The organism is Erythrobacter alti (genome assembly GCF_037996805.1).
Lineage (GTDB): Bacteria > Pseudomonadota > Alphaproteobacteria > Sphingomonadales > Sphingomonadaceae > Alteraurantiacibacter > Alteraurantiacibacter alti.
On sequence record NZ_JBBNAX010000001.1, the window covers coordinates 57,672 to 114,062 of the forward strand.

The window sequence follows — 56,391 nt, forward strand, 5'->3', positions numbered from 1 at the left end:
AATCTGTGTCGGGGCGCACCGCCATCCAGCGCGCAATGGCGACTTGCGCTCGGCGCGAAACCGGCACCATCCGCTGCTGACCGCCCTTCCCCGTTATGGTGAGAAGCGGGGCATCACGTGGTACTGCGCGCACCGGCAGGGCGACGAGTTCGGTTGCGCGAAGGCCCGAACCATAGAGCAATTCCAGCAAAGCCAGCATCCGCACCGCGGCGGGCCGTTCACTCGCGGCGACATTCTCCGCCTTTGCGAATAGCCGCTCCACTTCCTGATGCGAAAGGATCTTGGGCAATGGCCTGCGGGCTTGCGGGCGCGGCAGAGCCGCTGAGGGATCGTCCTTGCGCAAGCCTTCATCCACGCAGAAGCCATAGAATTGGCGTAGCGCGGATACCTTTCGCGCAACGGTCGATGGGGCAAAATCCGCCCACGCGCCGGTCAATCGTGCCAGATCATCCCGCGCCGCCGTTTCCAGATCGCCAATTACTTCCTCGGCGCCCTCGAGATCGCGGCGATAGGCTGCCAGCGTATTGGCCGCCGCCCCGCGCTCTGCTGCCAGCATTGCAAGGAAGCTGTCGATGGCTCCGGCCATGGTTCAAGCGCCGCGCTATCCGCGCGCGACCGCCTCCGCAGCAATCATCCGCGCTTCGGCAGAAAGGCCCACGCGGTTGAGTGCGGAAACGATGTGATAGAGGTGGCGCGGAGTCATCTGATCCCAGCTTGCACCCTGCATCCCCAGACCTGCCAGCAACACGACCAGCGCCGGGTTCTCGACTTGTGCTGCCTGCCCGATCTTCTCGCTCCATGCGCTCGAACGGGTGTAATTCACACCCAGATCATTGCCCAATTCGGTGATGTTGTTGCTCGAAAGCCGACCAAGACCAGCTAGCCCGGCAACGAGAAACGCCGATTTACGCTGCCCGGCACTGCCATCGTCATCCATGAAATTGCGCACATCGGATTCGTCTACGGTGTCGCTACCTTGCGGCTGAGCGATCGCGAGCAATGCCCAGGCTTCACTGCCTTCCTCCACAGCATTGCTCCACAGCAAGGCATTCTGGTCCAGGCCTGCTGCCAGCATCGATGCGATGAGAGGTGCGGCGCTTTCGCCAATGTCTTCGTCTACGGGAAGGCGCGCTGCCGCGTAGGCTGTCAAAACCAGCCTGCCGTAGCTATCACTGTCGCGCTGCCAGAGTTGTACGATCGCGGCAAGCCGATCTGCGACCGCAGGAGCCGTATAGGCATCGCGCAAAAGGCCCGCGTCCGTTTTCTCTTCGCGAGAATATGCGTCGCTGGCCCACAATTGCGAATAAAGATCGACCATTGCGGCGGACGACAGGATTCCACGGCCGCCAGCCGCGTCGGCCGAGGCGACGCGCGCCAGTAACGGGGTCGCGGGGATCAGGACATCGCTGCGATCGGTCCAAGCTGGTGCACCGTCGCGCAAGGCAGGCGGAATGTCCTCGCCCACCGCTCGCGCGAGTGCAAAGCGCCACGGGGTCAGTTCCTCGACTTCGTCCCACTCGATCTCGACAGCGCGTCCGCCCTGACCTGCAGCTCCGGCGTAACGCTGCGCGAGGCGAACATCGATTTCCGGCGCGACCCCGGTGCCAAGCGCGCGGCTGAGCCTGCGTTCGGCACCGCGGTTGTCACCGAGATAAGCGGCACAGATTGCTTGCAACAGTTCCCATTCGCCATCTTCGCGCAATTGCGGGTGCAGGCGAGCAGCAGGGCACATTCCCAAGACGTCGCCGGTCGCCAGATAGGCGTCGAACGCGGCATCGGTCAGCGCACGGTTGTAACTGCTGCCGTCCACGTCCTGCACCAGTGCACGGGCCACGGTGCCCTCGCCCATTGCATTCAAGGCGCGTGCCCGTAACGCTGCGAACTGGACAGGATTGAGTCCAGCTGGCGCATCCAGCCTGCTCGCCAGCGCACGGCGCATCAGGATATGTCCCCAGCGCGAGACAATAGGACCGTCACTAGCCACAAGCGCTGCCTGAACAAGGCGAGCGGGTTGGTTTGCCAGCGATGCTGCCGGAAAACCGCCCTCTGCCTGCGAGAGGACTCCAACTTCGGCGACGGCACGGCGCGCTGCGGCCGGAATATCAAAGCGCGGGCGCAGGCCGAACACCTCGTTCAACTCGTCCTCTTCCATGGCTTCCAGTTCACGAAGCGATGGCAGATTGGCAGGCAAGGACGCTCTTGGTGCACTGCTGCCTGAGCTCCCGCCAGGTATGGGCTGCACCACAGGCGAGGAACCAGACCCGCCAGAAGGCGCAGCGGGCGTCACCGGCCGCGCCGCGGTTGCGCTTGGTGCAGGAGCCGGTGCTGGTGCCGGCGTCGGCGTGGATTGCGGTGGGGGATTGCGAAAAGCTGGCGGCAGGAGATCTTCCGGATCACCCGCAAGGGCGATCGAGGAAGACAAGACCAGCGCGGAGCCGCCAAACAGTAATGCGATTTGCTTCACAAATTATTCTCCGGCACGTTCACTGGCTCCACGATCTGCCGTTGTTCCATACGACCGCCATCGAACCATGCGACAAGCAAGACTACCAGCAAAAGCCCGAGGGCGACCAGCGTGAACATCAGGCGTTTTGACACCTCTTGGCAATTCCCGTTTCTCGTCTCGTCTGCCAAACAAGTTGTTCAGCCGACCTTGCCAGCGCGGTTAGCCCAACTATAGGCCATGCGGCAATGACCATTGCCCGTAATCTGCCTGACGATAGTCTGATCCGCTCCGTCCGCGCACGGCTGAACGGCCCGTTGGTGCTGGTCGGGATGATGGGTGTCGGAAAATCCACTGTGGGCCGAAAACTTGCACACACGATGGAAATGGACTTCACAGACGCCGACGACGAGATCGTTACAGCGGCCAACATGTCCGTGGCCGAAGTATTCGACAAATATGGCGAGGATTACTTTCGCGACGGCGAGCGGCGGGTTATCGCGCGCCTGATGGAGGAAAGCGGGTCTGGCTGCGTCATTGCAACCGGTGGTGGCGCATTCCTTCAGACCGAGACACGCGAATTGATCCTCGAAAAAGGCGTTGCAATCTGGCTTGATGCTGAAATCGAAACACTGGTGGAAAGGGTGAAACGCAATGATCGCCGCCCGCTTCTGCGCACCGGTGACATTCCGGCGAAAGTCACGGCCATGAAGACGGAGCGCGAGGCGATCTATGCGTTGGCTCCGATCCATGTAAAAAGCGATACAGGGCCGCACCAGGTGGCCGTAAACCGCATCATCGAGGCGCTTGACGAATGGCTGTGATCGAAGTGGCACTGGCCGGGCGCGAGTATGATGTGCGGGTCGAACATGGCCTCCTCACTGACATAGCAAACCAGTGCGGTCCGCTGCTGCGCAAGGTTCGAGTGCCGATAGTCACCGATGCCAATGTCCATCGGCTGTGGGGCGAAGCTGTCGAGGCATCTCTTGCGGCAGCGGGTAAAGAGGCTCGCTGGATGATCCATGCACCTGGCGAGAGCGCGAAAAGCTGGGAGGGCCTTTCGCGAACGGTCGAATGGCTGCTGGCCGAGGAAGTGGAACGTGGTGATCACATCGTCGCATTGGGCGGCGGAGTGATCGGCGATTTGACCGGCTTTGCAGCTTCCATGCTCAAGCGCGGGTGCGGATTCGTACAGGTGCCCACGACTCTGCTCGCGCAAGTCGATTCGAGCGTAGGTGGCAAGACCGCGATCAACGTCGTGGCAGGCAAGAACCTTGTTGGCGCTTTTCATCAGCCTGGTCTGGTGTTGGCCGACACTGACGCCCTCGCCACCTTGCCGCCACGTGAGATGCGTTGCGGCTATGCCGAAGTCATCAAATACGGCATTCTCGGCGATGCAGCGTTTTTTAACTGGTGCGAAGCGAACGGAAGCGACGTACTGACGCACGATGCGGCAGCAGTCGAACAAGCCGTCACCAAGAGCGTACAGGCCAAGGCCCATATCGTGGCAGAGGACGAGCGTGAGACTTCCGGCGCACGCGCCTTGCTCAACCTCGGACACACCTTCGGACACGCACTTGAGGCCGAAACCGGCTACTCGGACCGCCTCCTGCACGGCGAAGCAGTAGCGCTCGGCATGGTGCTGGCGGCACGATATTCTGTGCGTTGCGGAAACATGCCCGAAACCGATGCGCGGCGGATCACTGCGGCGATCGACACCGCCGGATTACCGGCAGAACTATCGGCTTTGGGTCTGGAATGTTCTGGCGAGGATCTCACCCGGCACATGTTGCACGACAAAAAAATGGACGCCGGCACCCTACCCTTCATCCTGTTGCGCGGAATCGGTCAGGCGTATCTCGACCGCGATGTCGAGCTGTCTGATGTCGCCGCCTTCCTTTCGGAGCAGTTGCAGGCGCATTAGACCCTGTTCAGTCCTCGTCAGCGAAAATGCCGATTTCATTCACCCCGTTGCTGTCCGCGCGGCCGCGATACATGCCCGATGTGTTGAACGAAAAGGCAGTTTCACCGCGTGCAGAGACGACGATCACTCCGCCACTGCCGCCCAGTTCCTCGACCTCAGCGATTAGATTGTCGCCCGCTTCATCCGGCCCCATGCCCGACAGCAGCATCAGGTCGCAGATCGATTTGGCGACGACAGCGCGGATGAAATATTCTCCTGAGCCGGTCGCCGACACGGCACAAGCACGGTTGTCGGCATAGGTCCCTGCACCGATGATCGGGCTATCGCCGATCCGGTCCCAACGTTTGCCCGTCATACCGCCTGTCGATGTGCCAGCGGCCAGATTGCCAGCCCGGTCACGCGCCACCGCGCCAACCGTGCCGAACCGATGCTCGTCATCTTCCACAGCTACTTCGCTTGCACGGAAACGTTCGAGTGCTTCCTGCCGCGAGGGTGTGATGAAGAACTCAGTGTCGGCACGCTCCAGCTCGCGATCTCCCGCGAACTCTTCTGCGCCCTCGCCGCTCAGGAACACGTGGCGGCCATCTTCCATCACCGCACGCGCCAGCAGGATCGGATGGCGAATGGTCGATACACCGGCGATCGCCCCCGCGCTCCGGTCTGCCCCGAGCATTATCGAGGCATCGTGTGAAATGCCGCCATCCCACGTCAGCACCGCGCCGCGCCCGGCATTGAACAGGGGATCATCCTCAAGCAGTGTGATGACTGTCAGAACGGCATCTTCGGACGTGCCGCCATCGCGCAAGATTGCCGCCCCTGCATCAAGAGCGGCTTGCAACGATGTCGTGTAGGCCGCCTCGCGTTCCGCCGTTATCGCGTCACGTTGCAGCGTGCCTGCCCCGCCATGGATGGCGATGGACCATTCCGCCTGTTCGGGATCGTGCGCGGCAGCGTGGGCCGGAAGCAGGATAGCGCAAAGCGGAATCAGGAAGCGCAGTAATCTGGAATGGTGCGGCATGGAGGTCCCTCTCTCTATTGTCGCGCCCTTGTGCGGCGAAGAAAGAGAGGTTTCAAGAGAGGCCTTTGTGCGGGTGCAAATCCAGGCAAGTCCAGTCGGCAAACGCCGCGTCGATCAACAGCGCGCGATGGCAGTCGGCGGTCTCTTCACAATAGCACAGCAGGCAGGTGCGCTTTGCCTGCGCCAAGGCCTGCAACTCCGCCATTTGCGCAAGCGCCTCGGGCAATTCGAGTTGGCCTTCATAAATACGTTTGAGGGTCCCGCGATCTCCGCGACGAGCAGCGTCACGCCCTTCCTTTGGTGTGCCAAGGTGTCTGAAATGGCGGTACTGCATACCCGCTTGTTCGATTGCTTCAGCCAGAGAAGTCTTCGAAAATCCCGGCCGACGCGACAGCGGAAGTGCACGGATATCAGCAAGCACTTCGACCCCGGCATCGATCAAAGCGCTTAGCACTCCATCCTGCGTCGCTCGCGCATAACCGATCGTGAGAATTTTGCTGCTCATTCAATCCCCGGCGGAGGCAGGGCATCGGGTGCCCGACGCAGATGCGGATAGATCACGTAATTCTTCTCGTTCGCAATGGGATTGCCCACCCCTTCGACCTCAAAATCACCGCAAGCTTCGCGATAGGAGGCGATGTCAGGGTCCGCCGGGTCGAGCGGATTTGGCCCGGCCCAGGTCATCGGCTCGCCAAGTCTCGCCGCGATTTCTCCGTTCACCCGGTTGATGAGTACGTAATAGCCTTCCGCATCGAGATCGAGTCCCGTTTCGGCGTGGAACCACGCGAGTTTTTCGGTATCATTATCACCAAACCCGCGGATGAATACGCAACCATCTCGCAAGAAGATGCGGCCACTGAACGCTGCCTCCATTTGCCAGCCGGTGCGAACCTGTGAAGCCGGCCAGGTTCGCACGGCAGGCAAGGCGGCCTCGCTCACCGACGCTGCGACCAGTGGCTGTTGGAAATACCAGCGGATGTGCGGCGGCACGGTCCAGCGATTTTCCGCCACCCATTGGTCAAATTCTTCGGCGGTCAGGAGGGTATCGATGCTCTGAATCGAGGAATCGTCATCCTTGCCCGCTAACCCGTGACCCATCACCGCTCCTCGGTCCTCCAGGCGGGTCAGCCACAAATCCCCCAGTTCCTTTGCATTGCCAAGAGGAGACGCAGTTGGTTCTCGGAAAGTTTCTGCCTGTTCGATTTCCGGAGCGTTGGCGATCAACGCGGCATAGTCCGGGCTCGGCGCTTCCAGCTGGGTCGCATACTCGCGATCTTCGGATGATCCAGCATCCTTCACGCCAGCTCCGCATGCAGCAAGCGCGATAAGTGATAACAGCATGATTTGGCGCATGATAATCTCCTGCGCACAAGATCGCTTATCACCGCTGACACAGCGCTGAACGTGGTGTTCAGCACAATGCTCAGCGCATCAGGACCAGTTCTTCCGCCATGGTCGGATGGATAGCCACGGTCGCGTCGAAATCGGCTTTGGTGAGGCCAGCCTTCACCGCAATTGCCGCCGCCTGCATCATTTCAGGCGCTTCCGGGGCGATCATATGGATGCCGACGATCCGGCCATTATCACTTTCACAGATCATCTTCATCAGCGACCGCTCGTTACGACCGGCGAGCACGTTCTTCATTGGGCGGAAATCGGAAAGATAGACTTTCACGGAACCAAGTGCGTTCTTGGCTTGACCCTCCGTCATGCCGACCGAGGCGATCGGAGGGTGGCTGAAAACGGCGCTCGGCACGCAATCATGTTCAACGGCAACCGGCTCTCCATCACCGAACACCGTATCGGCAAACGCCTGCCCTTCGCGAATTGCGACCGGCGTCAGTTGGATACGGTCGGTCACGTCGCCCACGGCATAGATGTGATCGACATTGGTCTTGCTGAAGCGATCGACCGCGATGGCGCCATTCTCACCGAGCTCGATCCCGGCATTTTCAAGTCCGAGACCCTCGGTGTTGGGAACGCGGCCTACTGCCCACATGACCTGGTCGACACGCTCCTCTTCGTTGTCGGACATCTTCACTAGGAACCCGCCGTCTTCGCAGGGTTCGACATTTTCGAAGATCGTATTGAATTTGAACTCTATGCCCTTGGTCATGGATATCTGCAGCAATCTGTCTCGCACCGCCTCGTCATAGCCGCGCAACAATTGGTCACCGCGATTGACGAGCGTGACCTTGCAGCCGAATTCGTTGAAAATGCCCGCAAATTCATTGGCGATATACCCGCCGCCGGCGATGATGATCCGCTTTGGCAGCTTGTCGAGATGGAAAGCCTCGTTGGAGGTAATGCCATGTTCTGCACCCTGGCATGTGGGCAATCTCGGTCGGGCGCCCGTGGCAATCAGTATGTATTTGGCGGTCACGACCTTGCCGCTTGCCAGCGTGATTTCGTGCGGCCCGGTGATTTCGGCACGTTCGTGAAATATCTCGACACCGTGGCTTTCGAGCGTGTCGGTATAGGCGTCATTGAGCCGGTCCACATCCGCCAGAACATTGTCGCGCAGCGTAGGCCAGTCGAAGCGCTTTTCGCCGATTTCCCAGCCGAAGCGCGCGCAATCGTCCAGATCTTCCGCAAAATGGGCACCGTAGACGAGCATCTTCTTGGGCACGCAGCCTCGAATTACGCATGTTCCGCCCACGCGGTGCTCTTCGGCTATGGCAACCTTCGCGCCATGGGCTGCAGAAACGCGGCTGGCGCGGACGCCTCCCGAACCGGCACCAATAGTGAAAAGATCGAAATCGTAGTCGGACATGCAGATGGCTCCTTGGGGCACGGAATGTGCCGCCTATGGTCCATCGCAATTCGTCCCGCAACCGCGGTCGGTTTCAGCTTTCCAGGAAAGGCGCGTAATCGCGCAGCAATTGCCACGCGCGCAAATCTTCGAGCGTGACCAGCCCTTCGTCCTTGATTCCCGCCTGACGTTTGAGCAAGCGCATGACTGCTGCGCGCTCGGTCTCGCTGGCGCTTGGCATGGTCACCAGCACATCGGGATTATGCTCGAAAGGCGCGTCGAACAGCATGGCGCAATTCATGGGGTCAAAGCCGAATCCAAGGAATACAAGCCGTTTGCCCTGCACCACTTCAGCCAGCATTTGCCGCTTGAACCCGCGCTGCTGGTCGCGCTCCGTGGCGGTGTGAATCTGTTCGACTACCGAATGGAAATCCTCAGGCTCGACATCACCCCAATTGGCCACGGGTGCATCGCCTGCCTGCCACTCAAGCTTTCCGGGCGTGCCATAGGGATGAATGATGCGCAGTTTCTCCGCAACGAGCGAACGCGCGTCGGTCAGGCTCATGCCAAAAGCCATGTGCAAGGCCCACGGCAGGTAATTCTCTATCGAACGGTCATAGTTGAAGCACACGATCGAAAGATTATCGAAGCAGCTTTCGGCCTTTGCACGCGGAACGCCGTTCACCAACGCGCGGGAGAGCTGGAAGAGCCAGTTCTCTGTACCGCGAAGCGGCAGGTCGCCGGGGTCGCGCGGCTCCGTACCCATGGGACAGGCCGCTTCCGTGCTGAGAGTATAATGCGCGATCGCGAGCTTGCCCACGGCGAGCACCAGCGGGTTGTCGCCATGCTGTTCAAGAATTGCGTCGATCGAATGGGAGATGCGCGCCGCAGACCGGATCACCTGACCCGCCTCCCGCAGCATATCTTCCTTCACCCGCGCTTTCTTGGCCACGACCGCGATATGCGATGCCATGGCTGAGATGTCGTCGCTCTCGAGACCGCTTCCCAAACGCTGGAAATCGAACCCCGCAGCAATACGCGCGAGGAATTCGCGACCGTCAGGGAATTGCAGCTCGCAAGAGGCACCCGCGCCGACAACCAGCGTGGTCTTCGTCCTGATCATTGCGCCCGCAGCTCCCCATCATGTGACATGACGGGAAGCCTAGGGCTGCGATGCTTAATATTTGGCTAGGATTGGCGCGAATTCAGCGAGACATCAGCCCTGCGAGCGACCGCGGCCTCCACCACCGCCACCGCCACGTCCACTGCGACGACGCTGCTGGCCGCCGGGCTTGCCGCCCTGCCCGCTGCGCTGCCCTTGCGGACGGCTCTTGCCACCCGCGTGACGGCTGCGCTCGCTGGAACCGCCGCGCGGCTTGGGCTTGACCCGCTGGCCCTGCTGCTTGGGTGCCGGCTTGGTCGGACCGACGCCTTCCACCACGGCACGGAAGTTTTCTGGCAAGTCGAGGCGCTCGAATTCAGCATCGGTGTTGCGGCAGATATCCTTGAGATACTGACGCTCGTCCTCGGCACAGAAGGCAATTGCAACCCCATCTGCACCCGCACGCGCGGTACGTCCGATACGGTGAACATATTGTTCGGGCACGTTGGGCAGTTCGTAATTGATGACATGCGACACGCCGGGAATGTCGATCCCGCGCGCGGCCACATCGGTCGCAATCAGGATAGGCGTCTTGGCGCGCTTGAACTCATCCAGAGCGCGAACGCGCTGCGGCTGGCTCTTGTTGCCGTGAATGGCGTTGGCCGGAATATTCGACTGTGCCAGCTTCTTCACCAGACGGTCTGCGCCGTGCTTCGTGCGGGTGAAAATAAGCACCCGCTCGAACGCGCCCGGAGTGGGATGGCGTTCCATGAGAATCATTTCGAGCAAGGCAGGCTTTTCGTCCTGCTGGACCATGAACAGATATTGCTCGATCCGCTCTGCCGTGGATGCGGCGGGCGTTACCGATACTGTGACCGGGTTGTGGCAATATTTGCCGACCAGTTCCTTGATCTGCTTGGGCATGGTGGCGCTGAAAAACAGGGTCTGGCGTGTGTCGGGCACGAGCTGGCTGATCCGGCGCAGCGCGTGGATGAAGCCGAGGTCTAGCATCTGGTCAGCCTCGTCCAGCACAAGAATTTCAACGCCGGATAGGTTGAAAGCCTTCTGGTCGATCAGGTCGAGCAGCCGGCCGGGCGTGGCGACAAGGATGTCGCAGCCGCGATGCAGCTTGTTGCGATCCTTGTTCACGCTTGTCCCGCCAACGATAGAATGAACCTTGAGGCCCGCCAAAGCGCCGTAATCCTTGGCAGACTGGGCGATCTGGCCGGCCAGTTCGCGCGTCGGTGCAAGAACCAGCATACGGCAGCTTTTGAACGGGATCTGGTTATCGGCCCTGCGCAAGTTATCGATGCTGGGAAGCATGAAAGCGGCGGTCTTGCCGGTGCCCGTCTGCGCGATGCCGAGCAGGTCGCGGCCTTCGAGCACGGCAGGAATAGCCTGCGCCTGGATCGGCGTCGGCTCTGTATAGCCCTGCACGTCGAGCGCCTGCATTACAGGCTGCGAAAGACCAAGGTCTTTGAATTGAATAGTCATTTAATGTGTTAAACTCGCAAAATATGCGGCGCGCGACTTGCCCCTTGGCGGATTCCGGACGGAATCGTCGCACGGCGCGAGTGTCAAAACGACCCGCGTGAAAAGGGAAGTCTCAGGTAAAAGGACCGAAGGGCTGCCGGGGCTGTGTAGCTTTCTCACTACCGCCGCTTCACGCTGGCGCACGCTTCGATGAGCTGCATGTGGTGCATTGCAGCATCAAAAGCAAGGAAAGAAAGCAACTTCGACATTCTCTATCGTCGGTTGTCTTGTACAAAATCGACAGTCAATCGCTGCTTGATTGCGATTATGACTTCATTTCCAGCGCTGAGCATCTAAAGTCACCGCATGGTAATCAGACGAAATAACGTGCGCATATTCGGGTCGGGCGAGCGCACGATGGTGTTCGCACACGGGTTTGGTTGTGACCAGGCCATGTGGCTGCCTGTGGCTGAGAAGCTGCAGGAAGAGTATCGGATCGTCCTGTTCGATTACGTCGGATCGGGCCAGTCGGATTTGTCAGCATATGACAAGGACCGCTACTCCTCGCTGGAAGGCTATGCGCAAGATGTCGTCGACATTGGACGGGAACTCGGGCTGACCAACGCTATTTTTGTCGGCCATTCCGTAAGCGCCATGATTGGTGCCCTGGCAACGATTGCGGCGCCGGAACTCTTCTCCGACCTGATTATGGTTGGCCCCTCTCCGCGCTATCTCAATGCTGACGGGTATACCGGTGGTTTTGAGGAACAGCAGATCGAGGAATTGCTACAGTTCCTCGAGGATAACCACATGGGCTGGTCTGCAGCCATGGGGCCGGCCATCATGGGGAACCCTGACCGCCCCGAACTCGGCGAACGGCTGACTAACAGTTTTTGCGCAACCGATCCTGAGATCGCCCGGCAATTTGCGCGCACGACATTCCTGTCGGACAACCGTGACGACCTGACGAAAATTCCGGCTCGTACGCTCGTCCTGCAATGTAGCGATGACATTATCGCCGCAGAATCGGTGGGCCGATATGTTGCAGACAATGTGCCGAATGCCGAATTCGTCATGCTCGATGCGAGCGGACATTGTCCCAATTTGAGCGCTCCGGACGAAGTGACCGAAGCGATCCGCTCCTTTGTCTGAATCGGTTCCGGATCTCGATCTCCGCGACCTGTTCGAGAATGCTCCTTGTGGCTACGTCACACTCGACGACCAAGCCCAGATCATGCACGCAAACGCAACTTTGCTCGAGTGGATCGACTGTGAGGCGGATGAGGTTGTCGGCCGCCGAGTGCATGAATTGCTCGGGATGGGAGGCAAGATTGCATATGAGACGCACATCGCGCCGCTCTTGCGGATGCAGGGTTTCGTTCACGAGATCGCGCTTGATCTGAAGACCCAGGACGGCAGTTTGGTCCCGGTCATCGCCAACGCTTCCGAACGGCGCTCTCCCGAAGGCTCGCTACTGCTTACGCGGTTGACTATCTTCAAGTCTGTTGATCGCCGCAGGTACGAACGCGATCTGTTAATTGCGCGACGCAAGGCTGAAGAGGAAGCGAAACGGCGGGAAGATGAGGCCGTCTTGCGCGAACAATTCGTCGCGGTCCTTGGCCATGATTTGCGCAATCCACTGGCTGCGGTTCAGGTTGGCAGCAAAATGCTGGAGTCAAACCACGACGACCGTGAGCGCACGGCGCTGATCATTGCGGAAATTGGTGCGGCCACTTCTCGCGCGCTCGACCTTGTGAAAGATGTGATGGATTTTGCGCGCGGGAGGCTGGGTTCATCATTTCCGGTCGAATTGGAGCGCAGCTCGACCTTGCAGGAAGCGATCGAACATGTGGTGTCCGAGGTACAAATTGCTCACCCGGAACGCGAAATTAGCTACGACATCTCCGTCACCAAACCTGTCGATTGCGACGAAGCCCGGATATGTCAGTTGTTTGCCAATCTCGTGTCCAACGCCTTGCAACACGGCGACACTGAAACTCCCGTAGAAGTGCGAGCCTGGATCGAATCTGACCGATTTCATGCGGAAGTTGCCAATGCCGGCGCGCCCATTCCTCGCGAAATTCTGAAAAACCTTTTCCAGCCTTTCCATCGTGGGAAGTCGTCACGCAACCGCGATGGCCTCGGGCTCGGTCTCTACATCGTCAACCAGATTGCCGAGGCGCATGGTGGCGAGATGTCGGTCCTTCCAAAGGATGGAAAAAACGTATTCCGTTTCGAAATGCCGACCCGGCAGAAATCCATCGACGATTCCGATCCGGGCTGATCTCGCGAGTTCAGCTTACTCCGGCAGCCTTCAGCAGCGCTTCGGTACTTGGATCGAAGCGTTCTCCGCCTGCCTCGATTTTCTTCGCGATTTCTTTGCCCAGCTCGACGCCGAACTGGTCAAACGGATTGATATTCATCAGCACGGCATTCGCGAAGGTGCGGTGTTCGTGGAACGCGACCAATGCACCAAACGTCGTCGCGTCCAAGTCATCGACAAGGATCGTTGCTGAAGGCCGATCACCCGGATAGTTGCGATGCGGATCGTCGCTCGACTTGCCTGCCATCAGGGCCGCGCCCTGCGCAAAACAATTCATCAGCAATATATGGTGATGCGCTGCATCCAGCGTATCGCCTGCTTCGACGCTGGCGATGAAATCAACCGGGATCAAATGGGTGCCCTGATGGAGGAGTTGGAACACCGCGTGCTGTGCATCGGTGCCAACCCCGCCCCAGGTAATCGGCGCTGTAGGCTCTGTCGGATGGCCTTCGACCGTCACGCTCTTGCCGTTCGATTCCATTTCGAGCTGCTGGAGGTAGTCTGGCAACAACCGCAACCGCTCGTCATACGCGAATACGGCGCGGGTCTGCGCGCCCTTGATCCGGGAGTAATACAGATCGGCAAAGGCCGCGCGCAGCGGTAGGTTTTTACGCCCATCAGTGTCGCGGAAATGCTCGTCCACGCGGGCCGCTCCATCGAGTATAGCCTGGAAATCTTCCCATCCCACGGCGATGGCCACCGGAAAGCCAATTGAGGACCAAAGCGAGTACCGCCCGCCCACACTTTCCGCGAAAGGCAGGATGCGCGTCTCATCGACGCCCCACTCCACCGCCTTTTCCGGCGCCGCAGTGAGCGCGATAACGCGTCCGGTGGAATCCTCCACACCGCTGTCAGCCAACCATTTGAGCGCGCTTTGCGCATTGGTCATCGTCTCGATTGTGGTGAAGGTCTTTGATGCGACCGCAATGAAAGTCGTCGCCGGGTCGCACGCCTCGAAGGCCTCCTCAAGCGCCACACCATCAATGTTGGAGACGACATGCACATCCACCACTGGCAGGTCACGCGCCAGTGCATCGACCGCGAGCGCCGGGCCGAGTGCGCTGCCACCGATCCCGATATGGATGAGGTGCTTGATCTCCCCGAATGCACCTTCGTGCATTGCACCGACCATCAGACGCATCCGTTCGCGGAGCGCATCCGCTTCCTCGACGCTGCTTTCCTTGCCCACACCGCGCAGCGCAGAGTGTTCTGCCGCCCGCCCCTCGGTCGGGTTGACGACTTCGCCGGCAAACAGTTTTTCGCGCATGTCATCGAAGCCGCAGGCCAGTGCCAGCTCTTCGAAATCGCTAAGCAAATCGTCCGTTAAATGGGTCTTGGACCAATCGAAAAGGATGCCCGTCGCGACGTCCCCACGGGTAAGCTCAAGCCGCGCCGATAGCTTCTCGACCCGCTCCGGATCGTCGGCAAACAGCTCCTTCAGAGAAGGATCCTGATGCAAGGTAATCTTTTCCCAGGCTTCATTGCATGTCACGGCCACAAGTCATGTCCTCTCAGAAAGCGTAATTACCATATCGCGCTGCCCCCTTCCCGTTTCCATTGCAACCCCGCATTTTCACCGCAACGCGGACCGATTTGCTTGACGCGAAGGGCTAGGCACAACATGAGCTTTGCCCGATGACAAACGAGCATATCAGAGAAATCCAGGAACCCGCATCTGCAAAGGCACTCGCCGCAGAACCGGACAAAACGGCTGAGAAAGAGGACTGGAAGAGCTTCAGCATCTTTCTCGTCAAATTGGTGATCGTGGTGCTGATCTTCCGCACACTGTTCTTCACCAGCTTTAACATTCCATCCGAAAGCATGATGCCGCGCCTGTTGGTGGGCGACTATCTGTTCTCGCAAAAGTGGTCCTACGGCTATTCGCGCTTCTCGCTTCCCGGCAGCCCGGACATCGGCGACGGACGCGTTCTCGCCAGCCTGCCGGAGCGGGGTGATATCGTGATTTTCAAGCACCCGATCGATGAATCTGACTACATCAAACGGGTAATCGGACTTCCGGGCGACAGCGTGCAAGTGATCGAAGGCGCGCTACACCTCAACGGTCAGCCAGTCGAACGGGTTGCTATCGAGGATTTCATCCTCCCGATCGTCGCTGACGGGCGTTGCAGCAGGCCCCGTTTCCGGACCGAGCTTGCCGATGGTTCGGCCGCGTGCCGCTATCCGCAATTCCGCGAAACGCTGCCCAATGGCGTGACATACAACATCCTCGATTTCGGCCCGGCCGATTACAACCCCATGCTCCAACTGGACCCGGACAACACAGCGCCGGTTATCGTGCCCGAAGGCAAGCTGTTCCTGATGGGCGACAACCGCGACAACTCGCTGGACAGCCGCTTCCCATCGCAGGTCGGCGGCGGGATCGGTCTTGTTCCCGAGGAAAATCTCGTGGCAGAAGCGAGCTTCATGTACTGGTCCACTGATGGCAGCGCCGAGTGGGTGAAGCCCTGGACCTGGTTCACTGCGGCACGCTGGAGCAGGATGTTTCGCGGAATATGAGCAGGCTTGGCGCAGAGACACGCCGCTGGCTTGAATCGCATGGCTTTACCGTAGGCAACAGCGAACTTTGGCTGGAAGCACTTACGCATGGCAGCACCGGCGAACCGCGCGACTATCAACGCCTGGAGTTCCTGGGTGATCGAGTGCTGGGTTTGACGATAGCCCACTGGCTTTACGCCGAGGCACGTTCGGACGAAGGCAGAATGGCACAGCGTCTTAATGCGCTGGTTTCGAAGGGATCGTGTGCCACTCACGCCCGCGAAATCGGTGTTCCCGACCACGTCCGCATGGGCAAGCAGGCGCGCGACGATGGCGCGCATGACAGTGACAATGTGCTCGGCGACATCATGGAATCGCTGCTCGGCGCAAATTTCCTCGAAGCCGGTTTCGACGCGACGCAGGACCTTATCCGCAAACTCTGGCGCGGCGCAGTGGATGGCGCTGCGGGAAAATCGAAACATCCCAAATCCGCGCTGCAGGAATGGGCCGCAGGCAATCAGCGCCGCCCGCCTGAATATACAGTAGTAGCAACCGATGGACCGGACCACGCCCGCCGTTTCACCGTGCGGGTGAGCGTGCACAAGGTCGGCGAAGTAGAAGCGACGGCAGGCGGCAAGCAGGAAGCGGAGACGCAGGCTGCCCGGCTGTTCATGGAGAAATTTGGATGAGCGATAAAGAGGCAACGAAATGCGGTCTGGTCGCCGTGATCGGCGCGCCGAACGCGGGCAAATCGACGCTGGTCAACCAGCTTGTCGGCCAGAAGGTCGCGATCACTTCGGCGAAGGCGCAAACCACGCGCGCGCGACTGCTCGGCATTGCGCTGCATGGTGCCACGCAGATCCTGCTGGTGGATACCCCGGGTATCTTCGAGCCGCGCCGCCGCCTCGATCGCGCCATGGTGAGCGCCGCGTGGGAAGGTGCACAGGCTGCCGATGCGGTCGTGCTGCTGGTCGATCCGGTGAAGCAACGCCGCCACGAGCTGATGCCGCTGCTGGAATCGCTCAAGAACCGGCCGGAACGCAAGATCCTCGTGCTCAACAAGGTCGATGTTTCGAAGAAAGAGCCGCTGCTCGAACTTGCACAGGAAATGAACGCCGAGGTCGATTTCGGCGAGGTCTTCTTCGTTTCCGCCCTTACCGGAGACGGCGTGCCCGAACTGAAGGATCGCCTCGCCGAGATGATGCCCGAAGGTCCGTGGCACTTTCCCGAAGACCAGGTCTCGGACGCGTCAGAACGCCTGCTCGCTGCCGAAGTGACGCGCGAACAGCTTTACCGCCAATTGCACGAGGAATTGCCCTACGATGCCGCTGTGCGGCCCGAGAGCTATACCGTCCGGCCAGATGGCAGCGTCGAGGTGCGCCAGCAGATCGTGATCGCGCGAGACAGTCAGAAGCCCATCGTGCTTGGCAAGGGGGGCCGCCGGATCAAGGAAATCGGCGAGGAAGCGCGCAAGGAATTGAGCGAGATCCTCGGCGTGAAGGTGCATCTCTTCCTGCACGTGAAGGTCGACGACCGCTGGTCCGAAAACCGCGAGGTCTACGAGGAAATGGGGCTCGACTGGGTCCGGTAAGGCACGACAGGCGCAGCTTGGCTAACGCTTCTTAGCCACCGCAATCTTGTTCTTCTTGGCGAAGTCACGCGTCGATTCCTCGCTCCGGTTGAGCGACTTGGCGATCTGCTTCAGCCCCTGACCCTTGGAGGCGAGCAGTTTCAGCTTGCCCGCCTCTTCGGCATTCCAGGGCTGCTTGTGGCGTTCGAAGCGTTCTTTCGCCATCAGCTTTTCACTGCAGCTTTTTTCTTGGGTGCTGCTTTCTTCTTTGCAGCAGCCTTCTTCTTTGCCGGAGCCTTGCGCTTCTTCTTTGCTGGACCTTTCGCTGCCTTTTCCGCGATCATTACCAGCGCCTCTTCCAGTGTAAGCGCGTCCTTGTCCTTGTCCTTGGGGATCGTAGCGTTGACGTTGCCATCGGTGATGTACGGACCATAGCGGCCATCCATCAGCTTCACATCGTCACCCGCCTCGGTCTTGCCGAGCACCTTCAGCGGCTCGCGGCTGCCGCGTCCACCACCCTTGCGATTGGCGGCTTCGGCCAACAACGTGACAGCAGCGTTCATGCCTGTCTCGAACACATCGCGTGTTGATGACAGCTTCGCGTATTTGCCATCGTGGCGCAGGTAAGGGCCGTAGCGGCCAATGGCAGCTTCGATTTCCTTACCCGTTTCCGGATGGGCGCCAATGATGCGAGGCAGGTCGAGCAACTTCACCGCCCATTCGAGGTCGAAATCATCGACATCCTTGGGGATGGAGGCACGTTTGGCTTCCTTGCCCTCACCCATCTGCACATAGGGACCAAAGCGGCCTGATTTGCGTTCGATCGGGTCGCCCGTTTCCGGGTGTTCGCCCATGACGCCATCGTCCGATCCGTCGTCACCGCCGGGTTGACCGAACTTACGACGGAAGCTGCATTCGGGGTAATTCACACAGCCGATGAAAGCCCCATAACGGCCACCGCGCAGGTGCAACTCGCCGCCTTCGCGGCCTTGCTCTGCGCACAGCGGACAAAAGCGCGGCGGATTGCCGTCTTCGCGCGGCGGGAACAGGAAATCGGCGAGGAATTCGTCGAGCACTTCGGTTACTTCCGAAGGTTGGCGCTCCATGACCTCGTCACTCTTGGGCTTAAAGTCGCGCCAGAAGTTCTCGAGCAAGGCCTTGTACTGTGCGCGGCCGCCGCTGACTTCGTCCAGCTCGTCTTCCAGGCTGGCGGTAAAATCATAGGCTACGTAGCGGGGGAAGAACCGTTCCAGAAATGCTGTCAGGAGACGGCCCGAATCTTCGGCAAAGAAACGGTTTTTCTCCATCCTCACGTAATCGCGGTCACGCAGGGTCTGGATTGTCGAGGCATAGGTCGACGGACGTCCGATACCCAGTTCCTCCAACCGCTTGACCAGCGACGCTTCCGAAAAGCGCGGCGGTGGCTGCGTGAAGTGCTGCGTGGCTTCGACATCCTTCTTCGCGGGCGCATCACCCTTGCGCATGATCGGGAGCAGGTTGTCATCGTCATTGTCCGACGTGTCGTCGAAGCTTTCCGAATAGACGGCGAGGAAGCCCGGGAATTTCACCACCTGTCCGGTGGAGCGCAGTTCGTGCTGCCCGGTCGGATCGCGCATCGTGATCGTCGTGCGTTCGAGCTGCGCCGTGGCCATCTGGCTCGCCATCGCGCGCTTGAAGATCAGATCATACAGCTTGGCCTCGTCACCCGATCCGGCGCGGTCCTTACGGAAATCGGTCGGGCGGATAGCCTCGTGCGCTTCCTGCGCATTCTTGGCCTTGGTTTTGTAGAAGCGCGGCTTTTCTGGGCGATATTCGTCGGCAAATCGATCGGCTATGGCATCGCGCGCGGCCATGATCGCGCTCATGTCCATGCCAACGCCATCGGTACGCATGTAGGTAATCGCCCCAGCTTCATAGAGCGACTGGGCACAGCGCATCGTATGGCTGGCGGAGAAGCCGAGTTTGCGAGCTGCTTCCTGTTGCAGCGTCGAAGTGGTGAACGGCGGCGCAGGGCTGCGCTTGAGCGGCTTGGTCTCGACTTCCTCGACCGTGAAGCGACCATGCTCTACAGCAGTCCTGGCAGCATCAGCAGTGCCCTTGTCGCCGATGGAGAGCCGTTCCAGCTTCTTGCCCTCGAAACGCACCAGACGGGCATCGAAAGCGGTGCCATCGTGCTCCATCTTGGCGGTGACAGACCAATATTCCTGCGGAATGAAGAGTTCGATTTCACGCTCGCGCTCGCAGATCAGGCGCAGCGCCACCGATTGCACACGACCGGCAGATTTCGCGCCAGGCAGCTTGCGCCAAAGGACGGGGCTGAGCGTGAAGCCGAACAGGTAGTCCAGCGCGCGTCGACCCAAATATGCGTCGATCAGGTCTGTATCGAGCTCTCGCGGGCTTTTCATCGCCTCTGTGACGGCAGCCTTGGTGATGGCGTTGAACGTGACGCGCTCAACCTCTGCGGGCAGCGCCTTGCGCTTCTTGAGCAGTTCCAGCACGTGCCAGCTGATCGCTTCGCCCTCGCGGTCTGGGTCGGTCGCGAGGATCAGGCGGTCGGATTTCTTCGCCGCATCGGCAATCGCCTTCACCTGGCTGCGGTTGCGCTGGTCCGAGTAGACTTCCCAGTCCATCGCGAAATCCTCGTCCGGCCGAACGCTGCCATCCTTGGGCGGCAGATCGCGGACATGGCCATAGGATGCGAGGACCTTGAAGTCCTTGCCCAGATATTTCTCGATTGTTTTCGCTTTGGCGGGGGATTCAACGATGACGAGCTGCATGATGGTCCGGGTCTGTCCTTACACGTGTACGTACGCGCGAGGGTGAAGGCTTCGCGAGATTCGTCAAGCGCATGATGGCGGGTCGGCCTCAGGTCAAGCGAACACTTGGGTCAAGCTATTGGTATCGTCGCTCAACTGGCGGTAGGTGGCGATCGACAGACCCATCATTGCGACCGGCAGGAGGTGCATCGCCAACCACGCAAGGGCTGACTGCGATCCTCCACCTGATGGGAGAATTGCCTCCCCGATCCCGGCCAGCGCGATGAAGACCACAGTCCACAACACCCAGAACACCAGATAACCCACCACCAGTTGGCCGGTGTTGAATTCACTCGCGCGCCAGCTGTCGCCAATCGCTTCGAACACATTGCGATCACGGGCCACGAGGTAGGTCGGGGCCATGATCCACTTCGCACCCAGCAGCAGGCCGGGGATGACGAGGAATGCGAAACCGACATAGATCGCAAAACCCAGCATCAAGGTCATGCCGACAAAGCCGAATATCCGTTTCCGATCATCCTGTAGCAACCCCGCCTTGCGCAATATCGCCTGGTAGAGGAAATATTGTCCAAGGAAGAAGACGAGGAGCGAGACAATCGCCACGATGCCCCTGACCTGGCTGTTGATTTCGGCAAGAAGCGCGAGCGCGAGCAGGCCGCCAAGGTACAGGGCCACTTCCCGCTTCACAGAAGCCAGCACGGCAAAGCTGTCCCTGATGAGCAGGCCGAGATCGACACGTTTTTCCTGAATATACGACATCAGATCAGATCAGGAGAACACTTCTCGGACAGCCTCGTTGCCATCGCTAAGCAGGAGATAGATCGCGATCCCGAATGCCAAGAAGATCGCGTTGGAGAAGGCTTCCAGAAATGCTGACACATAGATGAGCACGGTCAGACTAAGAGTCCCGAAAATCCCTCCGATAACCGCGCCGATCACCCCCAAACCTAGCAGCAGGATTATCGCGGCAAAAAATATCTGCCAGCCGCTTCCCTTGGTTGCCTCGAAACTTGCGCCAAGCGACTGGGTGACGCCTTTCTCACCCGAGATAAGAAAACCGGATGCCGCCGACCATCTGACCATCAGTATGATGCCGGGAATAATCAGCAGGATCAGGCCCGCCACGAGGCCGAGGAACGACAAGATCGACATTCCGAGATAGAGCCACACATGCGCAACACCGCTCGATTGCCTGCCGCTCGCTTCGAGATAGCGTCGCATGAGGAAAAACCCGGCGATCCAGGTGACCAGGCTGAGCGATAAGTCGAACAGCGCCGCCGCAAGCCCTCCAGGGACCGAGGCGGTCATATCGGAGGCAAATTCCATCGCGATATTGGTGGTTAGCGCGAGGGCAACGCCCAAGGCACCAAGCCCGCCGATCAGCAATACGAACACTGCGACATCTCGCCCGGCAGATGAAACCGTTTCAGCAGTTCGACCGAGAATTTCGCCAATATCGAGTTGGCGCCGTTCATTCATTTCGTGTCCCCCGAATTCAGGCCAAGCTGACCTTGCCCCCTGCATGTCTCACCAGTTTGCCAGCGATTTCAAGCTCCAGCAGCGCCATTTGCACGGCTCCTGCGCTTTCCCCCGACTGACGGATCAATTCGTCCACCGGCACCGGCGCAGTTGTCAGCAGGCCCTGGACGTCGGCAGGGTCCGCTTCGCTCATGTCGTCAGGCATGAAGTCATAGGCGGGCGCGGTCTCGCGGAAGGATGAGCGCGGCACTCCATCGAAGCCAGAAAGCAGTTCAATCACGTCTTGCGGATCTTGCACGAGCACGGCGCCTTCGCGGATCAGGTGGTTGCATCCATGGCTGCGGGCTTCCAAGGGGCTTCCGGGTATAGCCATGACCTCGCGCCCCGCCTCTCCTGCGAGGCGAGCGGTGATGAGTGATCCTGACTTCTTTGCAGCCTCGACTACCAGCGTGCCAGCGGCGAGGCCGGCAATGATGCGGTTGCGCTTGGGAAAGTGCTGGCCGCGTGGCTCCGTGCCCGGCGCTTCCTCGGCAATCAGAAGGGCGTCGCTGGCAATCTGTTCCTGCAGCTTGGCGTGTTGGGGCGGATAGGCGATGTCGATACCGCTCGCGATCACGCCGATCGTGCTGGGCATCGATCCTTCGTGACAGGCGCCATCAACGCCGCGTGCCAATCCGGAAACGACGGTGAAACCGCCCTCCCCCAATTCACGGGCGAAATCGCGCGCCAGCTTGATAGCTGCGGCAGAAGCGTTTCGCGCCCCGACCATGGCAACGCAAGGCTTGTTTGCCAGCGCCATATCACCGCGCACAGTTATGATAGGCGGCGCATTTTCCATCTGCGCCAGAAGCGCTGGATAATCCGGCATGTCGTGAAAAACGTACCGGGCACTCGCCTTGCGCGCCGCCGCAATTTCTCGCTCCACGCGCTCAACTGGTGCGGGGCGGTAATCACGTTTGGCACCCCGCTTGGCAAGATCGGGAAGCGCGTCCAGCGCCTGTGTCGCGGAACCGAACCGGCGCAGCAATTGTGCGTAGCTGACCGGGCCGATGTTGGCGGAACGTAGCAGCCGGATGCGCGCAAAGGCTTCATCCTGCGTAAGCGCGGGTTTCGGTTGAGCGGCGGTTGCGTTCACTTCTTGCTGCCGACCCTTGGTTCTTCACCCTTGGCCAGCCGTCCGAGATTGGCGCGGTGGAGCCAGATGATGAGCGCCGCGATCAACACGAGCACTGGAACAAAGGATTCGAAGCCCAGAACCACCGCAGCGATCGCAGCGGCCACTACAGCACTCATCCCCGCGACAGAGGAAATGCGGATTATGGCCAGCACGGCGATCCAGACCAGCGCATAGGCAAGGCCGATCTGCCACGCGAGGCCGAAGGCGACGCCTGCATTGGTGGCAACGCCTTTGCCGCCCTTGAAGTTGAGCCACACCGGAAAACAGTGCCCCAACACAGCACCGATGGCCGCCAATGGCACCGGTCCCCACGCTGCCGCTGGCATTTCGGTAGGCGAAGTTTCCATCTGAGCGGCAAGCAAGACCGGGACCAGACCCTTGAGCAGATCGAGAAACAGCGTTCCCGCAGCCAAGCCCTTGGAACCGGTCCGCAAAACGTTGGTCGCGCCGATATTGCCCGATCCGATATTGCGGATATCGCCCTTGCCCGCCGCTTGCGCCAGCACGAGGCCAAAGGGGATCGAACCGCACAGGTAGCCGATGATTAGCGCGAGAAAGTGATCCATGCGCCAACCTTAGCCATTCGCCAGACGCTTGTGAAAGCACAAACTTGTCGAAATCGGAGGAAGCCTATAACTGCTTGGGTCGCATGGACATAACGCCTTCATCCCCCATCCTGCTGTTCGATTCGGGCCTTGGCGGATTGTCCGTGCTGGCGCAGCTCCGCAAGATCCTTCCAGAAGCTCCGGTCATCTACGCCGCCGACACGGCCGGCCTGCCCTATGGCGAAAAGACCGAGGCAGAGATTGCAGCTCGCGTTGCCGGTCTTCTGGGCCGGATGAGCGAGAGGTTCGCGCCGCGTCTCGCTTGCATCGCCTGCAACACTGCCTCCACCATCGCACTGGGCATGGTGCGCGATGTGCTGCACATCCCGATTGTCGGCACTGTTCCGGCGATCAAGCCCGCAGCCGCGCTCACCAGGACAGGCACGATCGGGTTGCTAGGCACGGCGGCGACTATCCGCCAAGCCTATGTCGATGATCTCGAGGCCAGCTTTGCCAATGGCAACCGCCTGATACGCCACGCAGCGCCCGCCTTGGTCGGCGCCGCCGAGACGAAATTGCGCGGCGGCAGACCCGCAGAGGCTGTCGTTGCCGAGGCTGTGGCAGGACTACGCAACCAACCCGGCGGCGAGGAGATCGATACGGTTGTGCTTGCCTGCACCCATTTCCCCCTACTGGAAACGGAGCTACGCGCAGCAATGGGTCCTGATGTGCATTTCATCGACGGATCGGAAGGCATCGCCCGGAGGATTGCTTCGCTCACAATGGGCCAGCCGTTCGACGCCAAAATTGCCGCGAAAGCCGTGGTGACAGGAGAACTGGACCCCGCGCTGGCCTCCGCACTCGCGCCATACGCAATATCCGACATCACTCGCTTCTAGTCCGGGATCTCATTCACGACAGCATTGATCCAACCCGTTGTTGCGAACGCTTCGCAAACTTCGCACTTCAATCTGGCGGATTACTTGCCTAAATGCCCCCTGACTACCGGTCGCAAGATGGACATGCGACGTTACGCGGGGCGAAGCCTTGAATTACGACCAGATATTCGACCAAGCGATTGACCGTCTTCATTCCGAAGGCCGCTACCGCGTGTTCATCGATATCCTGCGCAATAAGGGCGCATTCCCGAATGCGCGCTGCTTTGCCGGTCACAATGGTCCCAAGCCAATCACTGTGTGGTGTTCCAACGATTACCTCGCCATGGGGCAGCACCCCAAGGTGGTGGAAGCCATGGAAGCGGCGCTGCACGACGTTGGTGCTGGCTCTGGCGGCACACGCAACATCGGTGGCAACACGCATTATCACATCGAGCTAGAGAAAGAGCTGGCGGACTTGCACGGCAAGGAAGCCGCGCTGGTCTTCACCAGCGGATACGTCTCCAACGATGCGACCTTGTCCACGCTCGCCAAGCTGCTGCCCGGCTGTGTGATTTTCTCTGACGAACTGAACCACGCCAGCATGATCGCAGGCATTCGCAATTCGGGCTGCGAGAAGCGGGTCTTCCGTCACAATGATCTCGAACACCTCGAAGAACTGCTCGCAGCCGAGGACGAGGCGACACCCAAGCTGATTGCCTTCGAAAGCGTTTATTCGATGGATGGCGATGTCGCACCGATCCACGGAATTTGCGACCTGGCAGAGAAATACAACGCACTCACCTATGTCGACGAGGTCCACGCCGTGGGCATGTATGGCGAACACGGTGGCGGCATTTCAGAGCGGGACGAGGCTGCCCACCGGCTCGACCTGATTGAAGGAACGCTGGGTAAGGCCTTCGGTGTGATGGGCGGCTATGTCGCATCCAGCCGCAAGGTCATAGATTGCGTGCGCTCCTACGCGCCGGGCTTTATCTTCACCACATCGCTCAGCCCTGTGCTGGTGGCCGGTGTGCTGGCAGCGGTGAAGCATCTCAAGCAATCGAGCGAAGAGCGCGAGGCACAGCAGCGCAATGCCGCCGCTCTCAAGCACTGCTTCCGCGAAGCCGGCCTGCCGGTAATGGAATCCACCACTCATATCGTACCGCTGATGGTGGGCGATCCAGTGCGTGCCAAGAAGATCAGCGACATTCTGCTCGCCGAATACGGCGCCTATGTGCAGCCGATCAATTTCCCCACCGTCCCGCGCGGAACGGAACGCCTGCGCTTCACCCCGGGCCCGGCCCACACCGAAGCAATGATGGCCGATCTGACCGAAGCGCTGGTCGAAATCTGGGGACGGCTCGAGCTGGAATTGCAGCAGGCTGCTTAACTCGCCAGCAGTCGTGGGAGGCCTCGATTGACCAAGCCTGCTTCGCCCGACTTTCGACACCGCACGCCGGATGATCTCCGCGCGGTCCTCGACAGCGATCAATCGCTGCTCAGTCGCTGGAAAAGCCTGACTCCGCTCGCTCGCAACGAATGGACCTGCTGGATGATTTCGGCAAAGCGGGAAGACACCCGCACCAAACGCCTCACCCGGCTCAAGGAAGATCTGCACGCGGGCAAACGCCGCCCTTGTTGCTGGCCGGGCTGCCACCATCGCAAGGAATCGGCGCGCAAACGGGTCGAAGCTTAATTGCGAAAACCCCTAGCGGGCTGCGATTGCGGAAGCGATAGCCGCGGCGCGAACGTATGGTTGAGCCTCGACCAGTGCAAATCCCGGAGCGTTCTGAGCAAAGTGGCGTAGCCAGCGGGCATGGCCACTTCCGACAACTACCAGCACACGATCCCCCGGCTGCGCGATCGCCGCAAGTTTCGCGAACATCTTGGCATTGCGCATATACCAGTAGGCATTGAGTTCGGCACCGGGTTGTTCATCGCCGTTTCCGACAGGAAGCATCGCGTAATAGGTCGCATCATGCATCCCCTCCACTAACGCCGGATCATTGTGGAAGAGCAACGATTCAGCGACTGACCGCTCGGCGAGGAGCGCCTGCTGCTCACTGATTTTCGCTTGCGTCCGCGCAATGGCGGATTCAATGATGTGGGCCTGACCGTTCGCTTGGGCAAATTCCATCATCGGCACGAACGGGAAATAGTCCGGTTCACCCTCGCCCGGCTGTTCGTCGAATCCATAGACCGCCTCATGGTCGAGCATCATCGCGAGACGAAACCCGATCTGGACCGATTCACTGTGCGTTTCGCCAAGCATTTGTTCGGCATTGGCAAATGCCGGCAATTCATATCCCGGTGCCAGTGCCTCGTCCTCCAGTGCAATGCGATCCGGTGCCCACTGGGCGAGAGCTTCGGCAAGTATGTGCAATTCCCGCTGGCGATCCTCTGCCAGCATATCGGGCGATTCCATATTGATCACGTCGGCGCCCGGATTGGCGAAGTGGTAAGACCCGACAATCATGATCTCGACCGTCGCAGGATCTTCTCCTGCCGCGACGTTTTCCTGTGCATGGGTGGGCACTGCAACCAACAAGGCGGCTGCGAAGGTGACTAGGAATTTTCGCATTTTGTTACTCCCGTGACGGTCAGGAGGGTAACCCACTCGAAAGTCTATGCAAGCGCTTGAAGCCTAACGCAGACTCACCACATTGTCGCTCGCGCGCGGATCAGGGCGGTCACCGCGGTACAGGCTCGCCATCGGCTCGTCGGAGACGATCGCTGCCTCGGTCGCACCGAAGCCGTTAAAAGCCGTCTTCATCGCAGCACCGTAAGCGCCAAGCATTCCGATTTCGAAGTAATCGCCAGCCTGGATGTCTTCGGGGAGTTGGAAGGGACCCTGCATGTAATCGGCATCGTCACAGGTCGGCCCGTAGAAGGCGAATTCGCCGAGCGGCTTGATCAGATCGTCCTCGAGCGCGCGCACCGGAAAACGCCAGTCGACATGCGCGGCATCAAACAGCGCGCCATAGGCACCGTCGTTGATATACAGTTCATTATCACGGCGTTTTTCCACGCGCACGATGATGGAGGAATATTCGGCGCACAGCGCCCGCCCCGGCTCGGCCCAAAGTTCTGCCGAATACGAGATCGGCAACGCCTCGAAATGGCGATGGATGAGCGCGAAGTAATCTTCCAGCGGAGGCGGTTCCATTCCGGGGTAGACGCTGGGAAAGCCGCCACCGACATCGACAATATCAACCGTCACCGCAGCTTCGGCAATCGCTGCACGCACGCGTTCCAGCGCCTGGACATAGGCAAAGGGCGTCATCGCCTGGCTACCTACGTGGAAACAGATGCCCAGCGCATCGCTGTGCTGGCGGGTGGCCTGCAACAATGGCGCCGCATCGGAGAGATCGATGCCGAATTTCGAGGCCAGCGATAGCTCCGAGTGCTCTGAGGACACGCGCAGCCGTACGAGCAGGTTGAGATCCCGCGCCGGCTTGCCTTCATCATCCGTCGTGGCGTCCACGATCTTTTCCAGCTCTTCGAGAGTATCGAGGCTGAAGGTCTTCACGCCGTGTTCGAAGTAAGCCTCGCGGATGGCGCGCGATGTCTTCACTGGATGCATCAGGCACAGCACCGCATCGGGGAGCAATCCGCGCACCAGCCGCACTTCCGCGATGGAGGCGACATCGTAGTGCGACACGCCATTGTCCCACAGGATCTGGATCAGATCGGGTGAGGGATTTGCCTTGACGGCATACATCGACTTGCCCGGGAACTTCTCGACAAAGAAGCGGGCTGCGCGCGCCGCGGCGTGCGGGCGAGTAAGGATAACGGGTTCGTCCGGCGCAAGCGCCTGAACTACAGCCTTGGCGTCAGGAAATTCGTGCAACTCAAGGGACCCCCTAAGGCTTTAAACCAACAAGTAGCTGCCTTGCGGTGGGTGTCCCTTGGGGCAGCGGAAGCGCGCATATAATGCGCCGCCGCGAAATCGCAAGCGGAAATGCAGGGTCTACACAATCAGGCAAAATCGACGTCAGGCACCTGATCAACAACACCCTTTTCGCTATCGTCGAGCCGGTGGAAATCGGCTTCCTGAAAGCCCAGCATTCCGGCAAACATGACGGCAGGAAAGCTCTCGCGACCGGTATTGTACCGCGATACCGCCGCATTGAGAGCGCGCCGTGCAGCAGCCAGTTTGTCCTCTACATTTGCCAGTTCGCGCTGGAGTTCCTGGAAATTGGTATTCGCCTTGAGGTCCGGGTAGGCCTCTCCGAGCGCGAGCACCTTGTCCAGCGCAACGCGCAGCGCCGCTTCGTCCTGCGAATTGACCGAGCCGCTTGCTGCCTGGTTGCGCGCCGCGATTACGGCTTCCAGCGTCTCTGCCTCATGGGAGGCGTAGCCCTTCACGGTGCTCACCAGATTGGGGATGAGATCATGCCGCTGGCGCAATTGCGCATCGATATCGGCCACGCCCTGATTGACGTTCTGCCGCAGGGCCACAAGCCGGTTGTAGATGCCAATCCCAACCACCAGCAACACGCCAATGATGACAATCAGGACAATCAATTCCATCGGTGAATTCCTTCCCCTACCCCTGTTGGCGCATTGTGTGCCATGAATGCCGACCATCGGAAAGGGGTGAAGGGGGATTCGATGATAGAGCGGCCGGACATCGACGCCTTGATGGCAGGGCCGCTTGGCCAATGGCTTTCGGAACAGGAAAGCGTTCGCGAGGAAGCGAAAAAGAGCACCTGGAACCGCCGTTTCGTCGTCCTGCTTGTCCTCCTGCCGCTTGCCGCATTCGTCTGGATCACCTTCCGGCTCGATTTTTCCCCGGTCGTGTGGGTTACCGCGGTCCTCGGTATGCTTGGATTTGCCTGGGCGCAGGGCCCGGTCAAGCGCGCGGTCAGGACTGTGAAGGTGGGCATCAACGATGCCATCGCCGAAGCCCTCGATCTCGAATACCTCCACGATTGTGATGGCGGCCAGCCCTTCGAGCTTGCGAAGGCCTGCAAACTGCTACCAAAGCACGATCGTGCAAATTTCGAGGACCAGTGGAGCGGCCACTTTGGTGAAATCCCCTTTTCGCTGCACGAGTGCCATCTTGAAGAGCGCCGCGGATCGGGCAAGAACCGCCGATGGGTGACGGTGTTTCGCGGTATCGTGATGAGCGTGGGCTATTCACGGCGTTTCCACGGGACGACATTGCTGCTGCGTGACAATGCCTTCCGCAGCTTCTTTGGCTCCAAGAAGGACAGCGTGAAGGTAATCGGCAAACAGCTCGACTTTGCCGACATGACACACCCCGATTTTGAGGACCGTTTCGACATCTACACCAGCGACCAGACCGAGGCGCGGCACCTGATCGACCCGCTCTATGTAGAGCGGCTCATCGCGCTCGAGCGCAGCTACCGCGGCGAGGACGTGGCCACCATCTTCCACGAAGGCAGCCTCGTCGTCACGCTGAAGACCGGCAACATGTTCGAGAGCGGCAGCATCGAAGCACGCGATGACCGTCGCCGTATCGAAAAGACCGTCGACCAATTCGCCAATATCGCCGCGCTCGCCCACGAACTGAACAGCCGCGAGCCGCTGACGCAGCGTTAGCTCTTGTCGAACAGCTTGGCCCAGCGGCGCTTCTCGCGGGTCTTCCACGCTTCACGGTGATAGGCGTCGCTGGCGAGCAACGGCATGACGCTGCCGGCTTCGGCAAACACCATCTGTTCGATCCCGGTGTTGACCTTGCCCCAGCTTGCCGCCTCTTGCAGCGTGGAGGAAGAGCACGCTCCGTCGCGCACATCGGCAACGGTGATCTGGATGGCGTATTTGTGCACGCTGACGTCTTCATGGCCAAGGATTTCGGCGCAGACGACGGTATCCTGGATGAAGTTCTTCGGCACGCCGCCGCCGATCATCAGCAGGCCGCTTTCGCCGCCCTTGATCTTGATGTCGGTCAGTTCGCGGAAATCGGCCACCGCGTCGATCATCAGATAGGGCTCGCCCTTTTCCATCTGGTCGACCTGGTGCTTCACCAGGCCAAAGCCGGCCGAGCTATCGACAAAGGCCGGGCAGAAGATCGGCACGTCATGTTCGTAGGCGAGCTTGACGAGGCTGTTTTCCTTCTTGCCGTGTTCGACCAGATATTTGCCCATTTCACGTATGAATGCGCGGCTGGAATAAGGCCCTGGAGGCAGGTCATTGGCGATCTTATTGATCGTGAAATCGCAGTCCTGAAGCTGTTCTTCATCGATGTAGGTATCGTAAATACGGTCGATATAGAGCGAGCGCAGCGTATCGTCGTCGGGAATTTCCTTTGCCTGATAATGCTTGTGACCAAGCCCCTCGAAGAAATCCATGTCGACGATGGTCGCGCCCGTCGCCACGACGCAATCGACCATGTTGGAACGGATCAGTTCCGCATACAGGTCCATGCAGCCGCCCGCGCTGGTGGAGCCGGCGATGACGAGAAAAATGGTGCAATCCTTGTCCTCCAGCATCTGGTTGTAGATGCCGGTGGCGCGCGCGAGATCGCGGCTGGTGAAGCTCATCTTGCCCATCGATTCAATGATCGGGCGCGCGTCGAAGCTGGTGATGTCGATATGCTCGACCTCGGTCGAAAGCAGTTCCTTCTTGCGCGTGTCGTTGATCGCCGATGTGCTCATTGTCATTTTACTCCATTGGATACTCCGGTTCTAACACCGGGCGTAATCTCCCCGTTCCCCAAAACGCGGCAAAAGTGAAGAGGCGAAGCTAATTTGGAGCACATGGAGCACAGTCCTGACCACGAAAAAAGCTGACCGCTTCATCGCTTCCAGAGATTGCAGCATCAAAGGGCGAAAAATTGGTGGAGATTGGCATCATCAGTGCACTGCCCGGCTTCCCTTGGTGTAGGATAACGCGCACAAGCCTCGCGATGACTGAGCACACTATTGATCGCGTCCCGACACGCGAAGGCGTAATCGAAGCGGCCGCGAAAGTCGCCGCAATCCTTCCCCCGACCCCGTTGCTGCCGTTCGAGCATGACGGGCGTACGATCTGGGCAAAGGCAGAGTGCCTGCAGCCCATGGGCGCTTTCAAGATTCGCGGCGCGTGGCATCGACTTTCTGCCCTGTCGGACGATGAACGGGCGCGCGGCGTTGTCGCCGTATCCAGCGGCAATCACGCGCAAGGCGTGGCCTGGGCAGCGCGCAGGCTGGGTATTGACGCCACGATCGTCATGCCCGCCGATGCGCCGCGCGTGAAGCTGGAGCGCACGAAGGAATACGGCGCGCAGGTAATCACCTACGACCGCCACACCGAAAACCGCGAGGAGATCGCGAAGAATATCGCTCGTGAAAAGGGCGCGACCTATGTCCACGCGTTCGGCGATCCGTGGGTGATCGAAGGACAGGGCAGCGCCGGAATCGAGATTGCGACACAGTTGGAAGCGCAAGCCGATCGAAAGGTCAGCCGCATCATAGCCTGCTGTGGCGGCGGCGGCCTGTCCTCCGGACTTAGCCTTGCTTGCCCCGATGCATCGGTCGTGCCCGTGGAGCCCGAGGGCTGGGACGATATCTGTCGCAGTCTGGAAAGCGGCGAAATCCAGAACGTCGGAAGCAATCCGCCACCGACCGCCTGCGATGCCTTGCAGACCTTCGCGACATTCCCGATCAACTTCGCAGTCCTGTACAGGAATTGCCGCGAATGGGCGCGCGTATCCGAAAGCGAAATCCGAGCAGCACAACGCTTTGCTTTCTCGCACTTGCGTTTGGTGGTTGAACCGGGCGGCGCGGCAGCGTTGGCGGCAGTTCTGGCAAACAAGGTGCAGGTTGATGACGCTACTGTTGTGATGATCACGGGCGGCAATGTGGATGCAGCCTCCTTCACGCAGGTAATCGGGGATTGCAATTAGGTTGCAATTGACAATCTAAATTCCGCAAAGCACCTTCCGCAGCACAAATACGGAGGGGATAAGCATGAGCACCGAAATTCTCGCGCCCGCTGCCGCGTTGGCGATCTGGTCCATGATCATGTTGTTCTGGATGGCCGGAACGCGCTTCCCGGCGATGAAGAAGATGCGCTCCGAAAAGGGCAGCAGCGGGATGGTGAGCAAATCGCGCGCTGGTGGACGCGGGCAGGACCTCGAAGGCCTCATCCCCGATAATGTGAACTGGAAGGCGCATAATTACACCCATTTGATGGAACAGCCGACGGTGTTTTATGCGGTGGTCATCATCCACGCCATAGTGGGCACGTCACAGCTCGATCTGTGGCTGGCCTGGGCTTATGTCGCGCTTCGTGTCGCGCATTCGCTGTGGCAGGCTCTGGTGAACACGATTCCGGTGCGGCTGATGATCTTCACCGTCTCCAGTATCATCCTCCTGATGCTGTCCATTCACGCGCTTATCGCCACGATATAGGGGGCCGCCATGGCAATCCTGCAACCCGTTGTCGCCTTGCTCGCCTGGACCATGGTAATCTGGCTGTGGATGTATGCAACACGGCTCCCGGCCATGTCGGCAGCCAGGATTGATCCGGACAGTCTGGCGCTTGATCCGGATGCGTCTCTCGACAAGCTGTTATCGCCGCAAGTCCAGTGGAAGGCCCACAATTACAATCACCTGCACGAAGCACCTACGCTGTTTTATGCAGTCGCGCTTGTTCTCGCCCTGCTCCATTCGCAAACAGCGGAAGCGAATGCGGTTGGCGCTGGCGCGGCAGTGTGGCTCGCGTGGGTTTACGTCGCGTTCCGCGTGCTGCATTCGCTGGTGCAGGTGACGATCAACAAGGTCCTGCTGCGCTTCAGCCTGTTTAGCCTGTCACAGATCGCGTTGCTGGCCCTGATCGTCATTGCAGCGATGGGCGTGTCCAACCTCTAGGGGTTAAGGCCTAGTCCGCCTTTCAGCCCTTCGCGAACAGCGTCTGCCATAAGGTAGCGAACGCTGACCGAAGGAACCCACTGACATGGCACATATTCTCGTCGTCGATGATGACGACATTGTTGCCGAACATGCTGCGCAGGTCTTGCTTAATGCAGGAATGGCGTGCGGCTGGGTGTGCGACACCAGATCCGCCATGGAGGTTCTGGCGAAGCGAAGGCCCGATCTCATCCTGCTCGACCAGAATATGCCGGGCGAAAATGGCACCACGCTTCTGCGCCGCTTGCGCAATTCATCGCGATATTACGATATTCCGGTAATCATGCTGACCGGCGTACAAGGCGTGCGGGAAGAACACATCGCCTACTACAACGGCGCGCAGGACTATATCCGCAAGCCTTTCAGCGAGAAAATGCTGGTTTACCGGGTCAGGCAGGCCTTGCGCTCGCGAGAGGGTCGGGCCCGGAAGAGTGTCCGGGCGAGGATGACCGATTATGAAGATGCTCCGGCACTGGTGCCCCGACCGATACGGGCGATCTGAGCGGCGAGCCCCTTAGGAAGCGATATTCGTCAGGTCGGAAATAAAGTTTTCCGTCCAGCGGTGCACGTTCTCATCGCGCACGGTGACGATCAGCTTTTCGTACCGCGCCTTGCGCTCGGCCAGCGGCATATCGAGTGCCAGGTGGATATTGTGCGCCAGGTCATCCGCGCTGTGGGGATTGATGAGCAAGGCTCCCTCCCCGTCGCAATCCATCTGCTGGGCAGCGCCGGCGAAGCGGGACAGGATCAGCACGCCGGGATCTTCGGGATCCTGCGCTGCAATATATTCCTTGGCGACAAGGTTCATCCCGTCACGAAGGGGCGTAACCAGCCCGATCTTGGCTCCACGGTAGAAGCCGACCAGTTCTTCCTGGCTATAGCCGCGGTTTACATAGCGGACGGGCACGAGGTCGACATCGGAACGCGCCCCGTTGATCTGTCCGGTCTTCTGCTCGAGCGTGGCGCGGATGTCCTGGTAGCTGCCGATATCTTCCCGGCTGGGCGGCGCGATCTGGATGAAGACGAGGTCGCGCACCCGTTCGGGATGGCGATCGAAAAAGCGTGAGATGCCGTCAAGACGTTCGGGCAATCCTTTGGAATAGTCGAGCCGGTCGACCCCGATCATCGCGGTGCGGTCCCGCGTTGATGCAAGCAGGCGTTTGTGGGCGGCCTGCGCTTCCCTCGTCTCTATCTTGCTGGCGAAGAAATCGAAGTCGATACCGATGGGATAGGCACGAGCTGTAATCGTGCGTCCGTCGAGAGTGATTTCCCCCGTTGTATAGTCGACCTGCGCGCCAAGCTCCTTCCAGCAGTAGTGCAGGAAGCTGTCGAGCCAGGCATCACACTGGAAGCCCAGCAAATCATAGTGCAACATCGCCTGCACAAGTCGCTCGTGATAGGGCAGGGAAACGAACAGGTTTGTCGGCGGCCACGGCGTGTGGAGGAAGAAGCCGATCTTGTTCTTCACCCCCATCGAGCGCAGCCGTTCGGCCAGCGGCAGCAGGTGGTAATCGTGGACCCAGACCTGGTCCTCCGGCTCGATCAGCGGCAGCGCACTGTCCGCGATGCGTTCGTTGACCCGTTCATAACCCTTGCCGTATTCGCGTTCGAACTTGGTCAAGTCGATGCGGTAATGGAACAGTGGCCACAGCGTCGAATTGGCGTAGCCGTTGTAATACTCCTCGACATCCTGGTGTTCGAGATCGATCGTCGCGGTCGTCACTCCATCGACGGAGCGGGTGTAATTGATGCTGCCGGTAAACTCGTCGATCTCCTGCCCGGACCAGCCAAACCAGATACCGCCATTGGCTTTCAACGCCGCGTTGAGGGCCCCCGCGAGCCCGCCCTGCGCGCCTGCGACCCCGCGCGCCTTGGGAACGGCAACGCGGTTCGAAATCACGACAAGTCTTGGCACTTTTCCCCTGACTGTCCGCCTCTAGCGGACTGTGTTCCAGCTCTTCGATAAAAGGCCGGCACAATTGATTGTTCCTACCAGAGAATAGGTCTGCGGGAAATTGCCCCACAACTCGCCTGTCTCGAAGTCCATGTCCTCCGATAGCAGACCCGATCCGGTGCGGTGGCCGAGCATGGTCACGAACAGCTCGCGTGCCTCGTCCTTGCGGCCCATGAAGGCGAGCGCTTCGATCAGCCAGAAGGTGCAAATGTTGAACGCAGTCTCGGGCGCGCCGAAATCATCCTCGGCGGCATAGCGCAGCATGTGTTCGCCGCGCCGCAATTCACGTTCGATCTGGGTGAAAGTCGACTGGAAGCGCTCGTCCTCCGGATCAATGTAGCGCAGTTCGAGCAATTGCAGCAGGCTCGCGTCGAGGTAATCGCTTTCGAAGCTGGCTCCGTAATGGCCGCCCTCACCGTTTGCCTTCCACGCCTTCTCCTCGATGGTAGCGCGGATCGCATCGGCCCGCTCGCGCCACAACGCCGCGCGATCTGCCTTTTCGAGGTATTCGGCAACGTTTGCCAAGCGATCGCACGCCGCCCAGCACATGACCGCGGAATAGGTGTGGACTTCCTGCCGGGTGCGGAATTCCCACAGTCCGGCATCGGGCTGGTCGTGCATTTTCCAGGCGGTTTCGCCCACCTCTTCCAGACTGGCGAAATCGCCTTCGTCCGCTATGCGCAGCAGCCGCCGGTCAAGGAAGCCTTGTGCGGTGGGTAGGACGATCTGGCCGTAACAATCGTGCTGGATCTGCTTGTACGCCGCGTTGCCGACGCGCACCGGACCCATTCCGCGATAGCCTACGAGATAGGATGCAGTCGTCTCATTCAGCTCGCTTTGGCCCATGACCGAGTAGAGCGGCTGGATCTGCCCTCCTTTCGAAGCGTCAACTATGTTGCGCAGATAACCGAGATATTTTTCCAGCACATCAAGCGCGCCGAGCCGGTTGAGGGCCTGCACCGTGTAATAGGAATCGCGTATCCAGCAGTAGCGATAGTCCCAGTTCCGCTCCGAATGCGGAGCTTCGGGAATCGAGGTCGTCAGCGCCGCGACAATCGCTCCGGTTTCCTCGTGCTGGCACAGCTTGAGCGAGATGGCGCAGCGGATGACTTCATCCTGCCATTCGTAAGGTGTTGCCAGCCCGCGCGACCAGTGCTGCCAATACTTGCGTGTCGACTGCTCCATCCGGCGAATTTCCTCGCGCAGATTGCCGACGAATGGCTCATCGGGGCCGAGGAAGAAATGTGTATCGTCCTCGATCCGGAAGTACCGGTTTTCGTTGATATAGCCAACCGGAGCGTCGGTCGACAGGCGCAGCGCCTGCGGGCCGACTAGGTAACGGATATGGTTGGTGCCGCTGGTCGTTTCGGCAAGCGAGGCGCCGTAGTTCTTCATCGGGCGCAGGACCACGCGGATACGCGGGTTGCCCGCCGCCGGGCGCACGATGCGCGACCAGGCTACAGGGCGATACATTCGCCCCAGACCTTCGTAACGCGGACAGAAATCGAGGATTTCAACCGCGCTGCCATCCTCGGCTTCAAGCCGGGTTAGCAAAATAGGCGTGTTGCGGATATATTCCTGCGTGGCGCTGACCTGGCCATCGAGCTCGAACCGCCAGACGCCTGCGTCCTGGTTGTCGCCGTTCATCAGCGCGCAGAATACCGGATCGCCATCGACGCGTGGAACGCATCCCCAGACAAGCGCGCCGCTCCTGTCGATCAGGCCGGAAACCTGGCAATTTCCGATGGGCCATAGCTCGAGGCTGCTGGAATGTTGGCTGTTGGCAACGGCGTCGCCGGTGAGTGCGTTGGTCTTTTCTGTGTTCACAATTCCAACCAATGGTGCACTGCAGCAGGACGCGCAAGGGCATATTTGGCATTCTCGCTTGGCCGCTCTCCGACAGCCACGCCGAAACCGCCCAATTCCACCGCTGCCCGCATACCATCTTCGTCGGTGACATCGTCCCCTACGAAGATTGGCCGTGCGCCTGCGAATTGCGGTGTCTGCATGAAGGCGCGCACTGCCCCCGCCTTGCCATCGCCACGCGCAACAAGTTCGATCACACGCTTCCCGCGCTTGACCTCAAGATCATGGCGCGCGGCGAGCTCCTTCGCAAAAGCTACGCCCTTGTCCTCGAGCGCGGGATTGGCGCGGAAATGCAGCGCGGCTCCGTGCGGCTTGTCTTCTCGCACTACCTCATTGGCAGCCGCGAAATCCGCAATTTCCCGTAGGACCTCGTCCGGCAGCCCGTCGGGCGTGTCACCGATGGGCTGCCCGTCGGCCGAGCGGCAGTCGGAGCCATGCGAACCGGCGCAAGCAATCGTCACGGGACCAAGATGCCGCTCCAGATCGCTGATCGCACGTCCGCTGATAAGCGCCACACGGCCATCGTAACGCGCAGCGAGCGCCGCGAGGCGTGTCGCCATATCGCCGGGGACTTGGATCGAGTCGGGGGTGGGCGCGATGTCGACCAGTGTTCCGTCGAAATCGAGGAAGATGGCGACAGGCCCGTCGGCGGAGAGTTCAGCCGGAGCGGGCGGCGGCGGAAGGTCATGCACCGTCATCGCAGCCACGGTTGGACGATCACGGCGCACAGGTCAATTGCTGCGCTTCCTTCATCACAGACCCGCTGCGTCATTGGGGTGCGAGCATTTTTCGCAAGCCAAATGCTCGCAATACGCCTATGGCCGGTCCGAGAAGAGCGGCGCCGCCTGCGCCCGCCCCCCAAATCGCTAGCTGACAAGCTGCACGGCGCACCCCGGTGCGTCCTCACAAACGAGCATTCGCCATGACTTTCCCCGACCTTCCCACCAGCCTTGCGGCTGCCCTTGCCGAGCGCGACTATGATACGGCCACACCCGTTCAGGCAGAGGTTCTCCAGCCACAGGCCGCTGGCCGCGATCTCATTGTTTCCGCGCAGACCGGTTCGGGCAAGACCGTCGCATTTGGCCTCGCCATGGCCGACGCCTTGCTCGGCGAAGGCGACAAGGTGCCGTACTCGACATCGCCGCTCGCGTTGGTAATTGCACCGACCCGCGAACTTGCGCTGCAAGTCAGCCGGGAGCTTTCCTGGCTTTACAGCAAGGCGGGCGCACGCGTGGCCACTTGCGTTGGCGGCATGAATCCCTCGCAGGAACGCAAGGTGCTGAAGTCGGGCGCGACGATTGTTGTCGGCACGCCGGGGCGCCTGCGCGACCATCTCGAACGCGGCGCTCTCGACTTGTCTGGACTGGCCGCGGTCGTGCTCGATGAAGCCGACGAAATGCTCGACATGGGCTTCCGCGAAGAGCTTGAGGAAATCCTCGACGCCACGCCGGAAAGTCGCCGTACGCTGCTGTTCTCAGCAACCATGCCCAAGCCGATCGAGGCCCTTGCTCGCCGCTACCAGCGTGATGCCCTGCGCATTGCGACGATCAGCGAAGGCCGTGGCCATGGCGATATCGCCTATCAGGCGGTCACCGTATCTCCGCCAGAAATCGAGAACGCGGTCGTCAATCTGCTGCGTTTTCACGAGGCGGAAACCGCCATCCTGTTCTGCGCCACGCGGGAAAAGGTCCGCCATCTGCACGCCACCTTGCAGGAACGCGGCTTTGCGGTCGTCGCCCTGTCTGGCGAACACTCGCAGCAGGAACGCAACCAGGCTCTGCAAGCCTTGCGTGACAAGCGTGCACGGGTCTGTGTCGCTACCGATGTCGCCGCGCGCGGTATCGACCTTCCTACGCTCAGCCTCGTCGTTCATGTTGAGATACCGCGCGATGCGGAGACCTTGCAGCACCGTTCGGGCCGCACCGGACGCGCTGGCAGGAAAGGCACGGCGGTCCTGATCGTCCCCTTCTCCCGCCGCAAGCGCGTGGAATCGATGTTGCGCAGTGCGAAGATCAACGCCGATTGGACCGACGCGCCCGACCGCAAGGCCATCAAGGCGCAAGACCGGGAGCGTTTGCTCACGAAGCTGCTGGAACCGGTCGAGATTTCCGAAGGCGACCAGGAACTGGCCGACCGCCTGCTTGCCCAGCGCACCCCCGCAGAAATCGCAGCCATGCTGGTGCACGCGCACCGCGCCACACTGCCTGAGCCGGAAGAGCTGATCGCCAATACGCCAGAGGCGCGGCGCGAGGCCCAGAAAGAGCGTCATCGCCCCGGTTTCGAAGACACGGTCTGGTTCCGCATGGACATCGGCCGCCGACAGAACGCGGATCCGCGCTGGATCCTGCCATTGCTGTGCCGTCGCGGGCACATCACCCGCAACGAAATCGGTGCTATTCGTATCGGTCCCGCCGAAACTTACTTCCAGATCCCGCGCAATGTGGCGGACAAATTCGCTGACGCTGTTGCCCGCACAGCCGGATCGGACGGCGATGAAGAGGTGGTGACGATCGAAAGCTCGGCCAGCGGTCCGCCCGACGGACCACACGGCAAAGGCAATCGCCGCAACTCGCGCAGCAATGCCGACGGGCCGAGGGTCAGGCCGAAGCCGAGCGGCAAGAGGTTCGACAAGCCCAGAAAGCATGGCGGCAAGAAGCACGATGCCAAACCGCATGACGCGGGCGCAAAACCGCCGAAGAAGCACCGCAAGGGCGGCAAGCCGGCTGTCCGCAAACCACGCGGACCGGAGTGATCCCTCGCGTTCACCGGCAATGATCAGGACTTTGAGTCGGTCCGGGCGATCCTATCGATGATCGGGCATTCGGGCCGATCACCGCCATGGCACTTGCTGGCAAGGTCGAGCAGCGATGCGCGCATTGCGGCGAGTGCTTCAGCTTTTCGACCAAGCTCTTCGGCCTTCGCCAGCGCCAGCGCCTTCACATCGGCGCTGGTCCGGTGCTCATCGCCCCACAGCCCGAGCAGCTGGCGGATTTCCTCGACCGAGAAGCCGAGGTCGCGGGCGTTGGCGGCAAAATGCAAGCGGTTTACGTCGGCATCCGAATAGTCGCGATAGCCACTATCCCGCCGCGCTGGCGGCGGGATAAGGCTAATCTTCTCGTAATGCCGGATCATCCGTTCCGACACGCCGCTAGCTCGTGATGCGCTTCCGATATTCATAGCTTTGTCCTGTTCAGCCGCAGGGCATTGCCGACGACACTGACCGAAGACAGAGCCATCGCTCCGGCAGCAATGATCGGGGAAAGCAGAATCCCGAACGCGGGATACAGCACCCCTGCTGCGACCGGCACGCCCAATGCGTTGTAGATGAAGGCGAAGAACAGGTTCTGCCTGATGTTGGACATGGTTGCGCGGCTCAGCTTGATGGCTGTCACGATCCCCGTCAGATCGCCCTTCAGGAGCGTCACACCGGCACTTTCGAGCGCCACGTCGGTGCCAGAACCCATCGCGATGCCAACATCGGCTCCCGCGAGTGCAGGAGCATCGTTCACACCGTCACCCGCCATGGCGACCACATTGCCTTCGGCTTGCAGGCGGCCCACCACGGCGCTCTTGCGATCGGGCAGGACATCAGCCTCGACATTGTCGATACCCAACCGGTCGGCGACGGCCTTCGCGGTGGTAAAATTGTCCCCGGTCAGCATGATGATGCGGATGCCGGCCTCGTTTAGCGCAGCAAGGGCCGCAGGCGTGCTTGCCTTGACCGGATCGGCGACTGCAATGACCCCGGCGATAGCGCCATCTATCGCGACAAAGATCGCGGTCGCGCCTTCACTACGAAGTATCTCAGCCGCAGTCTCCAAGCCAGCCGTGGCAACGTCGATTTCGGCCATGAAGCGCGCATTGCCCAGAGCGATCCTGCGCCCGTCGACAATGCCTGTCGCACCCCTGCCGGTGGGCGCGTCGAAATCCCGAACATCCGGTATATCGATAGAGCGGTCCTCGGCAGCTTCGACGATGGCTTTTGCAAGCGGATGCTCGGCAGAGCGTTCGACAGCGGCTGCAAGGCGCAGGATGTCACCCTCTTCAAAGCCGTTCGCTGTGACAATCCGCGTCAGCGCAGGCTTGCCTTCGGTCAACGTGCCGGTCTTGTCGACCACCAGCGTATCGACCTTCTCGAGCCGTTCGAGAGCTGCTGCATCCTTAATCAGCACGCCCATCGAGGCACCGCGTCCGACACCGACCATGATCGACATCGGCGTCGCCAGTCCAAGCGCACAGGGACAGGCGATGATTAACACCGAAACGGCTGCAAGCAGGCCAAAGGTGAGGCGCGGCTCCGGCCCCCACAGCGACCATGCTGCGAATGCCGCGATTGCGACGATGAGAACCGCCGGCACAAACCAGCCAGCCACCTGGTCGGCAAGCCGCTGGATCGGCGCGCGCGAGCGTTGCGCGTCGGCAACCATTTGCACGATGCGTGACAGCATGGTGTCACGACCAACCGCCTCGGCGCGAATGACAAGGGCACCGGTCTGGTTGATTGTACCGCCGATGACCTTGTCACCCGCCTCCTTGGCGAGCGGCATGGATTCCCCGGTAACGAGCGCCTCGTCCAGCGTAGAGCGGCCATCTTCCACGAGACCGTCGACAGGCACCTTCTCACCCGGACGAACCCGCAACAGGTCGCCGACCATCACTTCTTCCAGTGGCACCTCGATATCGCCGCCGTCAGGATTCATGCGAAGCGCAGTCTTGGGGGCGAGGTCGAGCAAGGCGCGAATGGCACCCGATGTACGGTCGCGTGCACGCAGTTCCAGCACCTGCCCAAGCAATACCAGTACGATGATCACTGCCGCAGCCTCAAAATAGACCGGCATCAGCCCGCCATGACCCCTGAGTTCTGCGGGAAACAGTTGCGGCGCCATCAGCGCGACGACGCTGTAGGTCCAGGCGATCCCCGTCCCCATCGAGATCAGGGTGAACATGTTGAGGTTGCGGCTCTTCAGCGATGCCAGACCGCGCTGGAAGAACGGCAGGCCAGCCCACAGCACGACCGGCGTAGCCAAAGCGAATTGCAGCCACGCCGACAGCTCCATCGGGACGAGCCGTTGGATCGCTGGAAAAATGTGGCTGCCCATCTCGAGCACGAAAACCGGAAGCGCGAGCACCAGCCCGATCCAGAACCGGCGGGTCATGTCGATCAGTTCTTCATTCGGTCCGGCGTTGAGGTCGGGTATCTCGGGTTCGAGTGCCATGCCGCAAATCGGGCACGCGCCCGGATGGTCCTGCCGGATCTCGGGATGCATCGGACAGGTCCACATGGTGCCTTCGACTGCCTCGTCCGGTTCGGCGATAGTGTCAGCTTCAAGCCAGCGCGCGGGATCACCGACGAATTTGGTTCGGCACGATGCACTGCAGAAATGGTACTCTTGCCCGTCGTGCTGCGCGTTGTGCGAGGTTACGGAAGGGTCGACGGACATTCCGCAGACCGGGTCAACCGCATGAACCGCGTGATCGCGGTGGGAATGCGTGTGCGTACACATATGCGAATCATGGTTTGTCATCGGCTTTCTCCTTTGCCGACTGCACAAATGCACCTTAACACGATGTCAGGGTCAAGCGGTAATCTTTTGCCTCCACATCTGGGGTGCGGCTGGAACGAATTGGTTTCCTCACCGGCATCCGGATTGGTCGCGGCAAAACCGATCTTCGTCGCTGCTGTGCCGCTCCGGTCGCGCAATTAGCCGAACAGGTCGACGATCCGCCGACCTTGCCAGACAATCGTGAGAATGAGCTCCTGGGAACGCCGGATGGACTGGCGCTCCAACAATAACGGGCACCCACAATCGCCCATAAGAAGGAGCTTATCATGAATATGACTGCACTTGCTTCGGCGATCTTCGCCGCTTCGATATTGGTCATCGTCACCCCCGCCTATGCGCAGGATGACCAACCTTTCAACGGACCCTGGGTCGGCGCAACTGCCGGCTACGACACCTTCTCGTCCGGCGGTGACGAGGACGATTCGTCAGAAGATGGCATCGCCTATGGCATTGCGCTGGGATATGATGTGAACCTCGGCAATGTCGTGGTGGGCGTGGAAGCCGAACTGTCGGACAGCTCGGTAAGCGCTTCGGCGGCGGACGTGCTGGAAACCGGCGATCTGCTCACCTTGTCGGCCGGGCGAGACATCTATGCCGGCGTTCGTGTTGGTGTGCCGGTGACAGAATCGCTCATGGTCTATGCCAAGGGCGGCTATTCCAACCAACGATTTACCGCGACCTATTCGATGGATGATCTGGTCGAAGCCGAGAGCGGCAATACCGATGGTTGGCGCGTTGGCGGTGGCATCGAGTATGATCTCGGCCAGCCATTCGCCCGCCTCGAATATCGCTACTCCGACTACGGCTCGTTCTCCGACACCGACTTCGAAACCAGCCGTCACCAGGTCATGCTGACCGCAGGCTTGCGCTTCTGACGATCCCAACTCCCCGTCCAGACAGAAGCGCGCCCGCCCGGCCATTGTGCCGGGCGGGCACTTTTCCGTCTATCTGACGGGGCGTAGTACTGGGCCGCATTACTGGGAGGCAGGTGCCGGTCCAATCCGGCGCAGCACGTCCTTTACGTAGCTCGGACCGACCTGAACAATGGCGCCATCTCGCAGGACAAGGTTGAGACTGCCCTTCCCCGGACGCTCCAGCTTTTCGACCAGGCTGGGGCGCACGAACGCCGAACGGTGAACGCGCATCAGCGCCTCCGGATCGAGCTTTTCCTCAAGCGCGCTCATCGAAATGCGGTGCAGATAGCTGCGGGTCGCCGTGTGCAGCAGGACGTAGTCCTTGGCCGCTTCGATCCACTCGATGAGTTCGACATCGAGCCGAACTTGTCCATCGCGCACCGAAACCCAGATCTCGCGCAGATAGCGGCTGGTTTCGGCTACGACCTTTTCCCCCTGGGCGGCCGCGATACTGAGCCTGATGCGTCGCTGCGCGCGGACGATCGCCTGCTTGAGCCGGTCGAACCGCACCGGCTTCAACAAATAGTCTGCCGCATCGACTGAAAATGCGTCGGGCGCGAAATGTTCGAAGGCGGTCACGAAAACGATCTCGGGGCGATCTTCAGCGGGAAGATCGGCTGCAAGCGCCATTCCGCTGCGTCCCGGCATCTGGATATCAAGCAGGACAAGGTCCGGGTGCAGTTCAACTATAGCTTGTGAGGCCGCGCGCGCGTTGCAGGCATTCCCCACGACTTCGACACCATCAATGTCCGACAGGAAGCCCGCCAGCCGGTCTATCGCCAATTGCTCATCATCGACGATCAAGACCCGCATCATGCGACTATCCCAGAACCAGTGGCAAGCGGATCACGGCAGTGTATTTGCCGCCCCGTGATTGCGTCTCGAGCGTGCCGAGATCACCAAACAGTGCCTGCAACCGGTCGCGCACGTTGCGCAACCCGACCCCTGCACCGTGCGATGACGGCGGATGGCCGGGCGCGTCGTTGCGAACGGTGACTGCAAGGCGATCGGATTCCTGACGGACGTCAACGGCGATGGTCACCATGTCCTCGGTCGGCGCCACTCCGTATTTGATCGCGTTCTCGACCAGCGGCTGGAGCAGGAATTGCGGCATCAGTGCGTCGCGCAGCTCGGCGGGGCATTCCAGGTCGAACCCCAGACGGTCGCCAAAGCGGATGCGTTCGATCCCAAGATAGGCATCGACCGTTTCCAGTTCACCTTCCAGCGTTTGCGTGTTCTCCGGATCGGCGGCCAGCGTAGTGCGCAGGAATTCGGACAGCCGGGCGAGCATTTCCTCGGCGTCCCTGTTGCGTCCGGTCACGACAAGCGATGATATCGAATTGAGCGTGTTGAACAGGAAATGCGGGTTGAGCTGATACCGCAGCGCCGACAGCCGCGCCTGCTGCGCAAGTGAATTGGCATCGGCCAGCAGGCGCTCCTGCAAGGTCGCCTTCCGGTTGTGCGCGAGCAGGGCATACAACGCCCCGAGCAATCCGAAATGGGGGATGAAAACAGCAAAGTTGTTAGTCGCCCGGAAGACCAGCCCGCTCCCGAGCTGGCTGCCCGGCTGGATCGAAATAAACAGCTTTGCCGCGGCGAGATCGATCAGGGTGAGCACCGTTGCCGCGACCATAATGGCGAGGATTGCCTTTGGCACCTTCAAGCGCTTCTCGCTTTCGAAAACGCGCCAGACGAATACCATCAGGATCAGGGAAACCAGCGATCCGCCCAGCGCGATGGCGACAATCGACCACGCCATTTGCAGCGTCATCTCCTGCCCGGCGACGGCCATGGGAATGACGAACAGGATCGAACTGATGAACCAGACACCCAGCGTTATCGCAATGGCAAGCCGCCCTTCCCTGTCGCGGAAAGGCGCAAGGGGAGAAAGGTCAGTCAGCGAGCGCACTGTTCGCAGGGTCCCAGAATATAGCCAGCGCCATGGCGCCGATCGTAATCGTGCGCGAAAGTCCCTCGTCATTCCGCTGGCCAAGATAGATCACCGGCGAACCGTTTACCTCGACGGCTCCGACCGGTTGCCCGTATTGCTCGAATACATATCCGATGGGATTGGCCATTTCGATCGGCGATCCAACGAGTTTATGAACCGAGCGAATTTGCACCGTTTCACCGCCCAGCGCAATCTCTCCGCGGCGCTCGCGCCGGTTGAGCATTCCTCCCAGGCCGCTGCGTACCTCCTGCAATTCGAACCGCGCCGGCATTGATCGTCCCGCGGCCGTGAATTCGCAGCGATAGGCCATGCGCCTCGGCGTGAATTCCACGATCCCGAAATCGAGCACGCGCTCGCGCATCCGGCACTCTGCCTCGATGTTAGAACTGATGCCCGGCCCCTCGATCACGAAGCTCGAATGACCCGAATTGCGGATGAGAGTGTCGAAAAAAAAGGCAAGCCGTTCTTCGGATCGATCATAATTGCCAATGTAGGGACCGGTCCGGAACCGCCCGCTTCTCCAGCCGCCAATACCCTCCACCGGCATTCGGGCAGACTGATCGGCAAGCGATTGCGGTAGCCGCATTTGCGCGGGAGTGATGGCGGAACATGCACTTGCGAGCAATGCCAGGACGACAAGCGTGAATTTGCGCATTCGAGAGCTTCCTTCTGCGAACGAATATGCATTCAACTGCACGCAAATGCAGATGCGCTCTCTCGATACGCTGCCTAACCACGACACCCTGCACTTACGCGACAAAAACCGGAGATTTTGCGACCAATCAGGATGGCGACAGTGCCGGCCATGCTTTCGTATGCCTATCCAAGACACGCTTCCAATACCCCTCTTGTAAGAAGTTCGCCGAAGCCAGATTTATTGACTCCTATATCTCCATCCTTAGAGTGTTGATCTCAGGGGGCTAAATATCTTTCGCGCAATATAAGTAGAGGCGATCAATTCGGAATTTATAATTCGCACGCCTTGTTTCGGATCTTGCAAGCTCCCTGTCTAGCAATTCGGCGCTAATCCGGATTATTATCAGGGAGATACACATGAAAAGACTTATATTTACGATTGCCGCATTCGGCTGCGCTTCGCTTGCAGCACCTGCCCACGCGCAGGAATGGAGTGCCGAACAAAGCGAAGCCTGGACCTTCGTGTCTTCTGCTTGGGCCGAACACACAGATCCGGGGACCTGGCACGAAGATCTGGATCCTGCGGGATATGGCTGGAACAACCAATACCCGGTTCCGACTTCGCGCGATCAGATGGCTGCACGCACGAGAGTCTTCGGGTCCGAGGGAGAGGTCCTTTACTACAGGCTCGACCCGATCAAGATCACTGTCAGCGGCGATACTGCCATAGCCTACTACTTCGCCAACATCGTCGAGACGGACCATGAAGGCGAGCGCGATACCAGCGTCGAGCGCTGCGCGGACACGCTTGTCAAACGCAGTGGCGAATGGCGCTTCCTCGGATGGATGTGTGAATCGACGAGCGCAGGCTCGGACGACTGATCCGAATATTTGTATTGGTCCGTCAGACAGTCTCGCTGTCTGACGGACCGCTCAAGGCCGGATAGCTACACCCGGACAATTCGAGGCCACGGAAATATGACAGCGCAGCCCTGTATGGAGGGGAGCAAGAAGCTCCGCCTCTTCACCATCCTGATCCTCTATGTCGCCCAGGGAATTCCCATAGGGCTGTTCGATTTCGCGATACCGGCCTGGATGGCCGCAAACGGCGCTACCGGGGCTGAGATCGGTTATGTGATAGGCATGATCGGGCTTCCGTGGAGCCTCAAGTTCATCAACGGCTTCCTCATGGACCGGTATGCGTTTTTGCCCATGGGTCGGCGCAGGGCCTGGTTGATTGGCGCACAGGTCGCAATGGTAGCCGCGCTGCTGGCATGCGCTCTGCTTGATCCAGAACCGCGGGACGCGATCTTGCTTGGCCTGGTTGCATTTGCCGTAAATTCAGCGGTCGTTTTTCAAGACGTGGCCGCCGATGCATTAGCCGTCGACATGGTTGTCGACGAAGAGCGCGGTTTCGCTGGCGGGCTGATGTCGGGCGGACAGGCCTTAGGCATCTCGATCTCGGCTTCTGCCGCAAGCATCGTGATCTTCAATTTCGGGCCAGGTGCAGCCTTTACCGCATGCGCCGCGATCATGGCCTTCGTCACCGCCTATCTCATCTGGATCCGCGAACGACAGGGAGAAAAGCGTCTTCCGTGGAGTTCGGGGCAAGTTCATGATGCAAGCAGGCAATATCAGGCGCAAGCATGGTGGCCGCTAGTCAAGGAAGCGTTCCGGTTGCTTGTGCGACCCAACAGCCTTCAATTCGTCGCCGTCACTTTCATCATCGGTGCAGGATACGGCACGATGACTGTCGCCGTTCCGCTGATTGCTGCCAACTTTGCCGGATGGAACGAGGCACAGTTGGGTTCGGCAAACGGAATCGCGCAATTGTCTGCAGCGCTGGTGACAATTTCACTCGGCGGCTATCTGACCGCCCGCGTGGGAATGAAACGGTTCCAGATCATAACTCTGGCGATATTTGCAGGAGCAATCCTGCTTTTTGTTTCGCTCGAGGACCTTTGGTCATCCAGCGTCATGATGACGATTATCGTGATCGGCTGGACGGTGCTCTACTTCTTGCTCAGCGCCCCGCAAGCAGCGATCACCATGAACTTTTGCGACCCAAAAACCGGAGCCTCGCAATTCTCGATATACATGGCATTCTCGAACCAAGGCATAAGCTTTGCCGGCTTCACTTTCGCCATCGTCGAAGGCTTTGGAGGTGTTACCGGGGTGCTTACCGTCATGGCCGCAGGCATGTTGCTCGCTATGACCTTGGTGATATTTCTGAGGCTGCCGAACAGGTGTGATGGGCCAGTACACATCGAACGAGACCCCGTGCCTGTCTGATGTTGGCGGAAGTTCTCCTGCGTGCAACAGCACCGCAGCTTGGCGGCTACATGTCACAGCTATCGATTCTAAAGCACGTGCCAAGTGTCTGCAGCAGCTTGTTCGGCTAAGGTAGCGGGGGTGGGACTTGAACCCCTGGCACGCGGAATGTGAGCGGCGAAGCAGCCTGTAAGCTAACGACCCGAATACTTGGTGCACCTGCTGCTGTAGTTTCAGTGCCGTTGCAAGTGCCTAATGCGCTAAGTGAGCAGCGTAGGCGCGCGCATGATGAGCCTCGATTTCAACTTCAAGTTTCGCAAGCATTGCAAGTTCAACATATAGCACTTCGAATGTCTATCCGTTGATCGCTTCCGAGTCGTTTCAATCTCGGTAGCAAACAAAGATAGGTTACATCACAAGTATTTATCAATATTTCTTTTCCGGAACACATCAGGATTGTCTGTTATCAGATAATATGATCTGTCATACATAGATTGCGTTTCGTAACTTACGCCCTTGTTCAATTGTTTCGCTAAGCGTAGTTTTCTGTGATCCTTAAAGTTCCGCAGACCTTGGGGACGTGATCGACCTTGGATCGAGCACGCCGATAAAAATATGGGTCGCGTTTGGCGCGAACATTCTGTGGCCGGTCATCTTTTTAGCTTTGAAAGGATGATCTGATGAAAACTCTACGTATCGCAACCATTGCACTTGTGTCTGCAGGTATCACGCTGTCTCTACCGCTGGCGGCACAGGACCAAGATCCTGATGAGCAAAGTATTCTTGTCCAGCCGACCTCCGAAGAAGCGCGGTATGCTGCGCATGTTTCACAACAACTGGATGATGTCCTAGCTCGCTACAGCTTTGGGATCCGGAGGCAGGACGTTGGATTTGTGCGAGTGCAATTCATCACCAATGGTGCGGGCGTTGCAGAAGACCTGACCCTCATCGGGGACTCAGGTAGCAATCGTCTCGACAGAGCAGCTTTGTGGGCCATCTCAAGGTTGAGCGATATTTCACCTCCCCATATCGCAAACTCTGATCGCCAAGTGATTCAGGCAAATATTGTATTCGCCGCAAGGGGACGGCAGGCAGAACGCATATTCAGGCAACTGGAGCGCGCGGAAAGCGCTCGCATAGCTTTGGCGCGCGAGCGGGGTGAGCCCCCCGTCTTGGCGCTAAACCTGGGGGCGGCTGTCAACGCCCGTTAACCAGGCCTCACTAGTTCTGACGTCGTGAATTGCCATGCTGCGGATGGCTATCCACGGCGTCGGATCTCGCCTATTGTCAGTCGCCTTGAAGCGACCCATCATCCACTCTCATGTGTCCGATACCAATCGGGAAATGGTATCTGATCAGAGGGATAGGAGGCGCGATCAATCCTTGATCACTTACGCGCTCACCCAAGAATTGGACCAGTCGGATCCAGCAGAAGCAGGCGCTACCTCTCGTGGTCTCGAAGGGCTAAGCCCGCCTTCTAATGTTTTCCTGAAATTGGTAGCGGAGGAGGGACTTGAACCCCCGACACGCGGATTATGATTCCGCTGCTCTAACCACCTGAGCTACTCCGCCCCAAAAGGGAGTCCGTGCGGCGCGAAGCGGCACTGGACAGGCGGCGCATTTAGCAGGCGCGTGCGCGGGGTCAACCGCGAAAACGCCAGCTCTTGAGGTGTTCCCACGGTCCGCCGCGATAGGCGTGGAGAGCAAGACCGGCGAAGGCGAAATCGCGCGGCATGACCAGCGGCGCCAATTCGGCCTGCAGCGCCTTTGCTTCTTCGAGGCTGACCTTGTTCTGTATCGTCACGTGGAGGCGTGGCCGATGCTCGTCCTGCGGGGTAAGCAAGCCGTGGAACCTGTCTGCCAGGTCTTGCCACAGCGCAATCATGCCCTCGCTCTCCAGCTTCAGCGCGGTGCCCTTGCCGAGCTTCATGATGCCGAGCGACCGTGCGGGTACCGGCCCATGGTCGCGAGCAAGCGCAGCGCAGCAATCGCGCACCTCGCCTTCGCAGCTGGGCGGCAGCGCGTGGAACAGGGTGACGTGTGCTTCCAAGTAATTGCGTTCTGGCGGGAAATGCGCATTGCGCAGGCCCGTGGCCCAGCTGTGCAGATCATCGGGCAACATTGCCGTCAGGATCAGCGGCGCGGGACCGGAGCTTTCCTTCCCGATCACATTTCTCCGCGTTCGCGCCGCAGCGCAAACCAGCGTTCGACAGCGGCGTTGTGGCCCTCGATCGTCGCGTTGAACTCGTGCCCGCCCGAACCGTCGGCGACCATGAAGATCGCGTCGGTCTGTTCCGGATTGAGCACAGCTTCGATGCTTGCGCGGCCCGGATTGGTGATCGGTCCACGCGGCATTCCGACCATGGAATAGGTGTTGTAATCGTTGATCGCCTGGATTTCCGACTGGCGGATGCGACGGCCGAGCGGACGACCACGGGTGATCGGGTAAATGATAGTGGGATCGGCCTGCAGCATGATGCCCTGCCGGATGCGGTTGGAATAGAGCCCTGCGACCATGCGGCGCTCTTCCGGCACGCCGGTTTCTTTTTCGACGATGGAAGCGAGGATGACGGCTTCCTGCGGGCTGTTCACCACCGTTCGGTCCGAGCGGTTGGGCCACAGCTCGGCCAGCGTTTCGTCCATCGCACGCTGCATTCGGGCAAGTACTGCGATGCGTTCTTCGCCGCGTTCGTAATCATAGGTGTTGGGAAGGACCGAGCCTTCCTCCGGCACCGGAATCTCTCCGACCAGCAGTTCCTCCGCCATTAGCAGATCGTGCACGATGACCGATGGCGTCCCTTCGGGGACTGTCACGAAACGGCGGATAACGTCGCCGTGCTGGAAGGTGTCGAGGATTTTTGCGCTGCTCGCGCCCTTTGGCAGGAGGAATTCGCCAGCCTTGATCGGGTCGCTGCTGCCAAGGATCTTCGCACGCAGCAGGAAGCGATCGGCGGAGCCTATATGCCCCTCTTCCTCCAGTCCACGCGCGACACTCGTCAGGGTCGCGCCCGAAGGCACGATGAAGGAAGTTTCCTCCTCCACCTGCGACCCGGCGTACCAGCCCAGCGCGAACCAGCCGCCGATACCGGCGACCAGCAGCACGCCAAGCGCGACAAGGGTCGCGAGCAATTTCTTCATTTAATCGACCCGCTTCATCACCAGCGAAGCATTGGTGCCACCAAAGCCGAAGCTGTTGTTGAGAACCGCGTTCACTTCCCGCTTTTTCGCAGTGAGCGGAACGAGGTCTACGCCTTCGGTGCCGTCATCCGGATTGTGCAGGTTGAGAGTTGGCGGAACCACCTGGTCGCGAATGGCGAGGATGCAGAAGATTGCCTCCACCGCCCCGGCACCGCCGAGCAGGTGGCCGATGGCCGATTTGGTGCTGCTCATCGAAGCGCCACCAAGGTCATCGCCCAGCACACGGCGCACGGCCGCCAGTTCGATCGTATCGGCCATGGTCGAAGTGCCGTGGGCATTCACATAGTCGATGTCGGATGGTTCCATCCCTGCCTTGCGGATGGCCATGCGCATCGCATTTTCCGCGCCCAGCCCATCGGGGTGCGGCGCGGTCACGTGATAGGCATCGCCCGACAGGCCATAGCCAACCACCTCGGCATAGATTTTTGCACCACGTGCCTTGGCGTGCTCATATTCCTCGAGCACGACGACGCCTGCGCCTTCGCCCATCACAAAGCCTTCGCGGTCCTTGTCATAGGGACGGCTCGCTTCGGTCGGACGGTCGTTGAACGAGGTGTTCAATGCCCGCGCCTGGGCGAAACCGGCTATGCCGATCGGACAGATGGTCGATTCCGCGCCGCCAGCGAGCATGATGTCAGCATCGTCGTCGCGGATCATGCGCGCGGCATCGCCGATGGAGTGCGCCCCGGTGGAGCACGCGGTCACCACAGCGTGATTGGGACCCATCAGGCCATACTGGATCGAGACCTGGCCCGAAACGAGGTTGATAAGGCGTCCATGGACGAAGTGCGGCGATACGCGGCCCGGACCGCGGTTGGCGAGAGTGAGCGACTCGCTCTCGATCCCCGGAAGTCCGCCGATACCCGAACCGATAGAAACACCAGCGCGCTGCTTCATGGCGTCATCCATGTCGGTCAGGCCAGCGTCTTCCAGCGCTTGCCCGGCGGCATCGATGCCCAAAACAATGAACGGATCGACCTGCCGCTGGATCTTGTGATCCACCCGCTTGTTCGGGTCGAAGCCCCAGGGATGGTCAGCCGGTTTCACCTCGCCAGCGATGGTGCACTTCTGATCCGAGGCATCGAACTTGGTGATCGTACCGATACCGCTTTCAGCAGCGATCAGGTTCTTCCAACTTGTTTCAACGTCACCACCCAAAGGAGTGACAAGACCGAGGCCGGTTACGACTACGCGCCGCATATCTTATCTCCGCAATCAAGAAAGGCCCAGCCACGCGGCTGAGCCTTCCATCCCCGTCCACGTCCGGCGGGACCGTTCGCGAACAGGGCCAAGCCGGCGTTAGCCGGCGTTCTCTTCGATGTACTTGTTGGCGTCACCGACGGTGTTGATCTTTTCCGCAGCATCGTCCGGAATTTCAACGCCGAACTCCTCTTCGAAAGCCATGACCAGCTCGACAATGTCGAGGCTGTCCGCGCCCAGATCATCGATGAAGCTCGCGTCCGGTGCGACCTTGTCTTCCTCGACGCCAAGGTGCTCGACAACGATCTTCTTAACGCGCTCAGCAATATCGCTCATGTAATCCCTCTTCTTCCTGGGGGTGACTTGATGCTTTCGCCCTAATGAACGCGGCGGACAAGCGCAAGACCTCGTGATGGCGGAATATCAGACATGGTCGACAGGCCCTAACATCGTGTTGTGCCGATGAGCCCGCCTCAGGCACTCTGATTGAGATGAATTGAGGGCAACTTGCGATGAATGCAGGATACATATCTCGCACCGCGCATTGGTAGGTTAACAAACTGAAAAATGGAGTTTTCTTATGTCAGCCAATAGTGTTCTCAAGTCCCTTACAGATACCGCATTCGACTCGGTCGAAGGCTATCGCAAGGCAGCCGAGAAGGCAGATAACCCGCAGCTCAAGCAGGCCCTTCAGCAGCGTTGCCAGAAGCGTGAGCAGACCGTTGCCCAGATGAACGCTGAGATCCAGCGCCAGGGCGGCGAGCTGGTCACCAAGGGAACGATGACCGGTGAAGCGCATCAAATGTGGATGAGCATTGCCGACGCATTCGAAAACAGCGACGAAGCGGCTGCCGAGCGCGTCGAAGAAGGCGAAGATTATCTCAAGGGCAAGTTCGAAAGCGCTCTGGAAGATGACAGCCTCGACCCGCAGTCACGCAGCGTCGTGCAGCAGTGCTACGCCGAGATTTGCGAAGGCGAGCAGTTCGGTGACCAGATCGCCAAGCAGTTCGACTGATTATTGAATAACGCCGCAGCAATGCGACGTTTAGGGCGCGGCCTCTTCGGGAGCCGCGCCCTTTTCTATGTCCAGCGCCTATCCGTCATCGCGATCGGTGGCGTTGCTGTCCATGTCCGTCTTCTCGGCGTCAGGCGCGGCCTTGTGCGCTTCGAGTGCTTCCCCCGACAAACGGATATGAACGTCGCGCAATTGCCGCGCGCTCACGGCAGATGGAGCGCCCATCATCAAGTCTTGCGCCTTCTGGTTGAGCGGGAATGCGATCACTTCGCGTATGTTCGGCTCGTCGGCCAGCAGCATCACGATACGGTCGATACCCGGAGCCGATCCGCCATGAGGCGGCGCGCCGAGCTTGAACGCCTCGATCATGCCCGAGAAATTTTCGTCGACATCAGCCTTCGAATAGCCGGCAATCTCGAACGCCTTGTACATGATATCCGGGCGGTGGTTCCGGATGGCACCCGACGACAGCTCGTAGCCGTTGCAGACGATGTCGTACTGCCACGCCTTGATCTCGAGCGGGTCGGTGTTTTCGAGCGCTTCCATCTCGCCCTGCGGCATGGAGAAGGGGTTGTGGCTGAAATCGACCTTCTTGAGCTCTTCGTCATATTCGAACATCGGGAAGTCGACGATCCAGCAGAACTTGAAGCAGCCCTGCTCGATCAGTTCCAGCGTCTCGCCGACACGCGTGCGCGCTGCACCGGCCAGCTTGGCGGCGTCCTTTTCCTTGCCAGCGGCAAAGAACAGGCCGTCATTTTCACCCAGGCCCAGCTCGTCGTACAGCTTGGCCATTTCTTCAGGACCATGGTTCTTGGCGATGGGCCCACCGAACTCGCCGCCCTTGCGGGTGACATAGCCGAGGCCGGAGAAACCTTCCTTGCGCGCCCAGTCGTTCATCTCGTCGAAGAACTTGCGGCTCTTTTCATTGGTGTCGGGCGCAGGGATAACGCGCACCACGCCGCCACCGCCAACAATCTTCTCAAAAATGCCGAAGCCTGACTTCTCGAAGTGATGCGTCACGTCGCTGATGATCAGCGGGTTGCGCAAATCGGGCTTGTCGGTGCCGTATTTGAGCATGGTCTCGGCATAAGGAATGCGCGGGAATTCGCCTGCCGGAGTGACCGACTTGCCATCTGCAAATTCCTCGAACACGCCTGCGAGCACAGGCTCGATTGCCTGGAAAACGTCTTCCTGCGTGACGAAGCTCATTTCGAAGTCGAGCTGGTAGAATTCGGGCGAGCGGTCGGCGCGCAGATCCTCGTCGCGGAAGCACGGGGCGATCTGGAAGTAGCGGTCGAAGCCCGCCACCATCAGCAGCTGCTTGAACATCTGCGGAGCCTGCGGCAGCGCGTAGAAGCGACCCGGATGCAGGCGACTGGGTACGAGATAGTCGCGCGCGCCTTCAGGGCTGGACGCGCCGAGGATCGGCGTCTGGAATTCGCTGAAGCCCTGGTCGGTCATGCGGCGGCGCAGGCTAGTGATCACCCGGTTACGCAGCATGATGTTCGCGTGCACCCGCTCGCGCCGCAGGTCGACAAAGCGGTATTTGAGGCGCGTTTCCTCGGGATAATCTTCTGCCGAGTTCACGATCAGCGGCAATTCGTCGGCATGGCTCTGCACATTGACCGAGCGAGCGAACACTTCGATCGCGCCAGTCGGCAGATTCGGATTGACCGCTTCCGCATCGCGCGCTTTCACTTCGCCATCGATGGTGATGACGCTTTCCAGCCGCAGCGAATCGAGCAGCTCCAGCGCCGGCGAATCCTCGTCCGCCACGATCTGCGTGATGCCGTAATGGTCGCGCAAATCGACGAACAGCACGCCGCCATGGTCGCGCTTGCGGTGGATCCAGCCGGACAGGCGGACGCTTTCGCCGACATCGGACTGGGATAGCTGTGCGCAGTTGTGGGTACGGTAGGCGTGCATGAGGACTCTTTCCATTTCGGAGGCTATGGCGCTAAGGGCGCGTCGGCGCGCCGCACAGGGCCTTTGCTTTATGCGCGCGCTAACAGGGTATGCACGGCACTTTGTCAAGATTTACGGGCTGATCCGCAAATTGGGGCAAGGCAAGTGCGCAGGTCGGTGAACCGGCCACAACAGAAAAGACTTTTATGCAAATCCATCCCCTTATCACTGATACCGAAGAACTTGCCGAGCTGTGTGAACGGCTCGCGCAGCATGATTTCGTGTGCGTCGACACCGAATTCATGCGCGAGAATACATATTATCCGCTGCTATGCCTGGTGCAGGTCGGCAATGAAGAAGAGGCTGCGGCAATCGACCCGCTGGCCGATGGCATCGACCTCACCCCGCTGCTAGACCTCATGTGCGAGAATGACGAGGTGTTGAAGATTTTCCATGCCGGCGGGCAGGATGTGGAAATCGTCTATAACCTCACCGGCAAGACGCCCTTCCCCATCTTCGACACGCAGATCGCGATGATGGCGATCAGCCAGTCCGAACAGATCGGATATGCCAATCTGGTCGAAAGCTGGCTCAACAAGACCATCGACAAGGGTGCGCGCTTTACCGACTGGAGCCGCCGCCCGTTGACCGAACGGCAGATCGAATATGCCATCGGCGACGTGACCTATCTCGCCAAGATCTTCCCCAAGATCCTCAAGAAATTGATCAAGACCGATCGCGGCCACTGGCTCAATGCGGAGATGGAAAAGCTGGCGGACCCGTCCAACTACGCCAATGATCTCGATCAGGCGTGGCGACGTATTCGCGCTTCGGGCCGTAATCCGGCGGTGCTCGGTCGGCTGAAAGCGCTGGCCGCCTGGCGCGAGAGTGAAGCGCAGGACAAGGATATTCCGCGCGGGCGCATCATTCGCGACGAAACGCTCGCCGACATTGCCAGCCATCCTCCCAAGCAGCAGGCCGATCTCGCCAAGGTGCGCGGTCTGTCAAATGCGTGGAAGGAGAACGAGATCGGCAAGCGCCTGATGCGCGTCATCAAGAATGCCGAACCGCTCCCGGCCGAGGAAATGCCGACCAAGGCCAA

55 protein-coding genes and 1 tRNA gene (2 of these 56 running past the window's edge) are annotated in these 56,391 nt (G+C 59.9%); 22 read left to right on the plus strand and 34 right to left on the minus strand.

The window, feature by feature from the left end; translation table 11 throughout:
* The 3 genes from AAC850_RS00230 to AAC850_RS00240 form a co-directional block, all read right to left on the minus strand.
* Positions 1 to 586, minus strand: the 5' portion of a protein-coding gene (locus AAC850_RS00230) for a tyrosine recombinase (RefSeq protein ID WP_340586197.1). The gene continues 296 nt to the left of window position 1, outside the view; the window shows 586 of its 882 coding nt (coding positions 1-586); its start codon is at positions 584 to 586; its stop codon lies off the left edge, out of view.
* A gap of 15 nt (positions 587 to 601) precedes the next feature.
* Positions 602 to 2,191, minus strand: coding sequence for a hypothetical protein (locus AAC850_RS00235; protein WP_340586198.1), 1,590 nt, complete (start codon positions 2,189 to 2,191; stop codon positions 602 to 604).
* Between the two features lie 269 nt (positions 2,192 to 2,460).
* Positions 2,461 to 2,598: a hypothetical protein gene (locus AAC850_RS00240; RefSeq protein ID WP_340586199.1), complete on the minus strand. Its 138-nt coding sequence runs from the start codon at positions 2,596 to 2,598 to the stop codon at positions 2,461 to 2,463.
* 93 nt (positions 2,599 to 2,691) lie between these two features.
* Here AAC850_RS00240 and AAC850_RS00245 point away from each other — a divergent pair, with 93 nt between their 5' ends.
* Both AAC850_RS00245 and aroB read left to right on the plus strand, forming a co-directional pair.
* A complete protein-coding gene (locus AAC850_RS00245; RefSeq protein ID WP_340586201.1) occupies positions 2,692 to 3,267 on the plus strand; it encodes a shikimate kinase in 576 nt (191 codons plus the stop codon).
* Entirely contained in the window at positions 3,258 to 4,367 is a 1,110-nt protein-coding gene (gene aroB, locus AAC850_RS00250; RefSeq protein ID WP_340586202.1) for a 3-dehydroquinate synthase, read from the plus strand. Before AAC850_RS00245 ends, aroB begins: the two co-directional genes overlap by 10 nt.
* A 7-nt stretch (positions 4,368 to 4,374) precedes the next feature.
* Here aroB and AAC850_RS00255 read toward each other — a convergent pair whose 3' ends face one another.
* The 6 genes from AAC850_RS00255 to AAC850_RS00280 all read right to left on the minus strand — a co-directional run bounded on the left by AAC850_RS00255 (position 4,375) and on the right by AAC850_RS00280 (position 10,733).
* Complete coding sequence (locus tag AAC850_RS00255) at positions 4,375 to 5,385, minus strand: isoaspartyl peptidase/L-asparaginase family protein (RefSeq protein WP_340586204.1); 1,011 nt, start codon at positions 5,383 to 5,385, stop codon at positions 4,375 to 4,377.
* Positions 5,386 to 5,437: 52 nt separating this feature from the next.
* The gene (locus AAC850_RS00260) at positions 5,438 to 5,890 is read right to left on the minus strand and encodes a DUF488 domain-containing protein (RefSeq protein WP_340586205.1); all 453 of its coding nucleotides are present in this window, start codon (positions 5,888 to 5,890) and stop codon (positions 5,438 to 5,440) included.
* Positions 5,887 to 6,738: a hypothetical protein gene (locus AAC850_RS00265; protein WP_340586207.1), complete on the minus strand. Its 852-nt coding sequence runs from the start codon at positions 6,736 to 6,738 to the stop codon at positions 5,887 to 5,889. Before AAC850_RS00265 ends, AAC850_RS00260 begins: the two co-directional genes overlap by 4 nt.
* Before the next feature lie 70 nt (positions 6,739 to 6,808).
* Positions 6,809 to 8,158 (minus strand): glutathione-disulfide reductase, encoded by a 1,350-nt coding sequence (gorA, locus tag AAC850_RS00270; protein ID WP_340586209.1) that lies wholly within the window; start codon positions 8,156 to 8,158, stop codon positions 6,809 to 6,811.
* 73 nt (positions 8,159 to 8,231) lie between these two features.
* On the minus strand, positions 8,232 to 9,260 hold the full coding sequence (locus AAC850_RS00275; protein WP_340586210.1) for a hypothetical protein: 1,029 nt from the start codon (positions 9,258 to 9,260) through the stop codon (positions 8,232 to 8,234).
* A gap of 93 nt (positions 9,261 to 9,353) precedes the next feature.
* On the minus strand, positions 9,354 to 10,733 hold the full coding sequence (locus AAC850_RS00280; protein ID WP_340586211.1) for a DEAD/DEAH box helicase: 1,380 nt from the start codon (positions 10,731 to 10,733) through the stop codon (positions 9,354 to 9,356).
* 345 nt (positions 10,734 to 11,078) lie between these two features.
* Here AAC850_RS00280 and AAC850_RS00285 point away from each other — a divergent pair, with 345 nt between their 5' ends.
* Both AAC850_RS00285 and AAC850_RS00290 read left to right on the plus strand, forming a co-directional pair.
* Positions 11,079 to 11,864 carry an alpha/beta fold hydrolase gene (locus AAC850_RS00285; RefSeq protein WP_340586214.1) on the plus strand — a complete coding sequence of 262 codons (786 nt, stop codon included), beginning with the start codon at positions 11,079 to 11,081 and terminating at the stop codon, positions 11,862 to 11,864.
* Positions 11,857 to 12,996 (plus strand): PAS domain-containing sensor histidine kinase, encoded by a 1,140-nt coding sequence (locus tag AAC850_RS00290; RefSeq protein ID WP_340586215.1) that lies wholly within the window; start codon positions 11,857 to 11,859, stop codon positions 12,994 to 12,996. Before AAC850_RS00285 ends, AAC850_RS00290 begins: the two co-directional genes overlap by 8 nt.
* 10 nt (positions 12,997 to 13,006) lie before the next feature.
* Here the strand turns inward: AAC850_RS00290 and pgi are convergent, their stop codons facing one another.
* A complete protein-coding gene (gene pgi / locus AAC850_RS00295; RefSeq protein WP_340586217.1) occupies positions 13,007 to 14,533 on the minus strand; it encodes a glucose-6-phosphate isomerase in 1,527 nt (508 codons plus the stop codon).
* A gap of 137 nt (positions 14,534 to 14,670) precedes the next feature.
* Between pgi and lepB the strand changes: the two genes are divergently transcribed.
* From lepB to era, 3 genes are read left to right on the plus strand one after another with little or no spacing between them, the layout of a single operon-like run.
* On the plus strand, positions 14,671 to 15,552 hold the full coding sequence (lepB, locus tag AAC850_RS00300) for a signal peptidase I (protein WP_340586219.1): 882 nt from the start codon (positions 14,671 to 14,673) through the stop codon (positions 15,550 to 15,552).
* Positions 15,549 to 16,220 (plus strand): ribonuclease III, encoded by a 672-nt coding sequence (rnc, locus tag AAC850_RS00305; RefSeq protein ID WP_340586221.1) that lies wholly within the window; start codon positions 15,549 to 15,551, stop codon positions 16,218 to 16,220. Before lepB ends, rnc begins: the two co-directional genes overlap by 4 nt.
* Positions 16,217 to 17,122 (plus strand): GTPase Era, encoded by a 906-nt coding sequence (era, locus tag AAC850_RS00310; RefSeq protein ID WP_340586223.1) that lies wholly within the window; start codon positions 16,217 to 16,219, stop codon positions 17,120 to 17,122. The genes rnc and era overlap by 4 nt, the downstream gene beginning before the upstream one ends.
* A 21-nt stretch (positions 17,123 to 17,143) precedes the next feature.
* Here the strand turns inward: era and AAC850_RS00315 are convergent, their stop codons facing one another.
* The 6 genes from AAC850_RS00315 to plsY form a co-directional block, all read right to left on the minus strand.
* Entirely contained in the window at positions 17,144 to 17,326 is a 183-nt protein-coding gene (locus AAC850_RS00315) for a hypothetical protein (RefSeq protein WP_340586225.1), read from the minus strand.
* Positions 17,326 to 19,878, minus strand: coding sequence for a type I DNA topoisomerase (topA, locus tag AAC850_RS00320; protein ID WP_340586227.1), 2,553 nt, complete (start codon positions 19,876 to 19,878; stop codon positions 17,326 to 17,328). Before topA ends, AAC850_RS00315 begins: the two co-directional genes overlap by 1 nt.
* Before the next feature lie 93 nt (positions 19,879 to 19,971).
* Positions 19,972 to 20,637, minus strand: a complete 666-nt coding sequence (locus tag AAC850_RS00325) for a hypothetical protein (protein ID WP_340586228.1) — start codon at positions 20,635 to 20,637, stop codon at positions 19,972 to 19,974.
* Positions 20,638 to 20,646: 9 nt separating this feature from the next.
* On the minus strand, positions 20,647 to 21,357 hold the full coding sequence (locus AAC850_RS00330) for a hypothetical protein (protein WP_340586230.1): 711 nt from the start codon (positions 21,355 to 21,357) through the stop codon (positions 20,647 to 20,649).
* A 16-nt stretch (positions 21,358 to 21,373) separates the two neighbouring features.
* Positions 21,374 to 22,492 carry a DNA-processing protein DprA gene (gene dprA, locus AAC850_RS00335; RefSeq protein ID WP_340586231.1) on the minus strand — a complete coding sequence of 373 codons (1,119 nt, stop codon included), beginning with the start codon at positions 22,490 to 22,492 and terminating at the stop codon, positions 21,374 to 21,376.
* Entirely contained in the window at positions 22,489 to 23,100 is a 612-nt protein-coding gene (gene plsY / locus AAC850_RS00340; protein WP_340586232.1) for a glycerol-3-phosphate 1-O-acyltransferase PlsY, read from the minus strand. Before plsY ends, dprA begins: the two co-directional genes overlap by 4 nt.
* A gap of 83 nt (positions 23,101 to 23,183) precedes the next feature.
* On the opposite strand from plsY, the gene murI reads away from it, so the two are divergent.
* From murI to AAC850_RS00355, 3 genes are all read left to right on the plus strand, one after another.
* A complete protein-coding gene (murI, locus tag AAC850_RS00345) occupies positions 23,184 to 23,978 on the plus strand; it encodes a glutamate racemase (RefSeq protein WP_340586234.1) in 795 nt (264 codons plus the stop codon).
* A 148-nt stretch (positions 23,979 to 24,126) separates the two neighbouring features.
* Positions 24,127 to 25,347 carry a 5-aminolevulinate synthase gene (hemA, locus tag AAC850_RS00350; protein WP_340586237.1) on the plus strand — a complete coding sequence of 407 codons (1,221 nt, stop codon included), beginning with the start codon at positions 24,127 to 24,129 and terminating at the stop codon, positions 25,345 to 25,347.
* 27 nt (positions 25,348 to 25,374) lie between these two features.
* Positions 25,375 to 25,653 (plus strand): YdeI/OmpD-associated family protein, encoded by a 279-nt coding sequence (locus AAC850_RS00355; RefSeq protein ID WP_340586238.1) that lies wholly within the window; start codon positions 25,375 to 25,377, stop codon positions 25,651 to 25,653.
* Between the two features lie 12 nt (positions 25,654 to 25,665).
* Here AAC850_RS00355 and AAC850_RS00360 read toward each other — a convergent pair whose 3' ends face one another.
* The 3 genes from AAC850_RS00360 to AAC850_RS00370 all read right to left on the minus strand — a co-directional run bounded on the left by AAC850_RS00360 (position 25,666) and on the right by AAC850_RS00370 (position 28,490).
* Positions 25,666 to 26,538, minus strand: coding sequence for a DUF5694 domain-containing protein (locus AAC850_RS00360; protein ID WP_340586240.1), 873 nt, complete (start codon positions 26,536 to 26,538; stop codon positions 25,666 to 25,668).
* Positions 26,539 to 26,601: 63 nt separating this feature from the next.
* Positions 26,602 to 27,807 (minus strand): type III PLP-dependent enzyme, encoded by a 1,206-nt coding sequence (locus AAC850_RS00365; RefSeq protein WP_340586242.1) that lies wholly within the window; start codon positions 27,805 to 27,807, stop codon positions 26,602 to 26,604.
* Between the two features lie 128 nt (positions 27,808 to 27,935).
* A complete protein-coding gene (locus AAC850_RS00370; RefSeq protein ID WP_340586244.1) occupies positions 27,936 to 28,490 on the minus strand; it encodes a LemA family protein in 555 nt (184 codons plus the stop codon).
* Between the two features lie 81 nt (positions 28,491 to 28,571).
* Here AAC850_RS00370 and AAC850_RS00375 point away from each other — a divergent pair, with 81 nt between their 5' ends.
* Entirely contained in the window at positions 28,572 to 29,525 is a 954-nt protein-coding gene (locus AAC850_RS00375; RefSeq protein ID WP_340586245.1) for a DUF3137 domain-containing protein, read from the plus strand.
* Here the strand turns inward: AAC850_RS00375 and AAC850_RS00380 are convergent.
* Positions 29,522 to 30,580 (minus strand): 1,9-bis(guanidino)-5-aza-nonane synthase, encoded by a 1,059-nt coding sequence (locus AAC850_RS00380; RefSeq protein ID WP_340586247.1) that lies wholly within the window; start codon positions 30,578 to 30,580, stop codon positions 29,522 to 29,524. The genes AAC850_RS00375 and AAC850_RS00380 overlap by 4 nt on opposite strands.
* A gap of 251 nt (positions 30,581 to 30,831) precedes the next feature.
* On the opposite strand from AAC850_RS00380, the gene AAC850_RS00385 reads away from it, so the two are divergent.
* From AAC850_RS00385 to AAC850_RS00400, 4 genes are all read left to right on the plus strand, one after another.
* The gene (locus tag AAC850_RS00385; protein WP_340586249.1) at positions 30,832 to 31,809 is read left to right on the plus strand and encodes a threonine ammonia-lyase; all 978 of its coding nucleotides are present in this window, start codon (positions 30,832 to 30,834) and stop codon (positions 31,807 to 31,809) included.
* 64 nt (positions 31,810 to 31,873) lie between these two features.
* Positions 31,874 to 32,317, plus strand: a complete 444-nt coding sequence (locus AAC850_RS00390) for an MAPEG family protein (RefSeq protein ID WP_340586252.1) — start codon at positions 31,874 to 31,876, stop codon at positions 32,315 to 32,317.
* Positions 32,318 to 32,326: 9 nt separating this feature from the next.
* On the plus strand, positions 32,327 to 32,776 hold the full coding sequence (locus AAC850_RS00395; protein WP_340586254.1) for an MAPEG family protein: 450 nt from the start codon (positions 32,327 to 32,329) through the stop codon (positions 32,774 to 32,776).
* A gap of 85 nt (positions 32,777 to 32,861) precedes the next feature.
* Positions 32,862 to 33,317, plus strand: a complete 456-nt coding sequence (locus AAC850_RS00400) for a response regulator (RefSeq protein WP_340586257.1) — start codon at positions 32,862 to 32,864, stop codon at positions 33,315 to 33,317.
* A gap of 12 nt (positions 33,318 to 33,329) precedes the next feature.
* On the opposite strand, the gene AAC850_RS00405 is transcribed toward AAC850_RS00400, so the two are convergent.
* From AAC850_RS00405 to otsB, 3 genes are read right to left on the minus strand one after another with little or no spacing between them, the layout of a single operon-like run.
* The gene (locus AAC850_RS00405) at positions 33,330 to 34,730 is read right to left on the minus strand and encodes an alpha,alpha-trehalose-phosphate synthase (UDP-forming) (RefSeq protein ID WP_340586259.1); all 1,401 of its coding nucleotides are present in this window, start codon (positions 34,728 to 34,730) and stop codon (positions 33,330 to 33,332) included.
* A 21-nt stretch (positions 34,731 to 34,751) separates the two neighbouring features.
* Positions 34,752 to 36,596 carry a glycoside hydrolase family 15 protein gene (locus tag AAC850_RS00410; RefSeq protein WP_340586260.1) on the minus strand — a complete coding sequence of 615 codons (1,845 nt, stop codon included), beginning with the start codon at positions 36,594 to 36,596 and terminating at the stop codon, positions 34,752 to 34,754.
* Entirely contained in the window at positions 36,593 to 37,333 is a 741-nt protein-coding gene (gene otsB / locus AAC850_RS00415; RefSeq protein WP_340586263.1) for a trehalose-phosphatase, read from the minus strand. Before otsB ends, AAC850_RS00410 begins: the two co-directional genes overlap by 4 nt.
* A gap of 224 nt (positions 37,334 to 37,557) precedes the next feature.
* On the opposite strand from otsB, the gene AAC850_RS00420 reads away from it, so the two are divergent.
* The gene (locus AAC850_RS00420) at positions 37,558 to 39,387 is read left to right on the plus strand and encodes a DEAD/DEAH box helicase (protein WP_340586266.1); all 1,830 of its coding nucleotides are present in this window, start codon (positions 37,558 to 37,560) and stop codon (positions 39,385 to 39,387) included.
* Positions 39,388 to 39,410: 23 nt separating this feature from the next.
* On the opposite strand, the gene cueR is transcribed toward AAC850_RS00420, so the two are convergent.
* Positions 39,411 to 39,812 carry a Cu(I)-responsive transcriptional regulator gene (gene cueR, locus AAC850_RS00425; protein WP_340586269.1) on the minus strand — a complete coding sequence of 134 codons (402 nt, stop codon included), beginning with the start codon at positions 39,810 to 39,812 and terminating at the stop codon, positions 39,411 to 39,413.
* Entirely contained in the window at positions 39,809 to 42,139 is a 2,331-nt protein-coding gene (locus AAC850_RS00430; protein ID WP_340587215.1) for a heavy metal translocating P-type ATPase, read from the minus strand. The genes cueR and AAC850_RS00430 overlap by 4 nt, the downstream gene beginning before the upstream one ends.
* A 326-nt stretch (positions 42,140 to 42,465) precedes the next feature.
* Here AAC850_RS00430 and AAC850_RS00435 point away from each other — a divergent pair, with 326 nt between their 5' ends.
* Entirely contained in the window at positions 42,466 to 43,074 is a 609-nt protein-coding gene (locus AAC850_RS00435; RefSeq protein WP_340586272.1) for an outer membrane protein, read from the plus strand.
* A 99-nt stretch (positions 43,075 to 43,173) separates the two neighbouring features.
* Here AAC850_RS00435 and AAC850_RS00440 read toward each other — a convergent pair whose 3' ends face one another.
* The 3 genes from AAC850_RS00440 to AAC850_RS00450 are packed head-to-tail and all read right to left on the minus strand — an operon-like array spanning position 43,174 to position 45,719.
* A complete protein-coding gene (locus tag AAC850_RS00440; RefSeq protein WP_340586274.1) occupies positions 43,174 to 43,929 on the minus strand; it encodes a LytR/AlgR family response regulator transcription factor in 756 nt (251 codons plus the stop codon).
* 4 nt (positions 43,930 to 43,933) lie between these two features.
* On the minus strand, positions 43,934 to 45,022 hold the full coding sequence (locus AAC850_RS00445) for a sensor histidine kinase (RefSeq protein WP_340586277.1): 1,089 nt from the start codon (positions 45,020 to 45,022) through the stop codon (positions 43,934 to 43,936).
* On the minus strand, positions 45,006 to 45,719 hold the full coding sequence (locus AAC850_RS00450; RefSeq protein ID WP_340586281.1) for a VV20781 family protein: 714 nt from the start codon (positions 45,717 to 45,719) through the stop codon (positions 45,006 to 45,008). The genes AAC850_RS00445 and AAC850_RS00450 overlap by 17 nt, the downstream gene beginning before the upstream one ends.
* Positions 45,720 to 46,117: 398 nt before the next feature.
* On the opposite strand from AAC850_RS00450, the gene AAC850_RS00455 reads away from it, so the two are divergent.
* The 3 genes from AAC850_RS00455 (at position 46,118) to AAC850_RS00465 (ending at position 49,182) form a co-directional block, all read left to right on the plus strand.
* Positions 46,118 to 46,582 (plus strand): nuclear transport factor 2 family protein, encoded by a 465-nt coding sequence (locus AAC850_RS00455; RefSeq protein ID WP_340586284.1) that lies wholly within the window; start codon positions 46,118 to 46,120, stop codon positions 46,580 to 46,582.
* A gap of 96 nt (positions 46,583 to 46,678) precedes the next feature.
* A complete protein-coding gene (locus AAC850_RS00460; protein ID WP_340586287.1) occupies positions 46,679 to 47,992 on the plus strand; it encodes an MFS transporter in 1,314 nt (437 codons plus the stop codon).
* Positions 47,993 to 48,651: 659 nt separating this feature from the next.
* The gene (locus AAC850_RS00465) at positions 48,652 to 49,182 is read left to right on the plus strand and encodes an energy transducer TonB family protein (RefSeq protein WP_340586289.1); all 531 of its coding nucleotides are present in this window, start codon (positions 48,652 to 48,654) and stop codon (positions 49,180 to 49,182) included.
* A 284-nt stretch (positions 49,183 to 49,466) separates the two neighbouring features.
* Here the strand turns inward: AAC850_RS00465 and AAC850_RS00470 are convergent.
* The 5 genes from AAC850_RS00470 to AAC850_RS00490 all read right to left on the minus strand — a co-directional run bounded on the left by AAC850_RS00470 (position 49,467) and on the right by AAC850_RS00490 (position 52,705).
* Positions 49,467 to 49,543, minus strand: a tRNA-Met gene (locus AAC850_RS00470).
* Positions 49,544 to 49,613: 70 nt separating this feature from the next.
* Entirely contained in the window at positions 49,614 to 50,093 is a 480-nt protein-coding gene (locus AAC850_RS00475; protein WP_340587216.1) for a 2'-5' RNA ligase family protein, read from the minus strand.
* Between the two features lie 44 nt (positions 50,094 to 50,137).
* Positions 50,138 to 51,109, minus strand: a complete 972-nt coding sequence (mltG, locus tag AAC850_RS00480; RefSeq protein WP_340586293.1) for an endolytic transglycosylase MltG — start codon at positions 51,107 to 51,109, stop codon at positions 50,138 to 50,140.
* On the minus strand, positions 51,110 to 52,369 hold the full coding sequence (fabF, locus tag AAC850_RS00485) for a beta-ketoacyl-ACP synthase II (protein ID WP_340586296.1): 1,260 nt from the start codon (positions 52,367 to 52,369) through the stop codon (positions 51,110 to 51,112).
* Between the two features lie 99 nt (positions 52,370 to 52,468).
* The gene (locus AAC850_RS00490) at positions 52,469 to 52,705 is read right to left on the minus strand and encodes an acyl carrier protein (protein WP_340586297.1); all 237 of its coding nucleotides are present in this window, start codon (positions 52,703 to 52,705) and stop codon (positions 52,469 to 52,471) included.
* Between the two features lie 244 nt (positions 52,706 to 52,949).
* Between AAC850_RS00490 and AAC850_RS00495 the strand changes: the two genes are divergently transcribed.
* Positions 52,950 to 53,384, plus strand: a complete 435-nt coding sequence (locus AAC850_RS00495) for a ferritin-like domain-containing protein (RefSeq protein ID WP_340586300.1) — start codon at positions 52,950 to 52,952, stop codon at positions 53,382 to 53,384.
* Positions 53,385 to 53,462: 78 nt separating this feature from the next.
* Here the strand turns inward: AAC850_RS00495 and aspS are convergent, their stop codons facing one another.
* Positions 53,463 to 55,310 carry an aspartate--tRNA ligase gene (gene aspS / locus AAC850_RS00500; RefSeq protein WP_340586303.1) on the minus strand — a complete coding sequence of 616 codons (1,848 nt, stop codon included), beginning with the start codon at positions 55,308 to 55,310 and terminating at the stop codon, positions 53,463 to 53,465.
* Between the two features lie 185 nt (positions 55,311 to 55,495).
* Here aspS and rnd point away from each other — a divergent pair, with 185 nt between their 5' ends.
* On the plus strand, positions 55,496 to 56,391 hold the 5' portion of the coding sequence (gene rnd / locus AAC850_RS00505) for a ribonuclease D (protein WP_340586306.1). 343 nt of this gene lie beyond the right edge of the window; only the first 896 of its 1,239 coding nucleotides appear in the window; its start codon is at positions 55,496 to 55,498; its stop codon lies off the right edge, out of view.

What these genes read in the sequence shown, in the direction of transcription:
- AAC850_RS00245 (WP_340586201.1), top strand. Translation starts at nt 2,692, where the DNA reads ATGACCATTGCCCGTAATCTGCCTGACGATAGTCTGATCCGCTCCGTC.
- aroB (WP_340586202.1), top strand. Translation starts at nt 3,258, where the DNA reads ATGGCTGTGATCGAAGTGGCACTGGCCGGGCGCGAGTATGATGTGCGG.
- AAC850_RS00255 (WP_340586204.1), bottom strand. Translation starts at nt 5,385, where the DNA reads ATGCCGCACCATTCCAGATTACTGCGCTTCCTGATTCCGCTTTGCGCT.
- AAC850_RS00260 (WP_340586205.1), bottom strand. Translation starts at nt 5,890, where the DNA reads ATGAGCAGCAAAATTCTCACGATCGGTTATGCGCGAGCGACGCAGGAT.
- AAC850_RS00265 (WP_340586207.1), bottom strand. Translation starts at nt 6,738, where the DNA reads ATGCGCCAAATCATGCTGTTATCACTTATCGCGCTTGCTGCATGCGGA.
- gorA (WP_340586209.1), bottom strand. Translation starts at nt 8,158, where the DNA reads ATGTCCGACTACGATTTCGATCTTTTCACTATTGGTGCCGGTTCGGGA.
- AAC850_RS00275 (WP_340586210.1), bottom strand. Translation starts at nt 9,260, where the DNA reads ATGATCAGGACGAAGACCACGCTGGTTGTCGGCGCGGGTGCCTCTTGC.
- AAC850_RS00280 (WP_340586211.1), bottom strand. Translation starts at nt 10,733, where the DNA reads ATGACTATTCAATTCAAAGACCTTGGTCTTTCGCAGCCTGTAATGCAG.
- AAC850_RS00285 (WP_340586214.1), top strand. Translation starts at nt 11,079, where the DNA reads ATGGTAATCAGACGAAATAACGTGCGCATATTCGGGTCGGGCGAGCGC.
- lepB (WP_340586219.1), top strand. Translation starts at nt 14,671, where the DNA reads ATGACAAACGAGCATATCAGAGAAATCCAGGAACCCGCATCTGCAAAG.
- rnc (WP_340586221.1), top strand. Translation starts at nt 15,549, where the DNA reads ATGAGCAGGCTTGGCGCAGAGACACGCCGCTGGCTTGAATCGCATGGC.
- era (WP_340586223.1), top strand. Translation starts at nt 16,217, where the DNA reads ATGAGCGATAAAGAGGCAACGAAATGCGGTCTGGTCGCCGTGATCGGC.
- AAC850_RS00315 (WP_340586225.1), bottom strand. Translation starts at nt 17,326, where the DNA reads ATGGCGAAAGAACGCTTCGAACGCCACAAGCAGCCCTGGAATGCCGAA.
- topA (WP_340586227.1), bottom strand. Translation starts at nt 19,878, where the DNA reads ATGCAGCTCGTCATCGTTGAATCCCCCGCCAAAGCGAAAACAATCGAG.
- AAC850_RS00325 (WP_340586228.1), bottom strand. Translation starts at nt 20,637, where the DNA reads ATGTCGTATATTCAGGAAAAACGTGTCGATCTCGGCCTGCTCATCAGG.
- AAC850_RS00330 (WP_340586230.1), bottom strand. Translation starts at nt 21,357, where the DNA reads ATGAATGAACGGCGCCAACTCGATATTGGCGAAATTCTCGGTCGAACT.
- plsY (WP_340586232.1), bottom strand. Translation starts at nt 23,100, where the DNA reads ATGGATCACTTTCTCGCGCTAATCATCGGCTACCTGTGCGGTTCGATC.
- murI (WP_340586234.1), top strand. Translation starts at nt 23,184, where the DNA reads ATGGACATAACGCCTTCATCCCCCATCCTGCTGTTCGATTCGGGCCTT.
- AAC850_RS00360 (WP_340586240.1), bottom strand. Translation starts at nt 26,538, where the DNA reads ATGCGAAAATTCCTAGTCACCTTCGCAGCCGCCTTGTTGGTTGCAGTG.
- AAC850_RS00370 (WP_340586244.1), bottom strand. Translation starts at nt 28,490, where the DNA reads ATGGAATTGATTGTCCTGATTGTCATCATTGGCGTGTTGCTGGTGGTT.
- AAC850_RS00375 (WP_340586245.1), top strand. Translation starts at nt 28,572, where the DNA reads ATGATAGAGCGGCCGGACATCGACGCCTTGATGGCAGGGCCGCTTGGC.
- AAC850_RS00380 (WP_340586247.1), bottom strand. Translation starts at nt 30,580, where the DNA reads ATGAGCACATCGGCGATCAACGACACGCGCAAGAAGGAACTGCTTTCG.
- AAC850_RS00385 (WP_340586249.1), top strand. Translation starts at nt 30,832, where the DNA reads ATGACTGAGCACACTATTGATCGCGTCCCGACACGCGAAGGCGTAATC.
- AAC850_RS00390 (WP_340586252.1), top strand. Translation starts at nt 31,874, where the DNA reads ATGAGCACCGAAATTCTCGCGCCCGCTGCCGCGTTGGCGATCTGGTCC.
- AAC850_RS00395 (WP_340586254.1), top strand. Translation starts at nt 32,327, where the DNA reads ATGGCAATCCTGCAACCCGTTGTCGCCTTGCTCGCCTGGACCATGGTA.
- AAC850_RS00400 (WP_340586257.1), top strand. Translation starts at nt 32,862, where the DNA reads ATGGCACATATTCTCGTCGTCGATGATGACGACATTGTTGCCGAACAT.
- otsB (WP_340586263.1), bottom strand. Translation starts at nt 37,333, where the DNA reads ATGACGGTGCATGACCTTCCGCCGCCGCCCGCTCCGGCTGAACTCTCC.
- AAC850_RS00420 (WP_340586266.1), top strand. Translation starts at nt 37,558, where the DNA reads ATGACTTTCCCCGACCTTCCCACCAGCCTTGCGGCTGCCCTTGCCGAG.
- cueR (WP_340586269.1), bottom strand. Translation starts at nt 39,812, where the DNA reads ATGAATATCGGAAGCGCATCACGAGCTAGCGGCGTGTCGGAACGGATG.
- AAC850_RS00430 (WP_340587215.1), bottom strand. Translation starts at nt 42,139, where the DNA reads ATGTGTACGCACACGCATTCCCACCGCGATCACGCGGTTCATGCGGTT.
- AAC850_RS00435 (WP_340586272.1), top strand. Translation starts at nt 42,466, where the DNA reads ATGAATATGACTGCACTTGCTTCGGCGATCTTCGCCGCTTCGATATTG.
- AAC850_RS00440 (WP_340586274.1), bottom strand. Translation starts at nt 43,929, where the DNA reads ATGATGCGGGTCTTGATCGTCGATGATGAGCAATTGGCGATAGACCGG.
- AAC850_RS00450 (WP_340586281.1), bottom strand. Translation starts at nt 45,719, where the DNA reads ATGCGCAAATTCACGCTTGTCGTCCTGGCATTGCTCGCAAGTGCATGT.
- AAC850_RS00455 (WP_340586284.1), top strand. Translation starts at nt 46,118, where the DNA reads ATGAAAAGACTTATATTTACGATTGCCGCATTCGGCTGCGCTTCGCTT.
- AAC850_RS00460 (WP_340586287.1), top strand. Translation starts at nt 46,679, where the DNA reads ATGACAGCGCAGCCCTGTATGGAGGGGAGCAAGAAGCTCCGCCTCTTC.
- AAC850_RS00465 (WP_340586289.1), top strand. Translation starts at nt 48,652, where the DNA reads ATGAAAACTCTACGTATCGCAACCATTGCACTTGTGTCTGCAGGTATC.
- AAC850_RS00475 (WP_340587216.1), bottom strand. Translation starts at nt 50,093, where the DNA reads ATGTTGCCCGATGATCTGCACAGCTGGGCCACGGGCCTGCGCAATGCG.
- mltG (WP_340586293.1), bottom strand. Translation starts at nt 51,109, where the DNA reads ATGAAGAAATTGCTCGCGACCCTTGTCGCGCTTGGCGTGCTGCTGGTC.
- fabF (WP_340586296.1), bottom strand. Translation starts at nt 52,369, where the DNA reads ATGCGGCGCGTAGTCGTAACCGGCCTCGGTCTTGTCACTCCTTTGGGT.
- AAC850_RS00490 (WP_340586297.1), bottom strand. Translation starts at nt 52,705, where the DNA reads ATGAGCGATATTGCTGAGCGCGTTAAGAAGATCGTTGTCGAGCACCTT.
- AAC850_RS00495 (WP_340586300.1), top strand. Translation starts at nt 52,950, where the DNA reads ATGTCAGCCAATAGTGTTCTCAAGTCCCTTACAGATACCGCATTCGAC.
- aspS (WP_340586303.1), bottom strand. Translation starts at nt 55,310, where the DNA reads ATGCACGCCTACCGTACCCACAACTGCGCACAGCTATCCCAGTCCGAT.